This window comes from Pseudomonas sp. TE12234, assembly GCF_054061835.1.
The window spans coordinates 114,548-170,983 of the sequence record NZ_JBSSEP010000015.1; the positions used below are offsets into that span (position 1 = coordinate 114,548).

General features: G+C 60.5%; 57 protein-coding genes (2 of these 57 only partly in view). 17 read left to right on the plus strand and 40 right to left on the minus strand.

What is annotated here, in order from left to right; genetic code table 11:
* The 20 genes from nuoL to ACVWYU_RS21825 form a co-directional block, all read right to left on the minus strand.
* On the minus strand, positions 1–1,538 hold the 5' portion of the coding sequence (nuoL, locus tag ACVWYU_RS21730) for an NADH-quinone oxidoreductase subunit L (RefSeq protein ID WP_248915399.1). 316 nt of this gene lie to the left of the window's left edge; the window shows 1,538 of its 1,854 coding nt (coding positions 1–1,538); its start codon is at positions 1,536–1,538; its stop codon lies off the left edge, out of view.
* Positions 1,535–1,843 (minus strand): NADH-quinone oxidoreductase subunit NuoK, encoded by a 309-nt coding sequence (gene nuoK / locus ACVWYU_RS21735; RefSeq protein ID WP_007946416.1) that lies wholly within the window; start codon positions 1,841–1,843, stop codon positions 1,535–1,537. Before nuoK ends, nuoL begins: the two co-directional genes overlap by 4 nt.
* A 2-nt stretch (positions 1,844–1,845) precedes the next feature.
* The gene (gene nuoJ / locus ACVWYU_RS21740) at positions 1,846–2,349 is read right to left on the minus strand and encodes an NADH-quinone oxidoreductase subunit J (protein ID WP_085718312.1); all 504 of its coding nucleotides are present in this window, start codon (positions 2,347–2,349) and stop codon (positions 1,846–1,848) included.
* A gap of 9 nt (positions 2,350–2,358) precedes the next feature.
* The gene (gene nuoI, locus ACVWYU_RS21745; RefSeq protein ID WP_178132024.1) at positions 2,359–2,904 is read right to left on the minus strand and encodes an NADH-quinone oxidoreductase subunit NuoI; all 546 of its coding nucleotides are present in this window, start codon (positions 2,902–2,904) and stop codon (positions 2,359–2,361) included.
* A 12-nt stretch (positions 2,905–2,916) separates the two neighbouring features.
* A complete protein-coding gene (nuoH, locus tag ACVWYU_RS21750; protein WP_247256181.1) occupies positions 2,917–3,924 on the minus strand; it encodes an NADH-quinone oxidoreductase subunit NuoH in 1,008 nt (335 codons plus the stop codon).
* On the minus strand, positions 3,921–6,635 hold the full coding sequence (nuoG, locus tag ACVWYU_RS21755) for an NADH-quinone oxidoreductase subunit NuoG (RefSeq protein ID WP_390956662.1): 2,715 nt from the start codon (positions 6,633–6,635) through the stop codon (positions 3,921–3,923). Before nuoG ends, nuoH begins: the two co-directional genes overlap by 4 nt.
* 137 nt (positions 6,636–6,772) lie before the next feature.
* Complete coding sequence (gene nuoF, locus ACVWYU_RS21760) at positions 6,773–8,128, minus strand: NADH-quinone oxidoreductase subunit NuoF (RefSeq protein WP_130207583.1); 1,356 nt, start codon at positions 8,126–8,128, stop codon at positions 6,773–6,775.
* A complete protein-coding gene (nuoE, locus tag ACVWYU_RS21765) occupies positions 8,125–8,622 on the minus strand; it encodes an NADH-quinone oxidoreductase subunit NuoE (RefSeq protein WP_007970445.1) in 498 nt (165 codons plus the stop codon). Before nuoE ends, nuoF begins: the two co-directional genes overlap by 4 nt.
* A gap of 2 nt (positions 8,623–8,624) precedes the next feature.
* On the minus strand, positions 8,625–10,409 hold the full coding sequence (gene nuoC / locus ACVWYU_RS21770; RefSeq protein WP_247256179.1) for an NADH-quinone oxidoreductase subunit C/D: 1,785 nt from the start codon (positions 10,407–10,409) through the stop codon (positions 8,625–8,627).
* 72 nt (positions 10,410–10,481) lie between these two features.
* Complete coding sequence (locus ACVWYU_RS21775) at positions 10,482–11,156, minus strand: NuoB/complex I 20 kDa subunit family protein (RefSeq protein ID WP_047527662.1); 675 nt, start codon at positions 11,154–11,156, stop codon at positions 10,482–10,484.
* Between the two features lie 10 nt (positions 11,157–11,166).
* Complete coding sequence (locus ACVWYU_RS21780; RefSeq protein WP_003223812.1) at positions 11,167–11,580, minus strand: NADH-quinone oxidoreductase subunit A; 414 nt, start codon at positions 11,578–11,580, stop codon at positions 11,167–11,169.
* Positions 11,581–12,225: 645 nt separating this feature from the next.
* The gene (gene aceA / locus ACVWYU_RS21785) at positions 12,226–13,551 is read right to left on the minus strand and encodes an isocitrate lyase (protein WP_057399864.1); all 1,326 of its coding nucleotides are present in this window, start codon (positions 13,549–13,551) and stop codon (positions 12,226–12,228) included.
* 477 nt (positions 13,552–14,028) lie between these two features.
* Entirely contained in the window at positions 14,029–14,790 is a 762-nt protein-coding gene (locus tag ACVWYU_RS21790) for a secretin N-terminal domain-containing protein (RefSeq protein WP_457373642.1), read from the minus strand.
* A gap of 320 nt (positions 14,791–15,110) precedes the next feature.
* Positions 15,111–15,536, minus strand: coding sequence for a GNAT family N-acetyltransferase (locus ACVWYU_RS21795; protein ID WP_090323502.1), 426 nt, complete (start codon positions 15,534–15,536; stop codon positions 15,111–15,113).
* Entirely contained in the window at positions 15,529–16,698 is a 1,170-nt protein-coding gene (locus ACVWYU_RS21800) for a ribosomal protein uL16 3-hydroxylase (RefSeq protein ID WP_457373643.1), read from the minus strand. Before ACVWYU_RS21800 ends, ACVWYU_RS21795 begins: the two co-directional genes overlap by 8 nt.
* 85 nt (positions 16,699–16,783) lie before the next feature.
* Positions 16,784–18,154 carry an adenylosuccinate lyase gene (gene purB / locus ACVWYU_RS21805; protein WP_247256176.1) on the minus strand — a complete coding sequence of 457 codons (1,371 nt, stop codon included), beginning with the start codon at positions 18,152–18,154 and terminating at the stop codon, positions 16,784–16,786.
* A gap of 127 nt (positions 18,155–18,281) precedes the next feature.
* Complete coding sequence (gene hflD / locus ACVWYU_RS21810; RefSeq protein ID WP_090323498.1) at positions 18,282–18,905, minus strand: high frequency lysogenization protein HflD; 624 nt, start codon at positions 18,903–18,905, stop codon at positions 18,282–18,284.
* Positions 18,902–20,035 (minus strand): tRNA 2-thiouridine(34) synthase MnmA, encoded by a 1,134-nt coding sequence (gene mnmA, locus ACVWYU_RS21815; protein ID WP_090323496.1) that lies wholly within the window; start codon positions 20,033–20,035, stop codon positions 18,902–18,904. The genes hflD and mnmA overlap by 4 nt, the downstream gene beginning before the upstream one ends.
* A gap of 59 nt (positions 20,036–20,094) precedes the next feature.
* Positions 20,095–20,541 (minus strand): NUDIX hydrolase, encoded by a 447-nt coding sequence (locus ACVWYU_RS21820; RefSeq protein ID WP_457373644.1) that lies wholly within the window; start codon positions 20,539–20,541, stop codon positions 20,095–20,097.
* Between the two features lie 109 nt (positions 20,542–20,650).
* Positions 20,651–22,876, minus strand: coding sequence for an NADP-dependent isocitrate dehydrogenase (locus ACVWYU_RS21825; protein WP_390956659.1), 2,226 nt, complete (start codon positions 22,874–22,876; stop codon positions 20,651–20,653).
* 493 nt (positions 22,877–23,369) lie between these two features.
* On the opposite strand from ACVWYU_RS21825, the gene icd reads away from it, so the two are divergent.
* Positions 23,370–24,626 carry an NADP-dependent isocitrate dehydrogenase gene (icd, locus tag ACVWYU_RS21830; RefSeq protein WP_390956658.1) on the plus strand — a complete coding sequence of 419 codons (1,257 nt, stop codon included), beginning with the start codon at positions 23,370–23,372 and terminating at the stop codon, positions 24,624–24,626.
* 77 nt (positions 24,627–24,703) lie between these two features.
* On the opposite strand, the gene cspD is transcribed toward icd, so the two are convergent.
* Positions 24,704–24,970 carry a cold shock domain-containing protein CspD gene (gene cspD, locus ACVWYU_RS21835; RefSeq protein ID WP_248915393.1) on the minus strand — a complete coding sequence of 89 codons (267 nt, stop codon included), beginning with the start codon at positions 24,968–24,970 and terminating at the stop codon, positions 24,704–24,706.
* 224 nt (positions 24,971–25,194) lie between these two features.
* Here cspD and clpS point away from each other — a divergent pair, with 224 nt between their 5' ends.
* On the plus strand, positions 25,195–25,578 hold the full coding sequence (clpS, locus tag ACVWYU_RS21840; protein ID WP_020799529.1) for an ATP-dependent Clp protease adapter ClpS: 384 nt from the start codon (positions 25,195–25,197) through the stop codon (positions 25,576–25,578).
* Between the two features lie 30 nt (positions 25,579–25,608).
* Positions 25,609–27,879 (plus strand): ATP-dependent Clp protease ATP-binding subunit ClpA, encoded by a 2,271-nt coding sequence (gene clpA, locus ACVWYU_RS21845; protein WP_090323486.1) that lies wholly within the window; start codon positions 25,609–25,611, stop codon positions 27,877–27,879.
* A gap of 260 nt (positions 27,880–28,139) precedes the next feature.
* Here the strand turns inward: clpA and infA are convergent, their stop codons facing one another.
* The 4 genes from infA to trxB form a co-directional block, all read right to left on the minus strand.
* A complete protein-coding gene (infA, locus tag ACVWYU_RS21850) occupies positions 28,140–28,358 on the minus strand; it encodes a translation initiation factor IF-1 (RefSeq protein WP_002553999.1) in 219 nt (72 codons plus the stop codon).
* Positions 28,359–28,469: 111 nt separating this feature from the next.
* Complete coding sequence (locus tag ACVWYU_RS21855) at positions 28,470–29,177, minus strand: arginyltransferase (protein ID WP_247256171.1); 708 nt, start codon at positions 29,175–29,177, stop codon at positions 28,470–28,472.
* A gap of 56 nt (positions 29,178–29,233) precedes the next feature.
* Positions 29,234–29,914 carry a leucyl/phenylalanyl-tRNA--protein transferase gene (gene aat / locus ACVWYU_RS21860; RefSeq protein ID WP_247256170.1) on the minus strand — a complete coding sequence of 227 codons (681 nt, stop codon included), beginning with the start codon at positions 29,912–29,914 and terminating at the stop codon, positions 29,234–29,236.
* Between the two features lie 64 nt (positions 29,915–29,978).
* Positions 29,979–30,938: a thioredoxin-disulfide reductase gene (gene trxB / locus ACVWYU_RS21865; RefSeq protein ID WP_457373645.1), complete on the minus strand. Its 960-nt coding sequence runs from the start codon at positions 30,936–30,938 to the stop codon at positions 29,979–29,981.
* A gap of 99 nt (positions 30,939–31,037) precedes the next feature.
* On the opposite strand from trxB, the gene ACVWYU_RS21870 reads away from it, so the two are divergent.
* From ACVWYU_RS21870 to cysG, 7 genes are all read left to right on the plus strand, one after another.
* Positions 31,038–31,283, plus strand: a complete 246-nt coding sequence (locus ACVWYU_RS21870; protein ID WP_247256168.1) for a hypothetical protein — start codon at positions 31,038–31,040, stop codon at positions 31,281–31,283.
* Positions 31,258–33,669: a DNA translocase FtsK gene (locus ACVWYU_RS21875; RefSeq protein WP_090323480.1), complete on the plus strand. Its 2,412-nt coding sequence runs from the start codon at positions 31,258–31,260 to the stop codon at positions 33,667–33,669. Before ACVWYU_RS21870 ends, ACVWYU_RS21875 begins: the two co-directional genes overlap by 26 nt.
* 65 nt (positions 33,670–33,734) lie before the next feature.
* Entirely contained in the window at positions 33,735–34,355 is a 621-nt protein-coding gene (gene lolA, locus ACVWYU_RS21880) for an outer membrane lipoprotein chaperone LolA (protein WP_047527704.1), read from the plus strand.
* Positions 34,356–34,505: 150 nt separating this feature from the next.
* On the plus strand, positions 34,506–35,828 hold the full coding sequence (locus ACVWYU_RS21885; protein ID WP_090323478.1) for a replication-associated recombination protein A: 1,323 nt from the start codon (positions 34,506–34,508) through the stop codon (positions 35,826–35,828).
* Complete coding sequence (crcB, locus tag ACVWYU_RS21890; RefSeq protein ID WP_130211205.1) at positions 35,828–36,202, plus strand: fluoride efflux transporter CrcB; 375 nt, start codon at positions 35,828–35,830, stop codon at positions 36,200–36,202. Before ACVWYU_RS21885 ends, crcB begins: the two co-directional genes overlap by 1 nt.
* Before the next feature lie 15 nt (positions 36,203–36,217).
* Complete coding sequence (gene serS / locus ACVWYU_RS21895) at positions 36,218–37,498, plus strand: serine--tRNA ligase (RefSeq protein WP_090323474.1); 1,281 nt, start codon at positions 36,218–36,220, stop codon at positions 37,496–37,498.
* Positions 37,499–38,893, plus strand: a complete 1,395-nt coding sequence (gene cysG, locus ACVWYU_RS21900) for a siroheme synthase CysG (RefSeq protein ID WP_390956656.1) — start codon at positions 37,499–37,501, stop codon at positions 38,891–38,893.
* A 120-nt stretch (positions 38,894–39,013) separates the two neighbouring features.
* Here cysG and ACVWYU_RS21905 read toward each other — a convergent pair whose 3' ends face one another.
* From ACVWYU_RS21905 to ACVWYU_RS21945, 9 genes are all read right to left on the minus strand, one after another.
* Complete coding sequence (locus ACVWYU_RS21905) at positions 39,014–40,021, minus strand: glutathione S-transferase family protein (protein ID WP_457373646.1); 1,008 nt, start codon at positions 40,019–40,021, stop codon at positions 39,014–39,016.
* Between the two features lie 89 nt (positions 40,022–40,110).
* Positions 40,111–41,112 (minus strand): glycosyl transferase family protein, encoded by a 1,002-nt coding sequence (locus tag ACVWYU_RS21910; RefSeq protein WP_457373647.1) that lies wholly within the window; start codon positions 41,110–41,112, stop codon positions 40,111–40,113.
* Positions 41,109–41,444, minus strand: coding sequence for a TusE/DsrC/DsvC family sulfur relay protein (locus tag ACVWYU_RS21915; protein WP_248915389.1), 336 nt, complete (start codon positions 41,442–41,444; stop codon positions 41,109–41,111). Before ACVWYU_RS21915 ends, ACVWYU_RS21910 begins: the two co-directional genes overlap by 4 nt.
* Positions 41,441–41,734 carry a sulfurtransferase complex subunit TusB gene (gene tusB, locus ACVWYU_RS21920; protein WP_457373648.1) on the minus strand — a complete coding sequence of 98 codons (294 nt, stop codon included), beginning with the start codon at positions 41,732–41,734 and terminating at the stop codon, positions 41,441–41,443. Before tusB ends, ACVWYU_RS21915 begins: the two co-directional genes overlap by 4 nt.
* Positions 41,734–42,096, minus strand: a complete 363-nt coding sequence (gene tusC, locus ACVWYU_RS21925; protein ID WP_390956652.1) for a sulfurtransferase complex subunit TusC — start codon at positions 42,094–42,096, stop codon at positions 41,734–41,736. The genes tusB and tusC overlap by 1 nt, the downstream gene beginning before the upstream one ends.
* A gap of 1 nt (position 42,097) precedes the next feature.
* The gene (tusD, locus tag ACVWYU_RS21930; protein WP_457373659.1) at positions 42,098–42,490 is read right to left on the minus strand and encodes a sulfurtransferase complex subunit TusD; all 393 of its coding nucleotides are present in this window, start codon (positions 42,488–42,490) and stop codon (positions 42,098–42,100) included.
* Between the two features lie 192 nt (positions 42,491–42,682).
* Positions 42,683–43,387, minus strand: a complete 705-nt coding sequence (locus ACVWYU_RS21935) for a YoaK family protein (protein WP_090323460.1) — start codon at positions 43,385–43,387, stop codon at positions 42,683–42,685.
* 26 nt (positions 43,388–43,413) lie between these two features.
* Positions 43,414–43,743, minus strand: a complete 330-nt coding sequence (locus ACVWYU_RS21940; RefSeq protein WP_113194442.1) for a DUF6388 family protein — start codon at positions 43,741–43,743, stop codon at positions 43,414–43,416.
* 20 nt (positions 43,744–43,763) lie between these two features.
* Positions 43,764–44,012 carry a hypothetical protein gene (locus tag ACVWYU_RS21945; protein ID WP_034146936.1) on the minus strand — a complete coding sequence of 83 codons (249 nt, stop codon included), beginning with the start codon at positions 44,010–44,012 and terminating at the stop codon, positions 43,764–43,766.
* 148 nt (positions 44,013–44,160) lie between these two features.
* On the opposite strand from ACVWYU_RS21945, the gene ACVWYU_RS21950 reads away from it, so the two are divergent.
* A complete protein-coding gene (locus ACVWYU_RS21950) occupies positions 44,161–44,511 on the plus strand; it encodes a hypothetical protein (protein WP_247256159.1) in 351 nt (116 codons plus the stop codon).
* A 53-nt stretch (positions 44,512–44,564) separates the two neighbouring features.
* Here ACVWYU_RS21950 and ACVWYU_RS21955 read toward each other — a convergent pair whose 3' ends face one another.
* Complete coding sequence (locus ACVWYU_RS21955) at positions 44,565–44,990, minus strand: GNAT family N-acetyltransferase (protein ID WP_090323457.1); 426 nt, start codon at positions 44,988–44,990, stop codon at positions 44,565–44,567.
* Between the two features lie 144 nt (positions 44,991–45,134).
* On the opposite strand from ACVWYU_RS21955, the gene ACVWYU_RS21960 reads away from it, so the two are divergent.
* Together ACVWYU_RS21960 and ACVWYU_RS21965 are read left to right on the plus strand one after the other, a co-directional pair.
* Positions 45,135–45,572, plus strand: a complete 438-nt coding sequence (locus ACVWYU_RS21960; RefSeq protein WP_457373649.1) for a hemerythrin domain-containing protein — start codon at positions 45,135–45,137, stop codon at positions 45,570–45,572.
* Between the two features lie 63 nt (positions 45,573–45,635).
* Positions 45,636–46,226: an NUDIX domain-containing protein gene (locus ACVWYU_RS21965; RefSeq protein WP_457373650.1), complete on the plus strand. Its 591-nt coding sequence runs from the start codon at positions 45,636–45,638 to the stop codon at positions 46,224–46,226.
* 136 nt (positions 46,227–46,362) lie between these two features.
* Here the strand turns inward: ACVWYU_RS21965 and ACVWYU_RS21970 are convergent, their stop codons facing one another.
* On the minus strand, positions 46,363–46,881 hold the full coding sequence (locus ACVWYU_RS21970; protein ID WP_457373651.1) for a methylated-DNA--[protein]-cysteine S-methyltransferase: 519 nt from the start codon (positions 46,879–46,881) through the stop codon (positions 46,363–46,365).
* Positions 46,882–47,017: 136 nt separating this feature from the next.
* Here ACVWYU_RS21970 and ggt point away from each other — a divergent pair, with 136 nt between their 5' ends.
* Both ggt and ACVWYU_RS21980 read left to right on the plus strand, forming a co-directional pair.
* Positions 47,018–48,745 (plus strand): gamma-glutamyltransferase, encoded by a 1,728-nt coding sequence (gene ggt, locus ACVWYU_RS21975; protein WP_457373652.1) that lies wholly within the window; start codon positions 47,018–47,020, stop codon positions 48,743–48,745.
* Positions 48,746–48,812: 67 nt separating this feature from the next.
* Positions 48,813–49,346: a cysteine hydrolase family protein gene (locus ACVWYU_RS21980; RefSeq protein WP_390956649.1), complete on the plus strand. Its 534-nt coding sequence runs from the start codon at positions 48,813–48,815 to the stop codon at positions 49,344–49,346.
* A gap of 85 nt (positions 49,347–49,431) precedes the next feature.
* Here ACVWYU_RS21980 and ACVWYU_RS21985 read toward each other — a convergent pair whose 3' ends face one another.
* Positions 49,432–50,334, minus strand: a complete 903-nt coding sequence (locus ACVWYU_RS21985) for a LysR family transcriptional regulator (RefSeq protein ID WP_090323449.1) — start codon at positions 50,332–50,334, stop codon at positions 49,432–49,434.
* Between the two features lie 199 nt (positions 50,335–50,533).
* Between ACVWYU_RS21985 and ACVWYU_RS21990 the strand changes: the two genes are divergently transcribed.
* Positions 50,534–52,033, plus strand: a complete 1,500-nt coding sequence (locus ACVWYU_RS21990) for a purine-cytosine permease family protein (RefSeq protein WP_457373653.1) — start codon at positions 50,534–50,536, stop codon at positions 52,031–52,033.
* Complete coding sequence (locus tag ACVWYU_RS21995; protein ID WP_457373654.1) at positions 52,030–52,875, plus strand: nitrilase family protein; 846 nt, start codon at positions 52,030–52,032, stop codon at positions 52,873–52,875. Before ACVWYU_RS21990 ends, ACVWYU_RS21995 begins: the two co-directional genes overlap by 4 nt.
* Positions 52,876–52,892: 17 nt before the next feature.
* On the opposite strand, the gene ACVWYU_RS22000 is transcribed toward ACVWYU_RS21995, so the two are convergent.
* The 3 genes from ACVWYU_RS22000 to glyA all read right to left on the minus strand — a co-directional run.
* Entirely contained in the window at positions 52,893–54,326 is a 1,434-nt protein-coding gene (locus tag ACVWYU_RS22000) for a M15 family metallopeptidase (RefSeq protein WP_457373655.1), read from the minus strand.
* Positions 54,327–54,363: 37 nt separating this feature from the next.
* Complete coding sequence (gene lipA / locus ACVWYU_RS22005; protein ID WP_457373656.1) at positions 54,364–55,317, minus strand: lipoyl synthase; 954 nt, start codon at positions 55,315–55,317, stop codon at positions 54,364–54,366.
* Positions 55,318–55,459: 142 nt separating this feature from the next.
* Positions 55,460–56,436: the 3' portion of a serine hydroxymethyltransferase gene (glyA, locus tag ACVWYU_RS22010; RefSeq protein WP_247256152.1), read on the minus strand. It continues 280 nt past the right edge of the window; 977 of the gene's 1,257 nt are visible here — the last part of the coding sequence; the start codon falls outside the window, past its right edge — the gene reads right to left on this strand; its stop codon occupies positions 55,460–55,462.

Consider the following 56,436-nt stretch of genomic DNA (forward strand, 5'->3'; position numbering starts at 1 on the left):
AGCGCGGCCAGCAGGATACCGGCCAGGGCGATGGCGCCCGAAGCGATTTCCAGACTGTGCTTGGCTTCGCCACCGGCATGGCCGACGCTTTCCGGCAGCACGCCGTGCAGCGGTGGAACGATCATCGCGCCGACGAAAGTCGACAGGACGATCAGCACCGACAGCGGCAGCCAGTGAGCAATGCCGTGACCGGCATGGGCTTCGGTCTTCGCTTCACCGTGGAACGTGATGAAGATCAGGCGGAAGGTGTACAGCGAGGTCATGAATGCGCCGACCAGACCTGCGTAAAGCAGACCGTGGTTACCGCTGGCGAACGCTTCCCAGAGGATTTCGTCCTTGGAGTAGAAGCCCGCAGTCACCAGTGGCAGGGCCGCCAGGGCTGCGCCGCCAACGATGAAGCTGGCGTAGGCCAGAGGCAGTTTCTTCCACAGGCCACCCATCTTGAAGATGTTCTGCTCGTGGTGGCAGGCAACGATCACCGCACCGGAGGCAAGGAACAACAGGGCCTTGAAGAAGGCGTGGGTCATCAGGTGGAAGATCGCGCCATCCCAGGCACCGACGCCCAGGGCCAGGAACATGTAGCCGATCTGGCTCATGGTCGAGTAGGCGAGGATACGTTTGATGTCGGTTTGTACCAGTGCGGCGAAACCTGCAAGAACTAGGGTCACGCCACCGACGATGCCCACCAGGTGCAGGATTTCCGGCGCCAGGGTGAACAGGCCGTGAGTACGGGCGATCAGGTAGACACCGGCGGTCACCATGGTCGCGGCGTGGATCAGTGCCGAAACCGGAGTAGGACCGGCCATCGCGTCCGCCAGCCAGGTTTGCAGTGGCAGTTGCGCGGATTTACCGACAGCGCCACCCAGCAGCATCAGGGTAGCCAGGACCATCCAGAGGTTGCCGGCCTGGAATTTCTGCGGTGCCAGCACCAGCAGTTCCTGGATGTTCAGCGTGCCCAGTTGAGCGAACAGGATGAACAGGCCGATGGCCATGAACACGTCACCGATACGGGTCACGATGAAGGCCTTGAGTGCCGCGTTACCGTTGTTGCGGTTGCTGTAGTAGAAACCGATCAACAGGTACGAGCACAGGCCCACGCCTTCCCAGCCGAAGTACAGGAACAACAGGTTATCGCCCAGTACCAGGAACAGCATGCTGGCGATAAACAGGTTGGTGTAGGCGAAGAAGCGCGAGTAACCGTCTTCACCGCGCATGTACCAGGACGCGAACAGGTGGATCAGGAAACCGACACCCACCACCACGCCGAGCATGGTGATCGACAGGCCGTCGATGTACAGGGCGAAGTCAGGCTTGAAGCCTTCGACCGCCATCCACTTCCACAGCACCAGGGTGTAGTGGCCACCCTCGGGCGGCGCGACATTGAATTGCCAGATCACGTAGGCCGCGACCACGGCGGACAGGCCGACGGAGCCGACGCCGATCAGTGCCGAGAGGTTTTCCGAGAAGCGTCCGCGGGAGAACGACAGCAGGAGAAACCCGATCAGGGGGAATACGAAGGTCAGAAAGATCATGTTCATCCGCGCATCTCACTGGCAGCGTCGATATCGAGCGTGTGGAAGCGGCGATACAGTTGCAGCAGGATCGCCAGGCCGATACTGGCCTCGGCGGCTGCCAGGCTGATCACCAGGATGAACATGATCTGTCCATCCGGCTGCGCCCAGCGGCTACCGGCAACGATGAACGCCAGCGCGGAGGCATTCATCATGACCTCCAGGCTCATCAGCACGAAAAGGATGTTGCGGCGGACCATCAGGCCAACCAGACCGAGGCAGAACAGGATGCCGGCGACCGCCAGACCATGCTCCATGGGGATAGCAGGCATCGTCATTGCTCCTTGGCTTCGTTGCGGCCCAAGTGGAACGCCGTGACGGCTGCGGCGAGCAGCAGCATCGAGGCGAGTTCAACCACCAGCAGGTAAGGACCGAACAGGCTGATGCCCACGGCCTTGGCGTCTACGGTGGTGTGGCCGACGGCCTGACCGCTCTGGTGGGAGAACAGCACATACAGCAGTTCCACCAGCAGCAAGGCGGCGAGGGCGACAGGGCCGCCCCATATGCCGGGCTTGAGCCAGACGCGCTCTTGCTGAACCGAGGCCGGGCCCAGGTTCAGCATCATCACCACGAACACGAACAGCACCATGATGGCGCCAGCGTAGGCGATCACTTCCAGCACACCGGCAAACGGCGCGCCGAGGGCGAAGAACGTCATGGCCACGGCGATCAGCGAAATGATCAGGTAGAGCAGGGCGTGCACGGGGTTGGTGTTGGTGATCACGCGAAGCGTGGACACCACAGCGATACCCGATGCGAAATAGAAAGCGAATTCCATCTTTCTTCCTTAAGGCAGCAAGCTCTTCACGTTGATCGGTTCGGCTTCATTCTGCGCGGAGCCTTTCGGCTTACCGGCAATCGCCATACCTGCAACACGATAGAAGTTGTAATCAGGGTTTTTGCCGGGGCCGGAGATCAGCAGATCTTCTTTCTCGTAAACCAGGTCCTGACGTTTGAACTCGGCCATTTCGAAATCCGGCGTGAGCTGGATCGCGGTGGTCGGGCAGGCTTCCTCGCAGAGGCCGCAGAAAATGCAGCGCGAGAAGTTGATGCGGAAGAAGTCCGGGTACCAGCGACCGTCTTCGGTTTCAGCTTTCTGCAGCGAGATGCAACCGACCGGGCAAGCCACGGCGCACAGGTTGCACGCTACACAACGCTCTTCGCCGTCGGGGTCGCGGGTCAGGACGATACGCCCACGGTAGCGCGGCGGCAGGTAGACCGGTTCTTCCGGGTACTGCAGGGTGTCGCGCTTGCGGAAGGCGTGGCCGAAAATCATCACCAGGCTGCGAAGCTGGGTGTAGAGGCCATGCACGATGTCAAATATGTACTTCATGATTCTCTATCCTCACTGAGCCGCGACGGCGGGCGTGTTGAGCAACACGATCGCAGCGGTCACCAGCATGTTGACGAGGGTCAGCGGCAGGCAGAACTTCCAGCTGAAATCCATCACTTGGTCATACCGTGGGCGCGGAATCGAAGCACGCAGCAGGATGAAGATCATGATGAAGAACGCGGTTTTCAGTGCGAACCAAATGAACGGGATCTGCGGCAGGATATCGAACGGACCGTGCCAGCCACCGAAGAACAAGGTCACCAGCAGCGCCGAGATCAGCACGATGCCGATGTACTCGCCGACGAAGAACATGCCCCATTTCATGCCGGCGTATTCAATGTGGTAACCGTCGGCCAGTTCCTGTTCCGCTTCCGGCTGGTCGAACGGGTGACGGTGAGTCACGGCCACGCCAGCGATGAAGAAGGTCAGGAAACCGAAGATCTGCGGAATGATGAACCACAGGTGTTGGGCCTGGTAATCAACGATGTCGCGCATGTTGAACGAACCGACCTGGATCACGATGCCCATCAGCGACAGGCCCATGAACACTTCGTACGACACGGTTTGCGCCGAAGCCCGCAAGCTGCCCAGCAGGGCGAACTTGTTGTTGCTCGACCAGCCGGCGAACAGCACCGCGTAGACCGACAGACCGGCCATGGCGAAGAAGAACAGGATGCCGATGTTCAGGTCCGCCACGCCCCAGGTCGGGGTGATCGGGATGATCGCGAAGGCAATCAGCAGGGCGCTCATGGCCACGACCGGTGCCAGGGTGAAGATCATCTTGTCGGCGAACGGTGGCGTCCAGTCTTCCTTGAAGAACATCTTGATCATGTCGGCGGCGATCTGGAACGCGCCGAACGGACCCACGCGGTTCGGACCGTAACGATCCTGCCAGAGGGCGAGCAAACGACGCTCGACCCAGCTCAGCAGCGCGCCGCAGACCACCACGGCCAGCAGAATCACCACGGCCTTGAGGACCGCGATGATGATGTCGATCACTTCAGGAGTGAACAAGGTCATTGAGCTGCCTCCTGCAGACCGTCAACGGATTTGCCAAAGATCGCTGGCGGAATGCCGGCGATGCCCGCAGGCAATGCCACCAGGCCGGCGCCCAGTTCTTCATTGATGCGCAGTGGCAGACGCAGGGTCTGGCCAGCCACGTTGAAGCTCAGCATTGCGCCATCGTTGACACCCAGGCGATCGGCTTCGGACTTGGCCAGTGCGACGTAGGCCGCCGGGATGCGTTCCTGAACCGGAGCGGCTTTCGAAGAGGTTTCTTCGCTGCCGAACAGGTGGAAGAACGGCACAACCTGCCAGGTGCCCTGGGCCGGGTTGAACGCGCGCGGGACGTTGGCGAACCAGTTCAGCGAGTCACCGGTGCTTTCGATCAGGCGGGTGCCCGGGTCGCCAGCGCGGATGTGACCACCGACTTCGTCCTGGAACTTGTTCCAGGCTTGCGGCGAGTTCCAGCCCGGAGACCAGGCGAATGGCACTTGCTGACGAGGCTCGACCGAACCCGAGTAACCTTCCATCGAGAAGGCGAACGCGGTGTCCTTGTCCTGCGGAGTGCGTGGCTCGTGCACGCTGATGTCGGCGCGCATGGCGGTACGACCGGAGTAACGCAGCGGTTCGCGCGCCAGTTTCAGGCCCTTGATGCGGAACGCGGCGGACGGTGCAGCGTCGACGATGGCCGCCAGTTGCGGGGTGCTCGAGGCGACCGCAGCGGTGACGTGGTCCAGTTGCGTCCAGTCGATCGGCTGGTTCAACAGGGTCGAACGCAGGGCATGCAGCCAGCGCCAGCCTTCGTGAACCAGGATGCTGGCGTCCATGTATTGCGGGTCGAAAACCTGGAAGAAGCGCTGGGCACGGCCTTCCTGGCTGACCAGGGTACCGTCGCCTTCAGCGAAGCTGGCGGCTGGCAGGACCAGGTGCGCACGATCGCTGGTGGCGGTCTTCTGATGGTCAGCCACGATCACCACTTTCGCGGCGGTCAGGGCAGCGTCGACCTTGGCTTTGTCGGTACGGGTGTACAGGTCGTTTTCCAGCACGACGATGGCGTCGGCCTTGCCGTCGATCACCGCTTGCAGGGCTGCATCGACCGATTCGCCACCGAGCATGGCCAGGCCGAGGCTGTTGGCCTCTGGCACGATCAGGCTGATGGAGCCGTTCTTCTCGCGCAGCTTCAGGGCCTTGGCGATGTTCGCGGCGGCTTCGATCAGGGCTTTGGAGCCCAGGGAAGTACCGGCGATGATCAGCGGGCGCTTGGCGGCGAGCAGGGCGTCGGCGATGCGCTTGGCCAGTTCGAGGGCTTCGGCGTCCAGGCCTTCAACGGCAGGCGCGCTGGCGTCGAGGGCGTGAGCCACGGCAAAACCGATGCGTGCCAGGTCGTCCGGAGCGGCATGAACGCACTCTTCGGCCACATCGTCGAGCTTGGTCTCAGCCAGGCTGGCGATGAACAGCGGGTTCAGCGCGTGCTGGCCGATGTTCTTCACCGCGGCGTCGAGCCAAGGCTGTACGCGCATGGCTTCGGCCATGTCTTCGGCCTTGCCCTTGACCGATTGGCGCAGGGCCAGGGCCATGCGTGCAGCGGTCTGGGTCAGGTCTTCGCCGAGGACGAACACGGCGTCGTGGTCCTCGATGTCGCGCATGTTCGGTACTGGCAGCGGGCTGTCTTTCAGCACTTGCAGGACCAGGCGGATGCGCTCCAGTTCGGAGGCTTCGATACCGGAGTAGAAGTGCTCGGCACCCACCAGTTCGCGCAACGCGTAGTTGCTTTCGAGGCTGGCGCGTGGCGAACCGATACCGACGATGTTGCGGCCGCGCAGCAGGTCGGCGGCTTTATCCAGCGCTTCGTCCAGACCCAGCTTGGTGCCGTTGGCCAGCAGTGGCTGACGCGGACGGTCTTCGCGGTTGACGTAGCCATAGCCGAAACGGCCACGGTCGCACAGGAAGTACTGGTTCACCGAGCCGTTGAAACGGTTTTCGATACGACGCAGTTCGCCGTAGCGCTCGCCAGGGGAGATGTTGCAACCGCTGGAGCAGCCATGGCAGATGCTCGGCGAGAACTGCATGTCCCACTTGCGGTTGTAGCGCTCGGAGTGAGTCTTGTCGGTGAACACACCGGTCGGGCAGACCTCGGTGAGGTTGCCGGAGAACTCGCTTTCCAGGGTGCCGTCTTCAACGCGACCGAAGTACACGTTGTCGTGGGCGCCGAACACGCCGAGGTCGGTGCCGCCGGCGTAGTCCTTGTAGTAGCGCACGCAGCGATAGCAAGCGATGCAGCGGTTCATTTCGTGGGAAATGAACGGGCCCAGTTGCTGGTTCTGGTGGGTACGCTTGGTGAAGCGGTAACGGCGCTCGTTGTGGCCGGTCATTACCGTCATGTCTTGCAGGTGGCAATGACCGCCTTCTTCACAGACCGGGCAGTCGTGAGGGTGGTTGGTCATCAGCCATTCGACAACACTGGCGCGGAAAGCCTTGGATTCTTCATCTTCGATGGAGATCCAGGTGTTGTCGGTGGCAGGGGTCATGCAGGACATGACGATGCGACCACGGGTGTCGTTCTCGTCGGTGTACTGCTTGACCGCGCACTGGCGGCAAGCGCCAACGCTGCCCAGGGCAGGGTGCCAGCAGAAATAAGGGATATCGAGGCCTAGCGACAGACATGCCTGTAACAGGTTGTCTGCCCCATCGACTTCGAGCTCTTTGCCGTCTACGTGGATAGTGGCCATGGTTCAAAGTTCTTCGTTGGCCCGGTGTCAGCGGGCGTGGCTAATGGAATCTTGTTGTTCGTCCGAATCCAAACAGCCCTTGAAAGGCGTCATCGAACGAAAGACGAAGGGCACGGACCCTTCGCCTTTTTAAGCATTTACGCGCCGACTACGATCGGCCTTGCCAGAGGCGGGACGGCGGCGCTGGTAGGCGCGATGCCGGCTTCGAACTCTGGACGGAAGTATTTGATTGCGCTGCCCAACGGCTCCACGGCGCCCGGTGCGTGAGCACAGAAGGTCTTGCCCGGGCCGAGGAAACCGACCAGACCCAGCAGGGTCTCGATGTCGCCTGGCTGACCCTGGCCGTTCTCGATCGCCATCAGGAGCTTGACGCTCCATGGCAAGCCATCGCGGCAAGGGGTGCAGAAACCGCAGGATTCGCGAGCGAAGAACTGCTCCATGTTGCGCAGCAGGGACACCATGTTGACGCTGTCGTCGACCGCCATGGCCAGGCCGGTACCCATACGGGTGCCCACCTTGGCGATGCCGCCGGCATACATTTGTGCGTCCAGGTGCTCTGGCAACAGGAAACCGGTACCGGCGCCGCCAGGCTGCCAGCACTTGAGCTTGTAACCGTCGCGCATGCCGCCGGCGTAGTCTTCGAACAGCTCGCGCGCGGTCACGCCGAATGGCAGTTCCCACAGGCCAGGGTTCTTGACCTTGCCGGAGAAGCCCATGAGCTTGGTGCCCATGTCTTCGCTGCCTTCGCGGGCCAACGATTTATACCAGTCCACGCCGTCGGCAATGATCGCCGGCACGTTGCACAGGGTCTCGACGTTGTTCACGCAGGTCGGCTTGCCCCACACGCCAACGGCGGCCGGGAAGGGCGGCTTGGAGCGTGGGTTGGCGCGGCGGCCTTCGAGGGAGTTGATCAGTGCGGTTTCTTCACCGCAGATGTAACGCCCGGCACCGGTGTGCACGAACAGCTCGAAATCGAAGCCGCTGCCGAGGATGTTCTTGCCCAGCAGGCCTGCGGCCTTGGCTTCTTCCACGGCACGGTTGAGGTGCTTGGCGGCGGTGGTGTATTCGCCACGCAGGAAGATGTAGCCACGGTAGGTTTTCAGCGCGCGGGCACTGATCAGCATGCCTTCGATCAGCAGATGGGGCAGTTGCTCCATCAGCATGCGGTCTTTCCAGGTGTTGGGCTCCATTTCATCCGCGTTGCACAGCAGGTAGCGGATGTTGATGGATTCGTCTTTTGGCATCAGGCCCCACTTCACGCCAGTGGGGAAGCCTGCACCGCCGCGACCCTTGAGGCCGGAGTCCTTCACGGTCTGGACGATGTCGTCCTGGGCCATGTCGGCGAAGGCCTTGCGGGCGGCGGCGTAACCGTTCTTGGCCTGGTACTCGTCGAGCCAGACGGCTTCGCCGTCATCACGCAGACGCCAGGTGAGCGGGTGAGTCTCGGCCGAACGCTTGATGCGGTTGGCCGGACCGAAGGAAGTCAGGGTCATACGTAGCCCTCGAGCAATTTGGCAACGCCTGCTGGCTGCACATCACCGAACGTGTCGTCGTCGATCATCAACGCCGGCGCCTTGTCGCAGTTGCCGAGGCAGCAGACCGGCAGCAGGGTGAAACGACCGTCGGCGGTGGTTTGACCCAGGCCGATGCCGAGCTTGCTCTGGATTTCGCTGACCACGGACTCGTGGCCGCCGATGTAGCAGACCATGCTGTCGCAGACGCGAATGATGTGACGGCCAACCGGTTGACGGAAGATCTGGCTGTAGAACGTCGCCACGCCTTCAACGTCGCTGGCCGGAATGCCGAGGATCTCGCCAATGGCGTACAGGGCGCCATCCGGCACCCAGCCACGTTCCTTCTGGACGATCTTCAGGGCTTCGATCGACGCCGCGCGCGGGTCTTCGTAGTGATGCAGCTCGTGCTCGATGGCCGAGCGCTCGGTTTCGCTCAGGGCGAAACGGTCTGTCTGGATAAGCGTGCTGTTCATGCTTAGCGGTCCACGTCGGCCATAACGAAATCGATACTACCCAGGTACGCAATCAAGTCCGCGACCATGCTGCCTTTGATCACCGAAGGGATCTGCTGCAGGTGCGGGAAGCTTGGGGTGCGAATCCGGGTGCGGTAGCTCATGGTGCCGCCATCGCTCGTCAGGTAATAACTGTTGATGCCCTTGGTCGCTTCGATCATCTGGAAGGATTCGTTGGCCGGCATGACCGGGCCCCACGAAACTTGCAGGAAGTGCGTGATCAGGGTCTCGATGTGCTGCAGGGTGCGCTCTTTCGGTGGCGGCGTGGTCAGCGGGTGATCCGCCTTGTACGGGCCTTCCGGCATGTTGCGCAGGCACTGGTCGATGATCTTGATGCTCTGGCGCATCTCCTCGACGCGCACGATGCAGCGGTCGTAGGCATCGCCATTGGCCGCCAGCGGCACTTCGAATTCGAAGTTCTCGTAGCCCGAGTACGGACGCGCCTTGCGCAGGTCGAAGTTGCAACCGGTCGAACGCAGGCCGGCACCGGTGACGCCCCATTCCAGGGCTTCCTTGGTGTTGTAGGCCGCGACGCCGATGGTACGGCCGCGCAGGATGCTGTTGTCGAGGGCGGCTTTCTGGTATTCGTCCAGACGCTTGGGCATCCACTCGACGAAATCCTTGACCAGTTTCTCCCAGCCGCGCGGCAGGTCATGGGCGACACCACCGATGCGGTACCAGGCCGGGTGCAGACGGAAACCGGTAATGGCTTCGATCACCGTGTACGCCTTCTGGCGGTCGGTGAAGGTGAAGAACACCGGGGTCATGGCGCCAACGTCCTGGATGTAGGTACCCAGGAACAGCAGGTGGCTGGTGATCCGGAAGAACTCGGCCATCATGATGCGGATGACGTCGACCTTCTCAGGCACCTTGATGCCGGCCAGCTTCTCGACAGAGAGCACGTACGGCAGGTTGTTCATCACGCCACCGAGGTAGTCGATCCGGTCGGTGTATGGAATGAAGCTGTGCCAGGACTGACGCTCGGCCATCTTCTCGGCGCCACGGTGGTGGTAACCGATGTCCGGTACGCAGTCGACAATCTCTTCACCGTCCAGCTGCAGGATGATGCGGAACGCACCGTGCGCCGAAGGGTGGTTCGGACCGAGGTTGAGGAACATGTAGTCCTCGTTCGGGCCGGAACGCTTCATGCCCCAGTCTTCCGGCTTGAAACGCGCGGACTCTTCCTCGAGCTGTTGCTTGGCCAGGGTCAGGGTGAACGGGTCGAACTCGGTGGCGCGCGCAGGGAAGTCCTTGCGCAGCGGGTGACCTTCCCAGGTCGGCGGCATCATGATGCGCGACAGGTGAGGGTGGCCTTTGAAGTCGATGCCGTACATGTCCCAGACTTCACGCTCGTACCAGTTGGCGTTCGGCCAGATGCTGGTGACGGTTGGCAGGCTGAGGTCGCTCTCGGACAAGGCGACCTTGATCATGACGTCACTATTACGTTCGATCGACATCAAGTGATAGAACACGGAGAAGTCGGCGCCGCTTGGCAGCCCTTGACGCTTGGTGCGAAGACGCTCGTCCACGCCGTGCAGGTCATAGAGCATGACGTACGGCTTGGGCAGGTTGCGCAGGAATGTCAGGACTTCGACGAGTTTGGCACGGGCAACCCAAAGCACCGGCATGCCGGTGCGGGTAGGCTGGGCGGTGAACGCCTCGGGGCCAAAACGGTTGTTCAGTTCGACGACCACATCCTGGTCGTCTGCCTTATAAGGCGGGATGTACAGAGCACTGCCTGTAGTCATGGTTATTTATCGCTTTCGGTCAACGTAAAGAATGAAGCCAGCTTCTCGTTTCTTTGAAACAGCAGATCTGGATCAGACTTCGTCGGGGCTGCGCAGGTTGGTTACCTGAATACGCTGTTCGCGGCGCTTTTCCTTCTCGGAAGGCATCTCGGCGCGATAAACGCCTTGATCACCTACGACCCAGGAAAGTGGGCGACGCTCCTGGCCAATCGACTCCTGCAACAGCATCAAGCCTTGCAGGAAAGCTTCAGGGCGGGGCGGGCAGCCAGGCACGTAGACGTCCACGGGCAGGAACTTGTCCACCCCTTGAACGACAGAGTAGATGTCGTACATGCCACCGGAGTTGGCGCACGAACCCATGGAGATGACCCATTTTGGTTCGAGCATTTGCTCGTAGAGACGCTGAATGATCGGCGCCATCTTGATGAAGCAGGTACCGGCGATAACCATGAAGTCCGCCTGACGCGGTGATGCCCGGATAACTTCGGCGCCAAAGCGCGCGATGTCGTGGGGCGCCGTGAAGGCGGTGGTCATTTCCACGTAGCAGCACGAAAGACCGAAGTTATACGGCCACAGGGAGTTCTTGCGCCCCCAGTTGATCGTGCCGTTAAGCACGTCTTCGAGCTTGCCCATGAAAATGTTTTTGTGGACTTGATCTTCTAACGGATCGGAAACGGTTTCCCGTTCGCCAATCGGATACTGCTCGTTAGGAGCATCGGGGTCGATCCTGGTGAGATTGTATTGCATTGCCAAAGCCTCATTGTTTCAGCTTCGCTTGCCGCTTGCGCCGAGCTTCCGGAGCCCAGTCAAGGGCGCCCACTCGGAATAGGTAGACAAGACCTGCCAACAGAATTGCTATGAAAACGAGAGCTTCGACGAATCCGGTCCAGCCGCTTTCGCGGACGGACACAGACCATGCAAAGAGAAAGAGGGCTTCGATATCGAAGATCACGAACAACATCGCGACCAGATAGAATTTGGCTGAGAGCCGCAAGCGGGCGCCACCTGTAGGTAGCATGCCGGACTCGAACGGTTCGTTTTTGCTGCGGCCCCAGGCTTTTGACCCGAGGAGGCTGGAGACGCCGAGCATGAAGGCACAGAGGCCGACTACGCCCAGAAGGAAAATGGCAAAGCCCCAGTTGTGGGCCATGAGTCCTGTCGCTTCGGGCATGCTGGTAATCCTTAACAGAGAGCAAAGGTCTCTGAGCTTGAAAAGAAACAAAGCAGTGACGATATGTCGCAGCAATCAATCCCGCTGATTTTATGGCTAAACACCCGGCAAGTAAAATTCCTATAGCGAAATTATTTATAGGAATAAGGACATAGCGCGTGGCAAAAGCGCCGTGGCCCTTGTGTTGCGGGCATTAGCCGGTTTTTCGTCAACAATGTTTTGTAGGGAATGTAACGAACATAGCGGAGCCTAAATGATAATCAATATTGTTTGAGTTGGTTTTTATTCTGCTTAACAGGCTGGTATTCGTGAAGTTGTCTTATATGCGCGTTACTGCAAGTAGCGGCGGTGATCTTTTTAGCGGATTTTTCCGATGTTGATGCCGCTCTGGATCAGTATTTTTCCAGATCGCCACCAACTCCTGTAGGAGCGAGCCTGCTCGCGATGGTGGCCAACGATGACGCTGGGGGCCTGACATCCCCCGAGGCGTCCTCCGTATCATCGCGAGCGGGCTCGCTCCTACAGTAGGGGCGTTCATTGAAATGCAGGCAAAAAAACGCCCCGAACCAGTCGGGGCGTCAGAGGTGCAGCGCTGCGGTTAGCTTTCTATTCGTCCGCAGCGGCCGTTATTTCAGGTGAAGCAGATCAGTGGAACTGTTCTTCTTCAGTCGAACCGGTCAGCGCGGTTACCGAAGACGAGCCACCCTGGATCACGGTGGTCATGTCGTCGAAGTAGCCGGTGCCCACTTCCTGCTGGTGAGCCACGAAGGTGTAGCCCTTGGCGGCGTCAGCGAATTCCTGCTCTTGCAGTTTCACGTAAGCGGTCATGTCGTTGCGGGCGTAGTCGTGCGCCAGGTTGAACATGCTGTGCCACATGTTGTGAATGCCGGCCAGGGTGATGAACTGGTGCTTGTAACCCATGGCGGACAGTTCGCGCTGGAATTTGGCGATGGTCGCGTCGTCCAGGTTTTTCTTCCAGTTGAAGGAAGGCGAGCAGTTGTACGACAGCAGTTGGTCTGGGTATTCCTTCTTGATCGCTTCAGCGAAGCGACGAGCCTCTTCCAGATCCGGCTTGGCGGTTTCGCACCAGATCAGGTCGGCGTACGGCGCGTAGGCCAGGCCGCGAGCGATGGCCTGGTCGAGACCGGCGCGAACTTTGTAGAAGCCTTCCTGGGTACGTTCGCCAGTGACGAATGGCTGGTCGTACGGATCGCAATCGGAAGTCAGCAGGTCAGCAGCGTTAGCGTCGGTACGAGCCAGGATGATGGTCGGAGTACCGGCAACGTCAGCCGCCAGACGAGCAGCGGTCAGCTTTTGTACGGCTTCCTGGGTAGGAACCAGTACCTTGCCGCCCATGTGGCCGCACTTCTTCACGGAAGCCAGCTGGTCTTCGAAGTGAACGCCGGCGGCGCCTGCTTCGATCATGCTCTTCATCAGTTCGTAAGCGTTCAGTACGCCGCCGAAACCGGCTTCGGCGTCAGCCACGATAGGTGCGAAGTAGTCGATGTAGCCGTCATCGCCCGGGTTCTTGCCGGCTTTCCACTGGATCTGGTCGGCACGACGGAACGAGTTGTTGATGCGCTTGACCACGGTTGGAACCGAGTCCACCGGGTACAGCGACTGGTCTGGGTACATCGATTCGGCGGAGTTGTTGTCCGCGGCTACTTGCCAGCCCGACAGGTAGATTGCCTGGATGCCGGCTTTCACTTGTTGTACGGCCTGGCCGCCGGTCAGGGCGCCCATGCAGTTGACGAAATCTTTCTCAGGACGGAAGGCTGGCTTGGCACCCTGGGTAACCAGGTTCCACAGCTTCTCGGCGCCCATTTTTGCAAAGGTGTGCTCAGGTTGAACCGAGCCACGCAGACGGACGACGTCAGCAGCGGAGTAAGTGCGTGTCACGCCTTTCCAGCGCGGGTTTTCAGCCCAGTCTTTTTCGAGGGCTGCAATTTGCTGTTCGCGTGTCAGTGCCATGGGAGATAAACCTCGTCGCGTCTTTATGGAAAGTTGTTCTGCGGTGGAAAATTCCTGCGCTCGCTGACCAGAAGCTTAAGCGGTCAAGCCGGGTTCGGCGGGGGTGGCGACGGGATGAACGATGGGCTCGAGGGGAGGTGAGCAGGTAAGGGCGATACTGGCGGGCGCATTCGGGCGTCGTGGGCCTTGGTGCGAACTTCAGTGTGATGCCGGGTTTACCTAAATACGCTTCCGTCCCTCGGGACAACTTCGTTCCAGTCGGCAACCTCGTCAAACACACCTTGTGGGCGGTACAGACACGAAGCGGTTCGCGGGATAGGTGCGAACATCGCCTCGAAGGCCCTTGCCAGGGCCCCTGATTAGCGGGAGCGAGGCCATCATGCCTTCGCTTTTTTGGCTCGTCAAACATTTTGTAGTGCTTTTTTTCAAGCACTACATCTTTGGTCTAATACGACTTGTCAGTCAGTTTTTGGTGACTTAGTCCAAAGTATCGACTTTCACCCGCAACGTCATGTCGTCCCGGCCCTGGGTCGAGTAGCTGCGGCTGAGGCCCTGTTTGTCGGCCTGTGTCTGGCTGTTGACGCCGGCCAGCAGGATCCATTCGCCCAGGCGCCCGGTGACGGTTGTGTCGGTACTTTGTACGTTCACTACATCGGGACGTTCCTGGCTCATGCGGTCACGATTGGTACTGATCGACAGGTGAACGATGTCGCCGGTGACAGTCGCCGTGACGTAAAAGCCCTGGGTGACGTTGCGGTATTCGGTCTGACTGCGCAAAACGCCATAGGCGTCGGTCTGGGTGCTGGTCAGCGGTACGCTCTGGCCTACCTGGATCAGTGCTGGCGCACCTTCGCTGGCCTGGACATGCTGAATGCCACCGTCACGGCTGGTTGTGCTGCGGTTGATGATGCGGGTCTGGCTCGGCTTGGCGCCATTGACCGAATAGCCCTGGTCGCCCTGGAAATTGTTTTCGTTGGTATCGACAGTGATCAGCAGGCGTTTCGGGGCGGTATCGAGTTGGCTTAAGAGCACCTTAAGTTCGTCGATTTTGCGCTGATCGGCGTTGACTATGAGCTGATTTTCGTAGGCGCTGACCTGGCCTTCCTTGCCGATGAAATCCCGTGCGACCGGTAACAGATCGGCGCTGGTGTGGTAGTTCAATGGCACGATTTCGGTCGCAGCCATGACCGAAAAACTGCAGGTCACCAGCAGCGCGGTGAGCAGGGTGCGTAGGGACATTTCCGTTATCTCCGACATTGTGATTTGTGCAGGAACGAGCTTGCTCGCAATGAGCTTCGGAACGCCACGTTTATCCAATGAAAACGCGCCATCGTTGACGACCATCGCGAGCAAGCTCGCTCCTGCAGATGTTGATAGTGCCAGTTTGTCGGCCCGCAGTGGGGCAAGTTGAATCCTGGGCAGCAAAACGCCCCGGCATCCGAAAATGGCGGGGCGTTCTGTGCTGTTCTTTCATGCTTCTTCGCGAGCAGGCTCGCTCCCACAAGGTCTTGCTCAAGCATTGTGGGAGCGGGCCTGCTCGCGATGGGCGCGACTGGGTATCAAGCCGAATGGCGAACCATATCGACATGCGGAATCCCTGCTTCCAGGAACTCCTCGCTGACGACGCTGAAACCCAGGCGCTCATAGAACGCGGTGGCTTGCACTTGGGCACTCAACTTCTGGTGTTTCAGTCCGCGCTTCTCGGCTTCGCAGATTACCGCTTGCATCAGCGCATCACCGACTTTCAGACCGCGCCAATCCTTGAGTACCGACACCCGGCCAACGTGACCGTCGGGCAGCAGGCGCGCTGTACCGATCGGAAAATCGCCTTCGAGCGCGAGAAAGTGCACCGCGCCCTGATCGTCGGCATCCCATTCCAGTTCAGGCGGAACGGACTGCTCGGCGACGAACACCGCTTCACGAATGCGCCGGATCTCGGCGTTGTCCTTTTGCCAGTCTGCGACACGTACGTGAATCTTATTCATCGGCGAACCCCAGGCTACCTTGCTTGACCAGTTCACACAGCAGACCGCGGCCGTCTTCGTCGCTCAGCCAGTCACCCAGGTTGTCCGCGTGCAAGGCATCGGCGGCGCAGATCATTTTCAGCAGCTCGCGCAGCTTGCCCGGCAGATAACGGCTTTGGCCGCTGGCAAACAGCAGCAGGTCGTCATCGACTTCCGACCAGGCCAGGCGTGCGCTCGGGTTGCGGATCAGCACGGCGCCCTGCTCCAGGGCGCCGAGAACGTCTTCTTCTTCGACGTCTTCAGGACCGACGACCAGTTCCGGATAGCGCGGCTCGGTCATGAACTGGCCGAACCACGTCAGCAGCAGGCGCTCGTCGCTCATGTGCTCGGCCAGCAGGCTTTTCAGGCGGTCGAGCGCGTCGTGCTGGATCTGGTGGGGGTCGACCGCAGGCAGGGCATCGGCGTCTGTATAGCGCTCTTCGTCCGGCAGGAACTGGCTGAGGAAGTCGGTGAAGTGGGTCAGCACTTCAGAGGCGCTTGGCGCGCGGAAACCCACGGAGTAGGTCATGCAGTCATCGACGGCTACGCCGCAGTGGGCCAGGCGCGGCGGCAGGTAGAGCATGTCGCCCGGTTCCAGTACCCACTCATCGGTGGCTTCGAAATCAGCGAGGATGCGCAAGTCCGCATGTTGCAGTAGCGGGCTTTCGGAGTCGCACATCTGGCCGATTTTCCAGTTGCGCTTGCCGTGGCCTTGCAGCAGGAACACGTCGTAGTTGTCGAAGTGCGGGCCCACGCTGCCACCTGGCGCGGCGAAGCTGATCATCACGTCGTCGATGCGCCAGCTCGGCAGGAAGCGGAAATGTTCGAGCAGCTCGCTGACTTCCGGCACGAACTGGTCAACGGCTTGAACCAGCAGGGTCCATTCGCGTTCCGGGAGTTTGCTGAATTCGTCTTCGGCAAACGGGCCACGGCGCAATTCCCATGGACGCTCGCCGTGCTCGATGATCAGGCGCGATTCGATTTCTTCTTCCAGTGCCAGGCCGGCCAATTCGTCGGGATCGATCGGGCTTTCGAAATCAGGAATCGCCTGACGAATCAGCAGCGGTTTCTTTTGCCAGTAGTCGCGCAGGAACTCCCGTGCCGTGATGCCGCCCAGAAGTTGAAGAGGAATGTCAGGATTCATGTGTAACCTATTGAAAAAATGCGCTTTTCATACGGGAATGAAAACGCCCGGCGCTGCCGGGCGTCTCAAAGGGTCATGCGGTCGATCAGATGCGTTTGGCTTGAGCTACAGCGTTGCCGATGTAGTTCGCCGGGGTGAGCAATTTCAGCTCGGCCTTGGCGGCGGCCGGCATGTCCAGGCCGTCGATGAAAGTTTGCAGCGCTTCAGGGCTGATGCCCTTGCCGCGAGTCAATTCTTTCAGCTTTTCGTACGGGTTTTCGATGTTGTAGCGACGCATCACGGTCTGGATCGGCTCGGCCAGGACTTCCCAGCACGCGTCCAGGTCGGCGGCGATTTTCTGCTCGTTGAGCTCCAGCTTGCTGATGCCCTTGAGGCTGGCTTCGTACGCGATCACGCTGTGGGCGAAGCCGACGCCGAGGTTGCGCAGGACGGTGGAGTCGGTCAGGTCGCGCTGCCAACGGGAAATCGGCAGCTTGCTCGCCAGGTGCTGGAACAGTGCGTTGGCGATGCCCAGGTTGCCTTCGGAGTTTTCGAAGTCGATCGGGTTGACCTTGTGCGGCATGGTCGACGAACCGATTTCGCCCGCGATGGTGCGCTGCTTGAAATAGCCCAGGGAGATGTAGCCCCAGATGTCGCGGTCGAAGTCGATCAGGATGGTGTTGAAGCGGGCGATTGCGTCGAACAGCTCGGCGATGTAGTCGTGCGGCTCGATCTGCGTGGTGTAGGGGTTGAAGGCCAGGCCCAGCTCGTCTTCGATGAAGGCGCGGGCGTTGGCTTCCCAGTCGATCTCGGGGTAGGCCGACAGGTGTGCGTTGTAGTTGCCGACGGCGCCGTTGATCTTGCCCAGCAGCGGAACGGCAGCGACTTGAGCGATTTGACGCTCCAGGCGGTAAACCACGTTCGCCAGTTCTTTGCCCAGGGTAGTCGGCGAAGCCGGTTGACCGTGGGTGCGCGACAGCATTGGCACTTCAGCAAAGCGCAGTGCCAGTTCGCGGATGGCGTTGGCGGTCTGGCGCATCAGCGGCAGCATCACGTCATCGCGGCCTTCGCGCAGCATCAGGGCGTGGGACAGGTTGTTGATGTCCTCGCTGGTGCAGGCAAAGTGGATGAACTCGCTGACCTTGGCCAGTTCCGGCAGCTTGGCCGCTTGCTCTTTGAGCAGGTACTCAATGGCTTTTACGTCGTGGTTGGTGGTGCGCTCGATCTCTTTGACGCGCTCGGCGTGTTCCAGAGAGAAGTTTTCCGCCAGGGTGTTGAGCACCGCGTTGGCTTCGGCGGAGAACGCCGGCACTTCGCTGATGGCAGGGTGAGCGGCCAGACGCTGGAGCCAGCGCACTTCAACCAGAACGCGGGCACGGATCAGGCCGTACTCGCTGAAAATTGGGCGCAGGGCCTGGGTTTTGCCGGCGTAGCGGCCGTCAACAGGGGAAACCGCAGTGAGCGAAGAGAGCTGCATGGGGTGTTCTCGGACAGTCGGGCAACGAAATGGGGCGCGTATCATACATGAAAAAATCCGCCGGTCCGTTGCCAACTGACCAGCGTATTACGCGTTACTGACTACAAAAGGGTGTCGCGGATGCGCCTCAGCTGGCGCGCATCAAGGGGTAAAGCTCTTTCAGCAATTTGCGCCGGCTGATCACCAACTGCCAGCGATGACCGCCCAACTGCCGCCACAAGCGTGCCGAGCGGATGCCGGCCAGCAGCAACGCGCGGATTTTCGAAGCGTTGCTCGGTTGCTGCAGGTTGCGCATGTCGCCGTGGACCTGGATGCGTTGGCGCAGGGTACTCAGGGTGTCCTGGTACAGCGCGCCACACGCGGCGATCACGTTTTCATGAACCGGGCCGAAGTGTTCTACCTGGGATTGAATCTGGGGCAGGCGTTTGCCGATGATGTCCAGCATGTCGCTGCGTTTGGCCAGCTGGCGCTCAAGGCCGAGCATGGCCAGCGCATAGCGCAGCGGTTCGCGCTGCAAGGCACTCGGATCGCGTTCAAGGGCGCCAATCAAGGCGCGATAGCCTTCGCGCAGATTGATATCGTCGCCGCCATAGACTTCCAGGGTGTCCTTGGGGTCGCGGATCAGCAGGCTGCCCAGCATGCAGCTCAGGCCGGCCTCGTTGGTCTGGCCGGTCTTGGCGATCCTGTCGACCAGCACGGCGGCGAGAAACACGCCGCCCAGCGCCGTCAGTTGCTCCTGAGTCGGGCTCATTGGGCCTGGCCCTTGCTGGTCCAGGGTTCAGCCACTTCGATGACCCCGCCACCCAGGCAAATTTCACCGTCATAGAACACCACGGACTGGCCCGGAGTGACCGCGCGCTGCGGGTCGTCAAACGTGGCGCGGTAGCCGGTGGCGGTCTTTTCCAGGGTGCAGGGCTGGTCGCTCTGGCGATAGCGGACCTTGGCGGTCAGTCGGCGCGGCTCGCTCAGGTCGATTGGATTGACCCAATAGATGTCCGAAGCGAGCAGGGCGCGGGAGAACAGCCACGGGTGGTCATTGCCCTGGCCGACGATCAGTTCGTTATGTTCCAGATCCTTGATCAGCACGTACCACGGCTCGTCGCTGGCGTCTTTCAAGCCGCCGATGCCCAGGCCCTGGCGCTGGCCGATGGTGTGATACATCAGGCCATGATGGCGGCCGATGACTTCACCTTCGGTGGTCTTGATCTCGCCCGGTTGTGCTGGCAGGTACTGCTTGAGGAAGTCGCTGAAGCGACGTTCGCCGATAAAGCAGATCCCGGTGGAGTCTTTTTTCTTCGCGGTCGCCAGTTCGTATTTCTCGGCAATCGCGCGTACTTCCGGTTTTTCCAGTTCGCCGACCGGGAACAGGGTTTTGGCGATTTGTTCGCCGCCGACGGCGTGCAGGAAATAGCTCTGGTCCTTGTTCGCGTCCAGGCCCTTGAGCAATTCGGTGCGACCGTCGATGTCACGGCGGCGCACGTAGTGGCCAGTGGCAATCAGGTCGGCACCCAGCATCATGGCGTAGTCGAGGAACGCCTTGAACTTGATTTCGCGGTTGCACAGGATGTCCGGGTTCGGCGTGCGACCGGCCTTGTATTCGGCCAGGAAGTGCTCGAAGACGTTGTCCCAGTACTCGGCGGCGAAGTTGGCGGTGTGCAGCTTGATGCCAATCTTGTCGCACACGGCCTGGGCGTCCGCCAGGTCATCCATGGCGGTGCAGTATTCCGTTCCATCGTCTTCTTCCCAGTTCTTCATGAACAGGCCTTCCACCTCATAACCCTGCTCGATCAGCAGGAGGGCGGAAACGGAAGAGTCCACGCCGCCGGACATACCGACAATGACGCGCTTCTTTTGTGTGTCAGAAGGGGCTGGATCACGCATAGGGATTCAATGAGTGTCTTGAAAAAGGACGCGATTCTAACAGGCTGGAGCCCGCAAGGCTAAAGAGAAGGGCGGATCAATTCGAGACCGAAGTGTTTACCGTCCAGATAGTCGTCGATACAGCGGATAATCAGCTCGCTGCGCCAATTGTCACGCTGTTCGATTAATTCCTCGCGGGTCAACCACTTGGCGCCGACTATGCCGTCGTCCAGTTGATAGTCCGGATGGTGTTCGAGGGGCTTGGCGATGAAGCAGACCCGTTGGTAGGTCACGCCGTTGCTCGGTGCGGTATAGAGATAAATGCCCAGCACGCCGGTCGGCTCGACGTCCCAGCCGGTTTCCTCAAGGGTTTCGCGCACGGCGGCCTCGGTCAGGGATTCGTTCGGGTCGAGGTGGCCGGCCGGTTGATTGAGTACCACGCGTCCGTGCTTTAGTTCTTCGACCATCAGGAAGCGGCCATTGTCTTCGACGATGGTGGCGACGGTGATATGGGGTTTCCAGTCCATGAGCTGTCCTCGATGTTGAAATGCTGTCCCACAGGGTTTTGTGTTTCTACAAAAGCCACAAACACAAACCCCGGCACGGGGCCGGGGCTTGTGATGTTCCCTTACAACCTTACACCAGCGCAGCAATCGCCGCGTTGAGCGTGGCGCTTGGGCGCATGGCCTTGCTGATCAGTTCGGCATTGGCGTGGTAGTAACCGCCGATGTCCACTGGCTTGCCCTGAACGGCGTTGAGCTCGGCAACGATGGTCGCTTCGTTCTCGGTCAGGGTCTTGGCCAGGGTCGCGAACTGCGCTTGCAGGGCCGTGTCTTCGGTCTGGGCAGCCAGGGCTTGAGCCCAGTACAGCGCCAGGTAGAAGTGGCTGCCGCGGTTGTCGATGTTGCCGACTTTGCGCGATGGCGACTTGTTGTTGTCCAGGAACTGGCCGGTGGCCTGGTCCAGGGTCTTGGCCAGAACCAGCGCCTTGGGATTGTTGTAGGTCACGCCCAGGTGTTCCAGGGACGCGGCCAGGGCCAGGAACTCACCCAGCGAGTCCCAGCGCAGGAAGTTTTCTTCCAGCAGCTGTTGAACGTGCTTCGGTGCCGAACCGCCAGCGCCGGTTTCGAACAGGCCACCGCCGTTCATCAGCGGCACGATCGACAGCATCTTGGCGCTGGTGCCCAGTTCCATGATCGGGAACAGGTCGGTCAGGTAGTCACGCAGAACGTTGCCGGTCACCGAGATGGTGTCCTTGCCTTCGCGGGTGCGCTGCAGGGTGTACTTCATCGCGTCGACTGGCGCCATGATCTGGATGTCCAGGCCGGCAGTGTCGTGATCCTTCAGGTAAGCCTGAACTTTCTCGATCACGACGCCGTCGTGGGCGCGCATCGGGTCCAGCCAGAAGATGGCTGGAGTGGCGCTTGCGCGAGCACGGTTGACCGCCAGTTTGACCCAGTCCTGGATCGGCGCGTCTTTGGTCTGGCACATGCGGAAGATGTCGCCGGCTTCAACCGACTGTTCCAGCAGCAGGGTGCCGTGGGTGTCGGTCACGCGGACAACACCGTTGGTCTTGATCTGGAAAGTCTTGTCGTGGGAGCCGTACTCTTCGGCTTTTTTCGCCATTAGGCCAACGTTCGGCACGCTGCCCATGGTGGTTGGGTCGAAAGCGCCGTTTGCCTTGCAGTCTTCGATCACCGCCTGGTAGATGGTGGCGTAGCAGCGATCCGGGATCACGGCCTTGGTGTCGTGCAGTTGACCGTCGGTGCCCCACATCTTGCCGGAGTCACGGATCATCGCTGGCATCGAGGCGTCGACGATGACGTCGCTCGGCACGTGCAGGTTTGTGATGCCCTTGTCGGAGTTGACCATGGCCAGCGATGGGCGCATGGCGTAGACCGCCTGGATGTCGGCTTCGATGGCGGCTTGCTGCTCGGCCGGCAGGGCCTTGATGCGAGCGTACAGGTCGCCGATGCCGTTGTTCAGGTTGAAGCCGATCTGCGCCAGCACGTCAGCGTGCTTGGCCAGCGCGTCTTTATAGAACTCGGCAACGATCTGGCCGAACATGATCGGGTCGGAGACCTTCATCATGGTGGCTTTCAGGTGAACCGACAGCAGTACGCCCTTGGCTTTGGCGTCTTCGATTTCGGCGGCAATGAAGCTGCGCAGGGCGTTTTTGCTCATGACCGCGCAATCGAGGATCTCACCGGCTTGCACGGTGGTTTTTTCTTTCAGGACGGTGGTGGTGCCGTCTTGAGCGATCAATTCGATTTTCACAGCGCCAGCGGCGTCGATCAGGGCAGCCTTTTCGCTGCCGTAGAAATCACCGGTGTTCATGTGCGCGACGTGCGACTTGGAGTCAGCTGCCCAGGCGCCCATTTTGTGCGGGTGCTTGCGGGCATAGTTCTTGACCGACAGCGGGGCGCGACGATCGGAGTTGCCTTCGCGCAGAACCGGGTTCACGGCGCTGCCCTTGACCTTGTCGTAACGGGCCTTGGCTTCTTTGTCGGCTTCAGTGGTCACGGTTTCCGGGTAGTCCGGCAGTGCGTAGCCTTGAGCCTGCAGCTCTTTGATCGCGGCCTGCAGTTGCGGAACCGAGGCGCTGATGTTCGGCAGCTTGATGATGTTGGCTTCAGGCGTAACGGCCAGGGCGCCCAGTTCGGCGAGGTGGTCGGCTACGGCTTTGTCGCCCAATTGCTCGGGGAAGCTGGCCAGGATGCGCCCTGCAAGAGAGATATCGCGGGTTTCAACGGCGATATCAGCCGAGGCGGTGAAGGCCTCTACGATAGGCAACAGTGAATAGGTGGCGAGGGCGGGAGCTTCGTCGGTGAAGGTATAGATGATCTTCGAGCGGGTGGGCATATTCGGATTAACTCTCTCTTCTTTGCTAAAGCGTGCGCAGAAACTCGAGGGCGCCGGGTAAGCGCGTTCGTTCAAAGTCATCCATGAGCCGAATATCGAGGTTTCGTTGCTGTGATGTTGGGTGCATCAGTAGAGCGTCAAGCAAGCGGGCTGCGGTAACAGGCCGGCTTATGCGGCGGAAAGGCTCATCGTGGAGCAGTTCAGTCGTCGTGACCCTTTGGTCAGCGGGCGGCATTATACATAGGTAGCTGGCAATCTGCCGATGGTTCATACACAACGATTGTCGTCCATTGGTCTAAAGGTCGCAGGGGCGCGTCGGGCGTAGAGTCATTCGTCGTGCTGTAGTTTGGCGCTTTTCCCTTTGCTTTCAGGCTTGTAGGTCGCCAGTTGTGCAGCTTTGCGGCACGTGGAAGGAACATAGGGTTTGCGCGCAGATTTAACTGGGTTACGCTCGAACGAAGCCAGATGTTCAATCCAATCAATGGAGTTCAGCATGGGTTACAAGAAGATTCAGGTTCCAGCCGTCGGCGACAAAATCACCGTCAATGCAGACCATTCTCTCAATGTTCCTAATAACCCGATCATTCCCTTCATCGAAGGCGACGGCATTGGGGTTGATATCAGCCCGGTCATGATCAAGGTTGTCGATGCTGCTGTGAAGAAGGCTTACGGCGGCGAACGCAAGATTTCCTGGATGGAAGTGTACGCCGGGGAAAAAGCGACTCAGGTTTACGATCAGGACACCTGGCTGCCTCAGGAAACCCTGGACGCGGTCAGGGATTACGTGGTTTCCATCAAGGGCCCGCTGACCACTCCGGTGGGTGGCGGCATTCGCTCGCTGAACGTGGCGCTGCGCCAGCAACTCGATCTCTATGTCTGCCTGCGTCCGGTGCGCTGGTTCGAAGGCGTGCCGAGCCCGGTCAAGAAGCCAGGCGACGTCGACATGACGATCTTCCGCGAGAACTCCGAAGACATCTATGCCGGTATCGAGTGGAAGGCCGGTTCGCCTGAAGCCACCAAGGTCATCAAATTCCTCAAAGAGGAAATGGGCGTTACCAAGATCCGTTTCGACGAAAACTGCGGTATCGGCGTCAAGCCGGTTTCCCTGCAGGGCACCAAGCGTCTGGCGCGCAAGGCGCTGCAATATGTGGTCGATAACGACCGCGATTCGCTGACCATCGTGCACAAAGGCAACATCATGAAGTTCACCGAAGGTGCCTTCAAGGAATGGGCCTACGAAGTGGCGGCTGAAGAGTTCGGCGCGACCCTGCTCGACGGCGGTCCGTGGATGCAGTTCAAGAACCCGAAAACCGGCAAGAACGTCATCGTCAAGGATGCCATCGCCGACGCCATGCTCCAGCAGATCCTGCTGCGCCCGGCCGAATACGATGTCATCGCGACCCTGAACCTGAACGGCGACTACCTCTCCGACGCCCTGGCGGCGGAAGTAGGGGGTATCGGTATCGCGCCAGGTGCCAACCTGTCCGACACCGTGGCCATGTTCGAGGCCACCCACGGTACTGCACCGAAGTACGCCGGCAAGGACCAGGTCAACCCGGGTTCGCTGATTCTGTCCGCGGAAATGATGCTGCGCCACATGGGCTGGACCGAGGCGGCCGACCTGATCATCAAGGGTACCAACGGCGCGATTTCGGCCAAGACCGTGACCTATGACTTCGAGCGTTTGATGGACGGCGCCACGCTGCTTTCGTCTTCGGCGTTCGGCGATGCCCTGATCTCGCACATGTAAGCGAATACCGGCAACAAAAAAACGCCCGACTCAAGTGATTGAGTCGGGTGTTTTCATTTGACCGGGGCGTATGTGGTTCAGGCAGTGACGGTTTGTTGTCCGGAAGGTTTTGCGACTGCGCTGGTGTCCTGTGGCAAGCCAATGTTGACGGCGTGCAGGCCTTTAGGGCCCTGAATGATCTCGAAGACGACAGCCTGGCCGGCTTTCAGGGTTTTATAACCATCCATCTGGATGGCCGAGTAATGAGCGAACAGGTCTTCGCTCTTGCCATCCTCATTGATAAATCCGTAACCCTTGGCGTTATTGAACCATTTCACCTTGCCACTGACCTTGACGCCTGACATATCCATATCCCTCTGCAACAGACTCCATCACTGGAGTATCATCCAGTTCATCCGCAGTCACTTCTTCGAAAAAAGTTGACTCCGCGGACCTTTTTTACCCACTGTGGGCTCTATTGGTTGTAACACCGTTTTGCTGATAGTCAAGCTGACCAGGCAGTCGGAGTTGAAATCGTCCATGGTCGCCCCCACCACTGTATTTGCACAACTGACGAACCTTTCTTTCCATGCATGCAATCAGCCAGATTCGACTAACATTCAATCAGGATCGCCCGACTCTCCAGAAAGATCGCCCGGAGGAGCATGACGACGATTCCGCAGGCATTGCTGTTCAGGAGGCCAAGCCTGCGCTACAGGCGCCGCCGATGTACAAGGTGGTTTTGTTCAATGATGACTACACACCGATGGATTTCGTCGTCGAAGTGCTCGAGGTGTTTTTTAACCTGAATCGCGAGCTGGCGACCAAGGTCATGCTGGCCGTCCATACAGAAGGGCGGGCAGTATGTGGAGTGTTTACCCGCGACATCGCCGAGACCAAGGCCATGCAGGTCAACCAGTACGCCAGGGAAAGCCAGCATCCGCTACTCTGTGAAATCGAGAAGGACGGTTAATCGCCGGACACTTGGGTATGAGGTGAAGCTATGTTAAACCGCGAGCTCGAAGTCACCCTCAATCTTGCCTTCAAGGAGGCCCGTTCGAAGCGTCATGAATTCATGACCGTCGAGCATCTCCTGTTGGCCCTATTGGACAATGAGGCTGCCGCCACCGTTTTGCGTGCCTGCGGCGCAAACCTCGACAAACTCAAACACGACCTGCAGGAGTTCATCGACTCCACCACGCCGTTGATCCCCGTGCATGACGAGGATCGTGAAACCCAGCCAACCCTGGGCTTCCAGCGTGTACTGCAGCGTGCTGTGTTTCACGTACAGAGCTCGGGCAAACGCGAAGTGACTGGCGCCAACGTGCTGGTCGCGATCTTCAGTGAGCAAGAGAGTCAGGCAGTGTTCCTGCTGAAACAGCAGAGCGTTGCCCGTATCGATGTCGTCAACTACATCGCCCATGGCATTTCCAAGGTGCCAGGGCACGGCGATCACTCTGAGGGCGAGCAAGATATGCAGGACGACGAGGGCGGTGAGTCTTCTTCTTCAGGCAACCCACTGGACGCTTATGCCAGTAACCTTAACGAACTCGCGCGCCAGGGTCGTATCGATCCGTTGGTCGGTCGTGAGCTGGAAGTCGAGCGCGTTGCGCAGATCCTGGCGCGTCGTCGCAAAAACAATCCGCTGCTGGTCGGCGAGGCGGGCGTGGGTAAAACCGCGATTGCCGAAGGCCTGGCCAAACGCATTGTCGACAACCAGGTGCCGGACCTGCTGGCCAATAGCGTGGTTTACTCCCTTGATCTGGGCGCCTTGCTGGCCGGGACCAAATACCGCGGCGATTTCGAGAAGCGCTTCAAGGCGTTGCTCAATGAACTGAAAAAACGTCCGCAGGCGATCCTGTTCATCGATGAAATCCACACCATCATCGGTGCGGGCGCAGCGTCCGGCGGCGTCATGGATGCCTCGAACCTGCTCAAGCCGCTGCTGTCTTCCGGTGATATCCGTTGCATCGGTTCGACCACCTTCCAGGAATTTCGCGGCATTTTCGAGAAGGACCGTGCCCTGGCTCGGCGCTTCCAGAAAGTCGATGTGTCAGAACCTTCGGTGGAAGACACCATCGGTATCCTGCGCGGCCTGAAAGGGCGTTTCGAGACCCATCACAACATCGAATACAGCGATGAAGCCCTGCGTGCCGCTGCCGAACTGGCGTCGCGCTATATCAATGACCGGCACATGCCGGACAAGGCCATCGACGTCATCGATGAAGCGGGTGCCTACCAGCGCCTGCAGCCGATCGACAAGCGCGTAAAACGCATCGAGGTGGCTCAGGTCGAGGACATCGTCGCGAAAATCGCGCGGATTCCACCAAAACACGTCACCAGTTCCGACAAGGAGCTGTTGCGCAACCTTGAGCGTGACCTGAAGCTGACGGTGTTTGGCCAGGATGCCGCGATCGACTCCCTGGCGACCGCGATCAAACTGTCCCGTGCCGGCCTCAAGTCGCCTGACAAGCCTGTCGGTTCGTTCCTGTTCGCCGGTCCTACCGGTGTCGGTAAAACCGAGGCGGCACGTCAGCTTGCCAAGGCCCTGGGTGTCGAGCTGGTTCGTTTCGACATGTCCGAGTACATGGAGCGGCACACCGTCTCGCGCCTGATCGGTGCGCCTCCGGGCTATGTCGGGTTCGATCAGGGCGGTCTGCTGACCGAAGCCATTACCAAGCAGCCACACTGCGTGCTGTTGCTCGATGAAATCGAGAAGGCGCATCCGGAAGTCTTCAACCTGCTGCTGCAGGTCATGGACCACGGTACGTTGACCGATAACAACGGGCGCAAGGCGGATTTCCGTAACGTGATCGTCATCATGACGACCAACGCCGGTGCCGAGACAGCAGCGCGTGCTTCGATCGGTTTCACCTATCAGGACCACTCTTCCGACGCGATGGAAGTGATCAAGAAAAGCTTCACGCCGGAATTCCGTAACCGCCTGGACACCATCATCCAGTTTGGTCGCCTCAGTCACGAGGTTATCAAGAGCGTGGTGGACAAGTTCCTTATCGAGCTTCAGGCGCAGCTGGAGGACAAGCGTGTGCTGTTGGAAGTAACCGATGCTGCCCGCAGCTGGCTGGCGGCCGGTGGTTACGACGTAGCGATGGGTGCTCGACCCATGGCTCGCCTGATCCAGGACAAGATCAAGCGTCCACTGGCGGAGGAGATTCTCTTTGGCGAACTGGCCGAACATGGCGGTGTGGTGCACATCGACATCAAGGACGGCGAGCTGACCTTCGAGTTCGAGACAACGGCCGAAATGGCCTGACGTTAAACCGTTACAAAGCAAATAGGCGCCGATTGGCGCCTATTTGCTATCCGGCATCTGGTGATGAAGGTGGAGTCTCCATCGAAATCCCACGCAAACAAAAACGCCCGGCAATGCCGGGCGTTTTGTGTTGACTTGATCAGCGAGCGGACCCTGTCTCTGTAGGAGCGAGCTTGTTCGCGATGGCCGTCAACGATGATGCGGGGAGTCTGGCTAGACGCGTAACCCTCAGGTTTATCGCGAGCAAGCTAGCTCCTACCTTAGCGAGCGCGGTAAGTGATGCGCCCTTTGCTCAAGTCATAGGGCGTCAGCTCGACGCGCACTTTGTCACCGGTAAGAATACGAATGTAGTTCTTGCGCATCTTGCCGGAAATATGCGCGGTTACGACGTGCCCATTTTCCAACTCCACACGAAACATGGTGTTGGGCAGGGTGTCGACGACAGTGCCTTCCATTTCGAAGCTGTCTTCTTTCGACATGCAGTAAAGCCCTCGGTGTCCAATGAATGGCCCGGTGCAACTGCGCCAGGCAAAAGCGGCGTGCATTGTGCCCGAAAAGTGGGGTTCAAGCCAAGGGGTTTAGGCCGTGCTCTAGTTCAGAACAACCCAGCGCTGATTAATCAGCAGTTCAATGGGCCGATATTGCGTCTTGTAGCTCATTTTTTTGCAGTTTTTGATCCAGTAACCGAGATAGACCGCGTCCAGCCCCAGGCGCCGGGCTTCGGCAATTTGCCAGAGAATTGCAAAGCGCCCCAGGCTGCGTCGCTCTTCGCCGGGCTCGTAGAAGGTGTAGACCGCCGACAGACCGTTGGGCAAAAGGTCGGTGACGGCGATGGCCAGCAGCCGTCCATCGAGGCGGAATTCGTAGAAGCGTGAAAACGGCAGATCGCGTACCAGAAACGTCGAAAACTGATCGCGACTCGGTGGGTACATGTCGCCATCGGCATGACGCTGTTCGATATAGCGTTGGTAAAGGTCGAAATACTCTTCGCTGAAGCCTGGCTTGGCCGGGCGTACCTGCAAGTCGGCATTGCGTTTGAAAATGCGTTTCTGCTGACGGTTAGGCGTGAATTGCCCTACGGGGATGCGTGCAGGTACGCACGCATTGCAGTTTTGGCAATGCGGCCGATAGAGGTGGTCGCCACTGCGACGAAAACCCATTTCCGACAGGTCCGCATAGACATGCACATCCATGGGCTGGCTAGGATCGAGGAACAGGGTTGTCGCCTGCTCTTCGGGCAGATAACTGCAAGAGTGGGGCTGAGTGGCATAGAACTTCAAACGCGCCAACTCGGTCATGATCAACCCTCGGGATAAGCTTTTGAATAAGTGTAAGCCACGCACGCAAAAGTCGCTCAGCAAACCCAGGTTGCGCGGCTGGGCTGGTCCAGATACTGCGCCAGATAGCCGGCAAACGCGCGGCGGGGAATCGCTCGGGCGCCCAGGCTGTGCAGGTGATCGGTTGGCATCTGGCAATCGATCAGCACGAACCCCGAGTCTTTCAGATGTCGCACCAGGGTGGCAAAGCCATATTTTGAGGCGTTGTCCGCGCGGCTGAACATGGATTCGCCGAAAAACAGTTGTCCCATTGCCAGGCCATACAACCCACCAACCAGTTCGCCCTGATCCCAGACCTCCACCGAATGCGCGTAGCCGCGTTTGTGCAGCTCCAGATAGGCGTCCTGCATGGCTTGCGTGATCCAGGTGCCGTCAGCGTATTCCCGCGGCGCGGCGCAGGCGCGGATGACTGCGGCAAAATCCTGATCGAACGTCACTTGGTAGCGTTGTTGGCGCAGTAATTTGTTCAGGCTGCGCGAGACGTGCAGTTCGTCGGGAAACAACACAGTGCGGGGGTCTGGCGACCACCAGAGAATCGGCTGGCCTTCCGAGAACCAGGGAAAGCAGCCGTGACGGTAGGCCCGGATCAGCCGATCGGCGGACAGATCGCCCCCGGCGGCCAACAGGCCGTTGGGGTCGCGCATGGCTTTTTCCAGCGGCGGGAAAGTCAATGTGTTGCGTTGTAACCAAGTCAGCATGGCGTTCGGGCTTGCAGAGAGGGGAGGGCGGTGGCGGATTGTCGGTCCGCCACTCAGTGTGCCGTCAAACGACGGGAATGTCGTCCAGGTATTTTTCCGCATCCAGTGCCGCCATGCAGCCCGCTCCGGCCGAAGTGACGGCCTGGCGATAGACATGGTCGGCCACATCACCTGCAGCGAATACGCCAGGGATGGCCGTCGCCGTGGCGTCGCCTTCGTTGCCGCCCTTGACCAATAGGTAGCCGTCCCGCATTTCCAGCTGGCCGACGAACAGGTCGGTGTTGGGCTTGTGGCCAATGGCGATGAACACGCCGGCCAGGGGTAATTCCTGTGTGGCCCCGGTATGGCTATCGCGCAGGCGCGCGCCGGTGACGCCGCTGGCATCGCCCAGCACTTCATCCAGATGCTGGTTCCAGTGCAGGCGGATATTGCCATTGGCGGCTTTTTCGAAGAGCTTGTCTTGCAGGATCTTCTCCGAGCGCAACTTGTCGCGACGATGAATCAAATGGACTTCCTTGGCGATGTTCGACAAGTACAGCGCTTCTTCAACCGCGGTATTACCGCCTCCGATCACGGCGACGACCTGGTTGCGATAGAAAAAGCCGTCACAGGTCGCGCAGGCTGAAACGCCTTTGCCGGCAAACGTCTCTTCCGAGGGCAGCCCCAGGTATTGCGCGGATGCCCCGGTGGCGATAATCAGCGCATCGCAGGTGTAGGTTCCGCTGTCTCCCGTAAGTTCAAACGGGCGCTGTTGCAACTTGGCCGTGTGGATGTGGTCGTAAACGATCTGTGTGTCAAAGCGTTCGGCGTGTTTTTGCATGCGCTCCATCAGGACGGGGCCGGTAAGGCCTTCGACATCGCCGGGCCAGTTATCGACTTCGACGGTGGTGGTGAGCTGGCCGCCTGCCTGTATGCCGGTAATGACAACGGGTTTGAGGTTGGCGCGGGCGGCATACACGGCTGCGCTGTAACCGGCGGGGCCGGAACCCAGAATGATCAGGCGGTGATGCTTCGCTTCGCTCATAAAAACACCTCATAAGCCTTTGTCACAAAAGAGAATGCGTGCTCAAATTGAGTCGCACGTCATGTGCTTTTGACTATGCTACAAGCTAAGGTTTCAAGCATGGCATCGGACGAACAAACCCGTACAATGCCTGGCTGTAACAGTGTTTGTAACAAAATAAGCATTGCGCTTCGTGTTTATAAAAACCAAGGCGCAGTGTTAAAAGTAGTCCCTGTTACGTCCGTTAACTTTTTTACCTGCCTGGATTGGGCAGTTTTTTTGGCAGTTTTCATAGTCATTCAACAGATGGACGCGCCGCAGGCGCAGGAAAAGAAGCGTTTTGAAGAAATCCACCGCAGCACCTAAACCAGCCGTCGTTCCGCTCTGGCGCCAGCATCTGCACTACCGACTCAAGGAAGGTGCATTGATCGCCATTGGTGCCTTGTGCCTGTTCCTGATGATGGCCTTGTTGACCTATGGCAAGGACGATCCGGGCTGGAGCCATAACAGCAAGATCGATGACGTACAGAACTTCGGAGGGCCGGCGGGTTCCTACAGCGCCGATATCCTGTTCATGGTGCTCGGCTACTTCGCCTACATCTTCCCGTTGCTGCTGGCGATCAAGACGTACCAGATATTCCGTCAACGCCATGAGCCATGGCAGTGGAGCGGCTGGCTGTTTTCCTGGCGCCTGATCGGCCTGGTGTTTCTGGTACTGTCCGGCGCTGCATTGGCGCACATCCATTTCCATGCCGCGACCGGTCTGCCGGCCGGGGCGGGCGGCGCACTGGGGGAAAGCCTCGGCGATCTGGCAAAGAACGCCCTGAACATCCAGGGCAGTACGCTGCTGTTCATCGCGCTGTTCCTGTTCGGCCTGACGGTGTTTACCGACCTGTCCTGGTTCAAGGTGATGGACCTCACCGGCAAGATCACCCTCGACCTTTTCGAGCTGTTCCAGGGCGCGGCCAATCGCTGGTGGGCGGCCCGTACCGAACGCAAGCAACTGGTCGCGCAATTGCGAGAAGTCGACGATCGGGTGCATGACGTGGTCGCGCCGACCGTTACCGACAAGCGCGAGCAGGCCAAGGTCAAGGAGCGCCTGATCGAGCGTGAGCAGGCGCTGAGCAAGCACATGTCCGAGCGCGAGAAGCAGGTGCCGCCGGTGATCGCGCCGGCCCCGGTCAAGGCCCCCGAGCCAAGCAAGCGCGTACAGAAAGAGAAGCAGGCGCCGCTGTTCGTCGACAGTGCCGTGGAAGGCACCTTGCCGCCGATCTCGATTCTCGATCCTGCGGAAAAGAAACAGCTCAACTATTCACCGGAGTCCCTGGCGGCGGTCGGTCACTTGCTGGAGATCAAACTCAAGGAGTTCGGCGTCGAAGTCACCGTGGACTCGATCCATCCGGGGCCGGTGATCACCCGCTACGAAATCCAGCCGGCGGCCGGGGTCAAGGTCAGCCGTATTGCCAACCTGGCCAAAGACCTCGCGCGCTCCCTGGCCGTGACCAGTGTGCGGGTCGTGGAAGTGATTCCCGGCAAGACCACGGTCGGTATCGAGATCCCCAACGAAGACCGGCAGATCGTGCGTTTCTCCGAAGTACTCTCGACACCCGAATACGACAATTTCAAATCGCCGGTCACCCTGGCTCTGGGTCATGACATCGGCGGCAAGCCGGTGATCACCGATCTGGCGAAAATGCCTCACCTGCTGGTGGCCGGTACCACCGGTTCCGGTAAGTCGGTGGGTGTGAACGCGATGATCCTGTCGATCCTGTTCAAGTCCGGCCCGGAAGACGCCAAACTGATCATGATCGACCCGAAAATGCTGGAACTGTCGATCTACGAGGGCATTCCGCATCTGCTGTGCCCGGTGGTGACCGACATGAAGGACGCCGCCAACGCCCTGCGCTGGAGCGTTGCCGAGATGGAGCGGCGTTACAAGCTGATGGCGAAGATGGGGGTACGGAACCTGTCGGGCTTCAACGCCAAGGTCAAGGAAGCCCAGGACGCCGGCGAACCGTTGAGCGACCCGCTGTACAAGCGCGAAAGCATCCACGACGAAGCGCCGCTGCTGCAAAAGCTGCCGACCATCGTCGTGGTCGTGGACGAATTCGCCGACATGATGATGATCGTCGGCAAGAAGGTTGAAGAACTGATTGCCCGTATCGCCCAGAAGGCGCGTGCCGCCGGCATTCACTTGATCCTCGCGACCCAGCGTCCGTCGGTGGACGTGATCACCGGCCTGATCAAGGCCAACATCCCGACCCGCATGGCGTTCCAGGTATCGAGCAAGATCGACTCCCGGACCATCATCGACCAGGGCGGCGCCGAACAACTGCTGGGCCACGGTGACATGCTGTACATGCCGCCGGGCACCAGTCTGCCGATTCGTGTCCACGGCGCGTTCGTTTCCGATGACGAGGTTCATCGGGTGGTTGAAGCCTGGAAACTGCGCGGTGCGCCGGAGTACAACGACGACATTCTCAACGGTGTCGAAGAGGCCGGCAGTGGCTTTGAAGGCAGCAGCGGGGGCGGTGACGGTGATGATCCGGAGGCCGACGCGCTGTACGACGAGGCGGTGCAGTTCGTTCTGGAAAGCCGTCGGGCGTCCATTTCCGCGGTTCAGCGCAAGCTGAAAATCGGCTACAACCGCGCTGCGCGCATGATCGAAGCCATGGAAATGGCCGGGGTCGTGACGTCCATGAACACCAACGGTTCGCGTGAAGTCCTGGCCCCTGGCCCGGTGCGCGACTGACCTGATTTTGAAGGGCGGCGTCTTCAGGCGCCGCCTGCACTCCCACGAATGTTATGAGGACTCCCATGCGTCTTATCCGCATGCTGCTGCCGGTACTGGCCTTGACCACGCTCTCGGCCCACGCCGATGAAAAGGACGTGGCGCGCCTGACCCAACTGCTGGAAAAATCCCAGACCCTGACCGCGCGTTTCTCCCAGCTGACCCTTGATGGCACGGGCACCCAATTGCAGGAAACCGCCGGTGAGATGTCCCTGCAACGCCCGGGACTGTTCTACTGGCACACCAATGCGCCAGCCGAGCAGACCATGGTCTCCGACGGCAAGAAAGTGACCCTGTGGGACCCCGATCTGGAACAGGCCACCATCAAGAATCTCGACCAGCGCCTGACCCAGACTCCGGCCTTGCTGCTGTCCGGTGACGTGTCCAAGATCAGCCAGAGCTTCGACATCAGCGCCAAGGAAGCCGGCGGCGTGATCGACTTCACCTTGAAGCCGAAAACCAAGGACACCTTGTTCGACAGCCTGCGCCTGTCGTTCCGCAATGGCCTGGTCAATGACATGCAACTGATTGACAGTGTCGGTCAGCGCACCAATATCCTGTTCACCGGCGTGAAGGCCAACGAGCCGATCCCGGCCTCGAAATTCAAGTTCGACATCCCCAAGGGTGCGGACGTGATCCAGGAATAAGACGCAACACCCTTGTAGGAGCGAGCCTGCTCGCGATGGGCGTTAACGATAACGCTGGCAGCCTGACACCCAGCGCTGCCCGTAAGTCCATCGCGAGCAGGCTCGCTCCTACAGTGGGGACGGTGTCCAATTGAGGTTTCAGAGGTAGTGATGGACCTGTTTCGCAGTGCCCCGATTGCCCAACCATTGGCCGCCCGCTTGCGTGCGACCAATCTGGACGAGTACGTCGGTCAGGAACACGTGCTCGCTCGCGGCAAGCCATTGCGCGAAGCGCTGGAGCAGGGTGCCCTGCATTCGATGATCTTCTGGGGACCGCCGGGCGTGGGCAAGACCACCCTGGCGCGCCTGCTCGCGGAAGTCTCGGACGCGCATTTCGAAACGGTGTCGGCGGTGTTGGCCGGGGTCAAGGAAATCCGCCAGGCCGTGGAAATCGCCAAGCAACAGGCCGGGCAATACGGCAAGCGCACCATCCTTTTCGTCGACGAAGTGCATCGCTTCAACAAGTCGCAGCAGGACGCGTTCCTGCCATACGTTGAAGACGGCACGCTGATTTTCATTGGCGCGACCACGGAAAACCCTTCGTTCGAACTCAATAACGCCTTGCTTTCCCGCGCCCGCGTCTACGTGCTCAAGAGCCTCGACGAAGCGGCGCTGCGCAAACTGGTGCAGCGTGCGCTGACCGAAGAGCGTGGCCTGGGCAAGCGCCAGCTCACCCTGAGCGATGAAGGCTTCCAGATGCTGTTGTCGGCCGCCGATGGCGATGGCCGGCGCCTGCTCAATTTGCTCGAAAACGCCTCGGACCTCGCCGAAGACAACAGCGAAATGGGTGTCGATCTGCTGCAAAGCCTGCTGGGCGATACCCGTCGTCGTTTCGACAAGGGTGGCGAAGCGTTCTACGACCAGATTTCCGCGCTGCATAAATCGGTACGCGGCTCCAACCCTGATGGCGCGCTGTACTGGTTCGCGCGGATGATCGACGGCGGTTGCGATCCGTTGTACCTGGCCCGGCGCGTGGTGCGCATGGCCAGCGAAGACATCGGCAATGCCGACCCGCGTGCGCTGAGCCTGTGCCTGGCGGCGTGGGAGGTGCAGGAGCGCCTCGGCAGTCCCGAAGGCGAACTGGCGGTGGCCCAGGCCATCACCTACCTGGCCTGCGCGCCTAAAAGCAACGCGGTGTACATGGGTTTCAAGGCCGCGATGCGCAGCGCCACCGAGCACGGCTCCCTGGAAGTGCCGCTGCACCTGCGCAATGCCCCGACCAAACTGATGAAACAGCTGGGCTATGGCGACGAATACCGTTATGCCCACGATGAGCCGGATGCCTACGCCGCCGGCGAAGACTACTTTCCGGAAGAGCTCGAACCTCAACCCTTCTATCAGCCCGTACCACGCGGCCTGGAATTGAAGATTGGCGAGAAGCTCAATCACCTGGCGCAACTGGATCGTTTAAGCCCCCGGCAGCGGAGAAAATAGTGGTTCCCTTGATCATCGCGGTTTCCGTCGGCGGGATAGCCGGCACGCTGTTGCGCTTCGCCACCGGTAACTGGGTCAATGCTAATTGGCCGCGGCACTTCTATACCGCGACGCTGGCCGTTAATATCGTGGGCTGTTTGCTGATCGGCTTTCTATACGGTCTGTTTTTGATTCGCCCGGAGGTGCCGTTCGAGGTACGCGCCGGGTTGATCGTCGGCTTCCTCGGAGGGCTGACGACTTTTTCATCCTTTTCACTGGATACGGTGCGCCTGCTTGAAAGCGGGCAGGTGCCGCTGGCACTGGGCTATGCTGCCATCAGCGTATTCGGCGGGCTGCTCGCCACCTGGGCTGGCCTGTCCTTGACCAAACTTTGATAACGAGAGACCGACATGCTCGATTCCAAACTGTTACGTAGCAACCTTCAGGACGTAGCGGACCGCCTGGCATCCCGTGGCTTTGCCCTGGATGTTGCGCGCATCGAAGCGCTGGAAGAACAGCGCAAGACCGTCCAGACCCGCACCGAAGCCCTGCAGGCTGAACGTAATGCGCGCTCCAAATCCATCGGTCAGGCCAAGCAGCGCGGCGAAGACATCGCGCCGTTGATGGCGGACGTCGAGCGCATGGCCGGCGAGTTGAGTGCCGGCAAGGTCGAACTGGACGCGATCCAGACCGAGCTGGACTCGATCCTGCTCGGTATTCCAAACCTGCCACACGAGTCCGTACCGGTCGGCAAAGACGAAGAAGATAACGTCGAAGTGCGCCGCTGGGGTACGCCGACCGCGTTCGATTTCCCGGTTCAGGACCACGTTGCCCTGGGCGAGAAATTCGGCTGGCTGGACTTCGAAACCGCCGCCAAGCTCTCCGGCGCACGTTTTTCCCTGCTGCGCGGGCCGATTGCCCGTCTGCACCGCGCCCTGGCGCAGTTCATGATCAACCTGCACGTCACCGAGCACGGCTACGAAGAGGCTTACACGCCGTATCTGGTCCAGGCCCCGGCGCTGCAAGGCACCGGCCAGTTGCCCAAGTTCGAAGAAGACCTGTTCAAGATCGCCCGTGAAGGCGAGGCTGATCTGTACCTGATCCCGACCGCCGAAGTGTCCCTGACCAATATCGTGGCCGGTGAAATCGTCGATTCGAAACAGCTGCCAATCAAGTTCGTTGCCCACACCCCATGCTTCCGCAGCGAAGCCGGTGCGTCGGGTCGCGACACCCGCGGCATGATCCGCCAGCACCAGTTCGACAAGGTCGAGATGGTGCAGATCGTCGAGCCTTCGACCTCGATGGAAGCGCTGGAAGGCCTGACCGCCAACGCCGAGAAAGTCCTGCAACTGCTGGAACTGCCTTATCGCACCATTGCACTGTGCACCGGTGACATGGGCTTCGGCGCGATCAAGACCTACGATCTGGAAGTGTGGATCCCGAGCCAGGACAAGTACCGTGAAATTTCGTCGTGCTCCAACTGCGGCGACTTCCAGGCCCGTCGCATGCAGGCACGTTTCCGCAACCCGGAAACCGGCAAGCCGGAACTGGTCCACACCCTGAACGGCTCCGGCCTGGCGGTCGGTCGTACCCTGGTGGCCGTGCTGGAGAACTACCAGCAGGCCGACGGTTCGATCCGTGTGCCTGAAGTGCTGAAGCCGTACATGGGTGGCCTCGAGGTCATCGGCTGAATGAACTATCTGCCGCTGTTCCATAACCTTCGCGGCAGTCGTGTGTTGGTCGTCGGCGGGGGGGAAATTGCCTTGCGCAAATCCCGCCTGCTGGCCGATGCCGGTGCGCTACTGCGGGTGGTCGCACCTGAAATCGAAACTCAATTGAGCGAACTGGTCACCCTCAGTGGTGGCGAGTGCGTGCTGCGCGGTTACGTCGAGGCGGACCTGGACGGTTGCGGGCTGATCATTGCCGCCACCGACGACGAAGCGCTGAACGCGCAAGTCTCCGCCGATGCCCATCGGCGTTGCGTGCCGGTCAATGTGGTGGACGCGCCGGCCCTGTGCAGCGTGATCTTCCCGGCCATCGTCGACCGCTCACCCCTGGTGATTGCCGTGTCCAGCGGCGGCGATGCGCCGGTCCTGGCGCGCTTGATCCGCGCCAAGATTGAAACCTGGATTCCCTCCACCTACGGTCAACTGGCCGGTCTGGCGGCACGCTTCCGCAATCAGGTCAAAGGCCTGTTGCCGGATGTGCAACAGCGCCGGGCATTCTGGGAGGACGTGTTCCAGGGACCGATTGCCGACCGGCAACTGGCCGGGCAGGGCGCCGAAGCCGAGCGTTTGCTGCAAGTGAAAATTGACGGTGAAGCGCCCGTGGCGACCGGCGAGGTGTATCTGGTAGGCGCCGGCCCCGGTGATCCCGACTTGCTGACCTTCCGTGCCCTGCGCCTGATGCAGCAAGCCGATGTGGTGCTGTATGACCGCTTGGTGGCACCGGCGATTCTCGAGCTGTGTCGGCGTGATGCCGAGCGGGTTTATGTCGGCAAGCGCCGCGCCGATCACGCCGTGCCGCAGGACCAGATCAACCAGCAACTGGTGGACCTGGCCAGGCAAGGCAAGCGTGTGGTGCGGTTGAAGGGTGGCGATCCGTTCATCTTCGGCCGCGGCGGTGAAGAGATCGAAGAACTGGCGGCCCAAGGCATTCCGTTCCAGGTCGTGCCGGGCATCACGGCGGCCAGCGGTTGCGCGGCGTACGCCGGGATCCCGCTGACTCACCGTGATTACGCGCAGTCGGTGCGGTTTGTCACCGGCCATCTCAAGGACGGTTCCACCGATCTGCCATGGGCCGATCTGGTTGCCCCGGCGCAGACCCTGGTGTTTTACATGGGGCTGGTGGGTCTGCCGATCATCTGCGAACAGCTGATCAAGCATGGTCGCGACGCCAATACCCCGGCGGCGTTGATCCAGCAGGGCACCACGGTCAACCAGCGAGTGTTTACCGGCACCCTGGCCGATCTGCCACGGCTGGTGGCGGAGCATGAAGTGCATGCGCCTACGCTGGTGATCGTGGGTGAGGTGGTGCAACTGCGCGAGAAACTGGCGTGGTTCGAAGGGGCTCAGGCGCAGGTCTGAAAACCGGGTTGCCCCGATCGCGAGCAGGCTCGCTCCCACAGGGGATTTGTGAACGACACAAATCAAATGTGGGAGCGAGCCTGCTCGCGATTACGTCCTTAAATCACCGCAAGGTTCAGATCAGACTCCGGCCCTGCGCCAAACCCCTTTGCCGCTCAACCGCGCCCGGTCATGGGCCGCGCTGAAGTCCTGTTTCGGGCCTTTGGGCACGATGCCGGTCGGGTTGATGGTCCTGTGGCTACCGTAGTAGTGATGCTTGATGTGGGTGAAGTCCACCGTCTCGGCAATGCCCGGCCACTGATAAATCTCCCGCAGCCAGTTCGACAGGTTCGGAAAATCGGCAATCCGCCGCAGGTTGCACTTGAAGTGCCCGTAATACACCGCGTCGAATCGAATCAATGTGGTGAACAGGCGGATATCCGCTTCGGTCAGGTATTCCCCCGTCAGGTAGCGGTTGGCACCCAGCAATTGCTCCAGTCGATCCAGTTCTGCGAACAATTCATCGAACGCTTCCTCATAAGCCTGCTGCGACGTGGCAAACCCGGCACGGTACACGCCATTGTTCACCGCCGGATAAATCCGCTCGTTCAGCGCATCGATCTCGTTGCGTAGCGGCGCCGGGTAGAAGTCCAGGTCATTGCCGGTCAGCGCGTCGAACGCGCCATTGAACATGCGGATGATTTCCGCCGATTCATTGTTGACGATGCGCTGCTGTTGCTTGTCCCACAGCACTGGCACCGTGACACGGCCGGTGTAGTCGGCGGCATCGGCGGTGTAGCGCTGGTGCATGAAGTCGAAGTGATCAAGCTTGTCGCCGGTCGAGCCATGGGACTTGTCGAAGGTCCAGCCGTTTTCCAGCATCAGATAGCTGACCACCGACACGTCGATCAGGTTTTCGAGGCCCTTGAGTTTGCGCAGGATCAGCGTGCGATGGGCCCACGGACAGGCCAGGGAAACATAAAGGTGATAACGACCGGCCTCGGCCGCAAAGCCACCGACGCCGGTCGGTCCCGGCTTGCCGTCGTCCGTCACCCAGTGACGGCGCTGCGCCTGTTCGCGCTGAAACGCGCCGTCCTTGCTGCTTTCGTACCACTTGTCCTGCCAGCGACCTTCGACTAACAAACCCATGCTCAGACTCCTCAACCCATAATCGTTGGAGTGGAGTCTATTCCCATGAGTTCGAACAAAAAGCGCAAAGGTTGGGCGGTTATGATCGATTAAATCGATTTATCCCGAGCATCCCAGTACCGCTGTGCGGTTTCGAACGCCTGTTCGCGGCTCTGTCCGAGGCCGCGTAACGCCAGGGCCATGGTGGAAATCAGGGCCATCTGCGGATAACTGTCGACCACATCCCCGCGCCAGACGGCTTTCAGGTGTTCGGGGTCGAGGCTGGCCGGTTTGACGTGGCGCTGGCTCGACAGCTGCGGCCATTCCTCGTCCCAGCTCTCGCCACCCGTGGTGCCATACAGGTGACTGTCGGCATCGGGATTGATCTCGATCTCGCCGCCATCGCCCTTGACCACAATCGCGGTGTCACCGAGCAAGCCGCTGGCATCGCGGTGCACCGCCTGATAGCCAGGGTGGAAAATGCTTTGCAGGCCGCAGCGCGCACCCAACGGGTTGAGAATGCGCGTCAGGGAATGGATCGGCGAGCGCAGGCCCAGGGTGTTGCGCAGGTCGATCATGCGTTGCAGTTGCGGCGCCCAGTCCACCAACGGCATGAAGGCCAGGCCGCCGTTGTCCAGTGCTTCGCCGACCTGCTGCCAGTTGCGGCACAGCGGGATCTGCAATTGTCCCAGCAATTGTTCGCTGTACAGCCGACCCGCCGTATGGGCGCCAGCGCCGTGCATGAAGATGCGTACGCCGTTTTGCGCCAGGCACCTGGCCGCCAGCAGATACCACGGCAAATGACGCTTTTTGCCGGCATAGGTCGGCCAGTCCAGATCCACCGCCAGTGAGGGCGGCTTCAAGCGCTCACGCAAGGCTTCGGTGAACCCGGCCATTTCTTCGGCGCTTTCTTCCTTGTGCCGCAGCAGCATCAGGAACGCGCCGAGCTGGGTGTCCTCGACCTTGCCGTCGAGCACCATGCCCATGGCTTCACGGGCTTCCTCGCGAGTCAGGTCGCGGGCGCCGCGCTTGCCTTTGCCGAGAATCCGCACGAACTGGGCGAACGGGTGTTCGGCGGGCGTTTCGAGGGTCAGCACTGGATAGTCGGTCATAAGCAATTCGTCGGTTTGGGCAGACCCGCCAGTTTCGCGGCGAGTTTGGCAGGGGTGCCTTTGAACAGTCGGTTCAGGTGCAGGCTGTTGCCCTTGGTCGGGCCGAGTTTCAAGGCGGTGTATTTGATCAGCGGACGGGTGGCCGGCGACAACTGGAATTCGGCGTAGAAACTGCGCAGCAGCTCAAGGATTTCCCAGTGCTCGGGGGTCAGTTCGATGTCTTCGGCTGCCGCCAGGGCGGTGGCAACTTCAGTCGACCAATCACTGAGTTCGAGCAGAAAACCGTCCTTGTCCAGCGCGATGGTACGTGTGCCGACTGTCAGGGAATTCATAGCCAACTGTTGACCTTGTCGTGGTGGATCGACAGCTCGACGAAGGCCGGGTAATCAATGGCCGTGGCCCAGTCTGGAACGGCGATGGCCCGCGCTTGGGCATCTTCGGCCAACACGTAGAGGGTCAGGCCGCGAGCGTTCAGCACCGCGCAAGGCGCAGTACCCGGCTGCAAGGCATAGGCCGAGTCGCCGGACAGCAGCAGCGCGTCGTTGGCGCCGATCACGCGCAGGCAACTGCTCAGGCGCGAGTCGCCGAAGGGGGAATGAGACAACACATGCAAAGTCGACATCAGAGGGTCATCACCTGATCGTAACGGTCAATGAGCGCCGTGATTTCGTCGGCAGTCAGCAACTGGGCTTCCTCCAGCGACAGGGCACGGGTGTCCAAGCCACGTTCGGCGGCGCTGTCGGCACAGAAAAACAGCTCCTCGACACCGAACATCGGCAGGGCCTGAAGGTTGGCGCTCAGGTCTTTCTGTTGCAGGGATTTGGCGTTCTGTCGTGCGGCGAGCTGCAACACGCCGTCATCGAGAAACAGCAGGCCAATGGGTAGATCGAAGGCACCGCCGGCCAGCACGATGTCCAGCGCTTCGCGCGCGCCCGGCCCGGACCAGGGCGATTGGCGACTGATGATCAGCAGGGATTTGGCCACTTCAAGCACCTCCGAAACAGATCAGGCGGTCGGCATCTTGAACCGCATCATGCAGCTGACCGAGGCCGGACAATTCCCACGGCGCGCCGACGGCGACGGCTTCACGTTGATAGCGCCTGGCTTCTTCTTCGTTCAACACACCGCGGCGCAGGGCGGCGGCGATGCATACCACGCCATCGAGTTGGTGCTCGGAAACAAAGGCGCGCCATTGCTTGGGCAGGTCCTGCTCGTCCTGGGGCGTGACCACGCTGCTGGAGGCGTTGTACACACCGTCCTGGTAGAAAAACAGCCGGACAATTTCATGCCCGCCGGCCAGCGCGGCCTGGGCGAACAGCAGGGCACGGCGCGAGGAGGGCGCATGGGCGGCGGAAAACAGCGCGATGGCGAACTTCATGATGGACTCGATCAGCAAAACTGCGGCCATGATAAAGCTTTATCCGTGGGCCGGCGAAGGGCGTTTTTGCGGGGACCGGGTTGCCGCCAATCGCTGGCAAGCCAGCTCCCACAGGTAATGCGTCGATCACATAATCGTCGTTCGCCGCAGATCTACTGTGGGAGCTGGCTTGCCAGCGATGGCGGACTGCAGTCAACGCGGCATATACCCCAACTGCCAGCGCCGCGGAATCTTCAGCGACAGCAACCCCAGTCCCGCAGCAAGCAGGCCGCTGGCGAACAGCGCCTTGAGCCCCAGTTGATGTTCGAGCGCGGCGCCCAGTACCGCACCGGCGAACATGCCGGTCCAGGGGATCAGTTGCACGCGCCAGCCGTTACGGCGCTCCCCGAGCAGCCAGCGACCCAGCCCGCGTCCGAAGCGCGACAGGGCGCCGGTGACGTAAGTCAGGCCGACCGGCAAACCGTTGACCTCTTCCACGGCGGCGTTGAGCATGCCCATTGCGATGATCGCCGCCAGCAGGGCTGGCAGCTGCGACTCAAACGGCCAGGCGGCGGCAGCGCAGAGTAACGAGGCGATGCTCAGCAGCAAGGGTAACGCCCGGCGACCGGCCAGCCGGCTGACGATGATGCCCAGCGCATTGCCGAAGATGAAGGTGGCGACAAGCAGTACCAGGCGCAGGCTCAGCCCCAGGTCGCCGACGCTGATGGCAACGGCCATCCGGGTGGTATTGCCGCTCATGAAGGACACGAAGTCGCCGCTGGCCATGAAACCGATGGCATCGGTCATGCCGGCCAGCACCGAGAGCATCGCCACCAGCGTCAGGCCGATACGTCCGCGCCATTTCTGAGTGTGCAAGTGTCTGGAACTGGCGTGGGTACTTGAAGACGAAGGCAGCATCGGCGAAAGCATCCTTGATCAGTACGTTACGGGGTCAATCCATATAACTCGCAATACTCCAGCCAGTCCATCCCGGCCATCTCGGCCACTTCCCGATGGACTTCCAGGCGCTGGGCCTGATAGTCCTCGGGTGTGGCGGCGGTCAACAGCAGTGTCAATTCCCAGGCAAACAGGCCAAGGCGCTCGGCTTCGGCCTCGAAGGCTTCGTGCAAACGCTCATCGCGATACTGCGCGAAGGTTTCGCCCTTGGCCTGCGCGAGCAGTGGATTCAGGTTGTCGAGCTCGACGCGCAGCTCGGGGCGTTCATCGAGAAACCGTTTCAGTGCCTGTTCGTGTTGTTGTTCGGATGCCGCCATGGTCACGCCTCGGTAGGTGATTACGAAGACTGCTTCTTGCTGGCCTTGGCCGCTGCCGCCAGGCATTCGAGGGCAAACTGCTCGGTGTAGGTCATCTGGATCGGCGTGGTTTCACCCTTGACGGTTCTTTCGCCGTCGAGGATGTAACGGATGCGCTTGTCGGTCACGCCGATGCGCTTGGCGATCCAGGAGGGTGTCTGACCGATCTGGCTGATCAGCTTGTCGGCATATTCAGTGGTCGGTTTGTAAAACTCGGCGTTGGGTGTCATTGGGCTTCCAGAGTTGGGGTCGATGCGACGCGATGGGCGCGACAGGGTGCGCGAATCATCGCGCGGTGTCGCGGTATAAATGCAGTAAAGCAGAACGAAACGCCGTGCCACGGTGATACAGTCCGCTTTTTCCTGATGAGCGAATGCAATGCGAATTCTGATGGTAGCGCTGGCCGTGACGTTGCTGGCCGGTTGCGCGGGCTCGGTGATGAGCGATGCCCGCAGCAAACCTCCGTACAAAACCCTGAACTCGGACAAGCCGGCCAAGGACGTTGCCCAGTGCGTGCAGTTTTCCTGGCAGGACGAAGCGGTGTTCGGCGTCGATGCCGCGGCGTACCTGCAGCCGGGCGAGAAGGGCGGAACTACCGTCTACACGCGTTCGGCGGAGTCGTTCGTTGACGTGACCACCGATGCCTCGGGCACCGTGTTGAGCTACTACGCTCAGCATGATGACTTTGTCGCCAAGCGGCGCCTGGCGGCCTTGGCGACCTGCCTGTGACTTGATGCACACCCGTGTAGGAGCGAGCTCGCTCCTACACCAGGCGTGTTGATTCAGTCATTCAAGCGCTTCTGAAAAAAGAAGTGCTTATACCCCGGCGGGTAGTCGGCAATGTGCCCGATCTCGCTATAGCCGCATTTCTTGTAGAACTCCGGTGCCTGGAATTCGAACGTGTCGAGCCACAGCCCGATGCATTTCCTCTCCCGCGCCAGGTCTTCGGCCATCTGCATCAGCTTCGTACCCATGCCCTGTCCCCGCGCCTGCTCCGGCACCGACAACAGGTCGATGAACAACCACTGGTAGAACAGCCGGGCGTAGAGCCCGCCGAGGATTTCGTCATTGTCATCGCGCACCAGCAGGGCTATGTGCTCGGGCACGGCACCACCGGCCTTCGAGGCGTTATAGGCGCGCAGTGGCAGCAGGATGGCTTGGCGTTCTTCCTCCGTGGGGTTTGGCGACAGCTCGATACGCAGGGTCATGGCTATGTCCTTATGGCAGTGAAGCCGCAGACTATCTTGGTCGCGGCGATTGATCTATCCCCGGCACCCATGGAACCGTCGCCCGCGCGCAGATGTCTAGCCTCAGAGCGCGTCATTCCAGAACGCCGCCCATGAGGACACGCCGTGAATATTTTCGAAGCCTTGCGCGAAAGCCACGAACGCCAACGTACCTATGCCAAAGCGTTGATTCGCACCAGCGGCGACACCCCGCAACGGGTCGAAGCCTACAAACAGCTCAAGTCCGAACTCCAGGCCCATGAAACCGCTGAAGAGCGGCATTTCTACATCCCGTTGATGGAATTCGACAATGGCGTCGACCTCAGCCGCCATGCGATCGCCGAACACCATGAAATGGATGAAATGATGGAGGCGCTGGACGAGACCGAAATGTCCAGCCCGGCCTGGCTGGCCACCGCGAAGAAGCTGGCCGATAAAGTCCATCACCACCTCGAAGAGGAAGAGCAGAAGTTCTTCCAGATGGCCGGCAAGTTGCTCGACGACAAACAGAAAGAGTCCCTGGCTGGTGCCTATGTGAAGGAATACAAGGCTCAGCTCGTTTGAGGGATCAAACGCCGGGCTTTTTCACCTAAGATGCGCAATCTCGAAAACACAGGATGCGTTGTCATGTCGAATACAGCCGAGCGGGTCAATATCCTCGAATCACAGGTGTTGTCCCACGACTGGTATCTGTTGCGGAAAATCACCTTCGATTATCAACGCAACAACGGCGAGTGGCAGCGCCAGACCCGCGAGGTCTACGACCGTGGCAATGGCGCGGCGATTTTGCTGTACAACCGCGAAAAGAAAACCGTGGTCCTGACCCGGCAATTCCGCTTGCCGGTGTTCGTCAACGGCCACGACGGTCTGCTGATCGAAGTGGCGGCGGGGCTGTTGGAAGGTGCCGCGCCGCAAGAACGCATTCGTGCCGAAGCGGAGGAAGAGACCGGTTACCGCGTGCACCATGTGCAGCCGGTGTTCGAGGCCTACATGAGCCCGGGCTCGGTGACGGAAAAACTGCACTTTTTCATCGCCGAATACGATGCGACGTCGAAGGTCAGCGAAGGCGGCGGGCTGGAGGAAGAGACCGAAGAACTGGAAGTGCTGGAATGGGCCTTCGATGAAGCACTAGAGGCGTTTTATCGTGGGGAAATCTGCGATGCCAAGACCATCATGCTGTTGCAGTATGCGGCGATGAAAAACATATTCGCGGCTTAAGCCGTCCCCCTTCTGTGGCGAGCGAGCTTGCCCGCGTCGGGCTGCGAAGCGGCCCCGAAAATCTAAGTGCCTGGCGAATATTTGCCAGCGCTACGCACCGGAGCGGGAGCAACCTCCGTCGCCACAGAGACGTTGTTTACCCAAACAGGTCGGCGGTCATTCCGTTGCTTGGCCATCGTCCACCTTCCAGCGTGAGCAACAACGCCTTCGCCTCCAGCCCCCCGGCAAACCCCGTCAGCTTCCCCGACGCACCAATCACCCGATGGCACGGCGCGACAATCGAAATCGGGTTCTTGCCATTCGCCGCACCCACCGCCCGGACTGCACTCGGGCTGCCGATCTGCTCGGCGATCTGGCTGTAGCTGCGGGTCTCGCCGAACGGAATGGTCAACAGCGCCGCCCAGACCTTTTTCTGGAATGGCGTGCCGACAAACTCCAGATCCAGCTCGAAATGATGGCGGCTGCCGGCGAAGTATTCGCGCAGTTGTTGCGCCGTGCGCAGCAGAATCGGGTTGTCTGGTGCGTCGCTCATGGGCCCGAGCCGTACCCGGCCCGGCTTGTCGTTTTCCCAGAGGATGGCCACCAGTCGTGAGCCGTTCGCCACCAGCTTCAACTCACCGACCGGGGACGCCAGGGTGCTACAGGTGTAAGTCATGCCGAAGGCCACGCCGAATTGTTGAACGGGCGTTAAGGATACTGCCTGGCCGGGGAGGCGCAATACGCAATCGCGACCATACTTGCCTACGGCTCCTGAAGCGTTCCCCTGTTCAATAACAAGAAGAGACCGACTGATGAAGTACGAACCTTTTGCCAAATCGCTGATAGCGACCTCACTGGCACTCAGCTGCCTGATGGCCCATGCCGCCTCCGTAGCCCCGGTCGCGGCCGAAAACGGCATGGTGGTCACTGCCCAGCATCTGGCCAGCCATGTGGGCGTGGATGTGCTCAAGAGCGGTGGCAACGCCGTCGATGCCGCCGTGGCGGTGGGGTATGCGCTGGCGGTGGTCTATCCCGCCGCCGGTAACCTGGGCGGCGGCGGATTCATGACCATTCAACTGGCCGACGGGCGCAAGACCTTCCTCGACTTCCGTGAAAAAGCCCCGCTGGCCGCCACCGCCGACATGTACCTCGACAAAGCGGGCAACGTTGTTCCGGACCTGAGTACTCGCGGCCACCTGGCCGTCGGCGTGCCGGGCACCGTGTCCGGGATGGAACTGGCCCTGAGCAAATACGGCACCAAACCACGCAAGGAAGTGATCGCCCCGGCGATCAAGCTGGCCGAAGACGGCTTCGTGCTGGAACAGGGTGATGTCGATTTGCTGGACTACGCCACCGACGTGTTCAAGAAAGACATGAAGGATTCCGGTTCGATTTTCCTGAGCAACGGCGAGCCGATGCAGGTCGGACAGAAGCTGATGCAGAAAGACCTCGGCAAAACCTTGCGGACCATCTCCGAGAAGGGCGCCGACGGCTTCTATAAAGGCTGGGTCGCCGATGCCATCGTCACCTCCAGCCAAGCTAACAAGGGCATCATCACGCAGGCCGACCTGGACAAATACAAGACTCGCGAACTGGCGCCGATCGAGTGCGACTACCGCGGCTACCACGTGGTCTCGGCCCCGCCACCAAGCTCCGGTGGTGTAGTGATCTGCCAGATCATGAACATCCTCGAAGGCTACCCGATGAAGGATCTGGGCTATCACTCGGCCCAGGGCATGCACTATCAGATCGAAGCGATGCGCCACGCGTACGTTGACCGCAACAGCTACCTCGGCGACCCGGACTTCGTGAAGAACCCGATTGCCCACCTGCTGGACAAGAACTACGCGACCAAACTGCGCGAAGCCATCAATCCGCAAAAGGCCGGTGTGTCCCGCGAGCTCAAGCCTGGGGTCGCGCCCCATGAAGGCAACAACACCACCCATTACTCCATCGTCGACAAATGGGGCAACGCGGTGTCGGTGACCTACACCCTCAACGACTGGTTCGGTGCCGGGGTCATGGCCAGTAAAACAGGGGTCATTCTCAACGACGAAATGGACGACTTCACCTCGAAGATCGGTGTGCCGAACATGTATGGCCTGGTCCAGGGTGAAGCCAACGCCATCGCCCCCGGCAAGGCGCCGCTGTCATCCATGAGCCCGACCATCGTCACCAAGGACGGCAAAGTGGTGATGGTGGTCGGTACCCCCGGCGGCAGCCGCATCATCACCGCGACCCTGTTGACCATGCTCAACGTCATCGACTACGGCATGAACATCCAGGAAGCGGTCGATGCGCCACGTTTCCACCAGCAATGGTTGCCGGAGGAAACCAACCTCGAAGCCTTCACCACCAGCCCGGATACGGTGAAGATCCTCGAAAGCTGGGGCCACAAGTTTGCCGGGCCGCAGGACGCCAACCACCTGGCAGCGATTCTTGTCGGCGCGCCGTCCCTGGACGGCAAACCGGTGGGCAAGAACCGCTTCTACGGCGCCAACGATCCACGGCGTAACACCGGGCTGTCGCTGGGTTATTGAGTCTTGTGTTTGGACGGGGACGGACTTATGTTCGTCCCTGTTCCACTGACTTTTCAAGGAAGGAACCATGACTACCGCACTGTTAATCATCGACGTCCAGCAGGCCTTGTGCTCCGGCGAGTATGAGTGCTTCCAGATCAAGCGAGTCATCGACCGCATCAACGGCCTCAGTGCCAAAGCCCGAAACAAAGGGCTCCCCGTGGTGCTGATCCAGCATGAAGAAAAGGGCAGCCCCCTCGCGTATAACGCCGAAGGCTGGCAACTCGCCGAAGGATTGCAAACCGCGCCCCAGGACCTGCGCGTACGCAAGACCACCCCCGATTCGTTCTACCAGACCCACTTGCATGACCAGTTGCAGGAGCTGGACGTCAGCCGCCTGATCATCTGTGGTCTGCAAACCGATTACTGCGTCAACGCCACCGTGCGCCAGGCACTGAAACTGGGTTACGACGTAGTGCTCGCGGCCGATGCCCACTCCACCGTCGACAACGGCAATATGGCCGCAGAAGACATCATTGCCGAACACAACAAGGATCTGGCGCACCTGACCAGCGCGGTCGCGCGGATCGACGTCGTCCCGGCCAACGATATCCGCCCCTGAAACCACCACATTCCCTGTGGGAGCAAGCTCGCTCCCTCAGGTCTTGCGCCAATGCCAATCAGGTCGCCAACACCCGCCGATTGATCTAGGACGCGCCAAAGATGTCGATCAATTCATTCAGGAAGGCACTGACCAGATCGCGCTGCCGCGATGAATGCCGCACCGCCGCATGGAAACCCACCTCATAGCGCAGCAACTCGGGGTTGAGCGGGTGCAGTTGCCCCAGTTGTTCATGCCGTGCCGCATAGTGCTGTGGCAGAAAACCCAGGTGTTGGCCCGACAGAATCAGCAGGGCGGCACCGTCCATGCTGTCGGTCAGCACCGTCAGGCGTTCGATGGAGGTGGGTGCCGGCATTTCCGGCAAGGGATGACTTGGCCAGACCCAGTCGTAGTGGCTGACATCGTCCCGGGTCAGTGCGCCCACCTGGCTGAATAGCGGATGAGACGGCGCGCAGTAGGCGATCTGGGTTTCCTGGAACAGCGGAAAGTAGTCGATATTGGGCAAGCGGTGCCAGAAATAACCGATGGCCAGGTCGATGTGGCTGTTGATGATTTTCTCTTCCAGCAGCGATGACGACAGTTCGGTGAAGTGGAAGTACAACCCTTCGTGCCTGGCCCGCAGGCGCGCAATGGCCAGGCCGATTTTTTTGTTGGCCACCGGGTCGATTTGCCCGAGCAGGCCGATGTTGATGTTGCCCGAGACTTTGCGGTTGATGTGCTGGACTTCAACCCGGAAGCCTTCGGCTGCCGCAAGCAAGCGCCGGGCCGCCTCGACAAACTGGCCACCCTTGGGCGTCACCGAAAATCCGCCCCGGCCACGTTCGCACAGACGAAAACCGACCCGCGCCTCAAGCGTCGCCAACTGCGCGCTGATGGTCGGTTGCGTGGTGTTGAGGGCGGTTTGCGCCGCCGAAATCCCGCCGGCCTCGACGACGGTGAGAAATACCCGGATCAAGCGCAGATCCAGCTCCGTTACAGTTCCCAGCATGGGCGCTCCCGATGTTCAATCACATAGGTGTGGATCTATGTAAACAGTGTGCCTGCGATATTTTACCGCCCTGACCAACGCCATACATTGCAGGGAAACCAGGGTCATCGTCAGCTTTTTCCGGGTTTTTACCTGATCCGGACGTCGAATCGACCGCTGCGCCCACAACAAAAACAATCAACTGCATAGGAATCATCGTATGTCAGGATCCCCACTTTCCGCGCAAGCCGCCGAGGCCAGCAGCGGATTGGCCATCGAAGGCCACTCGATCGATTACATCCCGGAAAACGAACGCCACGCCAAGCTCAGCAGCCAGGGGCCATTCTGGTTTCTCGGCAATTTCCATTTCTTCACCATCTCCATCGGCTTTGTCGGCCCGAGCCTCGGGTTATCGGCGCTGTGGACCCTGCTGGCCGGCGCGCTGGGTATCATGTTCGGCACCATTTTCATGGCATTCCATGGCTCGCAAGGGCCGGAAATGGGCTTGCCGCAGATGATCCAGTCCCGTGCCCAGTTCGGCTATCGCGGGGTGATCCTGGCATTGATGGCGACGATGTTCGTGTTCGTCGGCTTCAACGTGGTGAACATCTCGCTGATCATGAACGGCCTCGAACATGTGTTCGGGATCAACCCGACCTTCGTCGCCGTGGCCGTCGTACTCGTTGGCGCGCTGCTGTCGATCTATGGGCACGACTTGATGCACAAAGCCTTCAAGTGGGCGTTGCTGGCAACGTTGCCGCTGTATGCGCTGGTGACAATCGCGCTGATGTTCGGCGCCGGTTCCCAGGGCGTCACGCCAGCCACGGACCTGGGCTTCAGCTGGATTGCCTTCGCCACGCTGTTTGCCATCGGCGCCAGCTACAACATTTCCTATGCGCCTTACGTCTCCGACTATTCCCGTTACCTGCCGAAAAACACCAGTCGGCCGAAACTGATCGCAGCGGTATTCATCGGCGCCTCGTTGTCGGGTAGCTGGATGATCGGCCTCGGGGCCTGGCTTGCCCAGGAACTGAAAGCGGCGGACGCGCTGGTGGCGCTCAATCAGGTCGGTTCTTCGATGGTCCCGGGGTTGGGCAATCTGCTGGTGATCGTGTCGGTGGCGGGTTTCCTGCCGATCATTGCACTCAACACCTACAGTGCCATGCTGACGTTGCTGACCGGTGTCGACTCGATCAGCAAGATCACCCCGACGCCCCGTGCCCGGGTGCTGTCGATCAGCGTCATCAGCCTGATTCTGTTGACCTGCGTGCTGTCGATCAAAGGTGACGGCATTGCGTTGTTGAACACCTTCCTGGTCTTGTTGCTGTACTTCCTCGTGCCCTGGACCGCGGTCAATCTGGTGGACTATTTCTTCGTACGCAAAGGCCGCTACGCGATCCCGCATTTCTTTACACCGAACGGTATCTACGGCGCCTGGCAATTTCGCGGCATCGCCTCGTACCTGATCGGGTTTGCCGCGATGGTGCCGTTCTTCTACATCTTCGATGCCGCCGCCAACAAGGAAGTGTTCGTCGGCCCGCTGGCACGCATGCTTGAAGGTGTCGACATTGCCTGGCTGGTGGGACTGGTGGTGTCCGGACTGACGTATTTCCTCCTCAGTCGTTCGCTGGACCTGGTCGCCGAGCGCCGGATCATCGACGGGATCAGCGAAAAAGACATCGTCGCCATGGCCCATCAAACCGTGGAGGCGGGGCGTTGAACACTGCAAAAAGTACCCTGGTCGCTTGCTGCCAGTTGGCGCCGAAAATCGGCGACCTCGCTTACAACCGCAGCCTCACCGAGCGCGCCATTCGCTCGGCGGCGCTGCGGGGGGCGCAGGTTGTGGTACTGCCGGAACTGGTGCAGAGCGGTTACCTGTTCGCCGACCGCAACGAAGCCCTGGCCCTGGCGGAAACCCGCGATGGCCCGACGCTGCGCCTGTGGCAAGCGCTGGCCCGGGAACTGAACCTTGTCGTGGTGGGCGGCTTCTGCGAGCACCTGGGCGGTGATGATCTGGCCAACAGTGCGGCGCTGATCGATGCCCAGGGTGTGCGCGCGGTGTATCGCAAGGCGCATCTGTGGAATGCCGAAAAGGAAATCTTCACCGCCGGCAGTGAAGCACCGCCGGTCATCGAAACGGTCCACGGGCGTATCGGCATGCTGATTTGCTACGACCTGGAATTCCCGGAGTGGGTGCGCCTGCCGGCGTTGGCCGGCGCAGACCTGCTCTGTGCCCCGGTCAACTGGCCCGACGGCCCACGGCCGCAAACCGAGCGCCCGGCGGAAGTCTTGCGGGTGCAGGCCAATGCCTCGGTCAACCGCTTGTTCATCGCCGCGTGTGACCGCTACGGCCATGAGCGCGGGGTGGGCTGGGTGCAGGGCTCGGTGATTGTCGACGCCGACGGCTATCCGATAGCCGGCCCCGCGGAGCAGGGCGGTGAGCAGATTTTGCTGGCCACCCTGAACCTCGCCGAAGCGCGCAACAAGCGCATCAGCGAGCGCAATGACCTGCATCGCGATCGGCGCCCGCACCTGTACGGGATGGACAGCTCGCTCGACTGACCGTCAGCGTCTGGCATTCAACGTTCGGGGAGGTCCAGGCTGGCGCGCAATTGCTCGTATTGCTCCTCGGGCATTTGAATCAGCAGGGGCGCCTGGCTTGGGTCCAGCCAACTGAACAGCCGAGTGATATCGGCTTGATCCATGGCGGTGCAGCCCAGCGTCGGCGAGTCAGGGCTGCGCCAGATGTGGAAGAAAATGCACGAACCCGCCGCCGGGGTGGCTGGCGTGTTGTGTTCGATGACGATGCCTTTTCGGTACAGCTCATCCATGCTGCGCATCTGCTCGGAGCTGCTCCAGTCCTTCGCTGTCGTCGCACCGTCGACGATCTGGTTGTAGCGTTGGGAGTGGCCGTCATCCACGCATTCAGTGGTGGCTGTCAGCGCGAGGTAAGGCAGCCGGGTTTCAGCGGTGGTGTCGTAGCCAAACGCCGTCCCCAGTTTGAATATTCCGGCCGGCGCCTTTCCATCGCCTTCCTGTTTGATGGGCCCGTCGCGTTGATCAATGGGGCCCAGGCCCTTGCCCCAGGCCAGCCCGTTCTTGCCCAGCACCACATCGAACGCTGCCTGGTATTTGCCAAAGCTGTTGCCCTGTCGCACATAACGCTGAGCGGTCGCGTGGGTGTCGGTCCAGCTATGGCTGGTGACCACAATCAGTTGATTGCTGGTCTTGAGAACATCCCCCAGTGCCGGCGGCGTAATGGGGAAATCCATGACGTCTTTCAGCGTTGCATCGCCGCTGTAGGTGAAGTGCCACCACTCGGCCGAGTAGCCGCTGAAGCCTTCTTTCTCCATGGCGCGGGTGAGTCGCTGGCGATTGGCCTTGGCGGTGGCGTTGATCTGCGTCGAGTCGGTGTGCGCGCGCTCATCGAAGCAGTCGAAACCGGTGCCCATGTCGACGGCGCCGTCGTGCCAGCGCTGATCGTAGGGGGCCGTGCAATCGACGGCGGTGGCGGCGGGCGTCCAGATTTCGGCGGGCAGGGCGTCAGGGCCGGTCATGGTCAGGTCGACGGTGCTGCCCCTGGAGTGATTGGACACCCGGGCCACATAGCCCAGGCGCCAGAAGTCTTGCTTGTCCACCCGTGGGTAGAACTCGGCCTTGCGCGGGTCGCCTGGCTCGGTGGCGAAGCGCCCCATGTCGGCGACCGCGCGGCTGGGCCGATAACAGTCGAAGACCTTCAGGCCGTAGCCTTGCGCCTGCAGGTCCTTTTGCACCCGGGCCAGGGCCTTGGCGGCATTGATCGACAACAGGCACTCCGGTGCCGCATAACCGTCGAGCGGGTGTCCGGTGAAGTTGTGGGCGCTGGCGTAGCGGATGTCCTGCGCGATGCCCGGATCGATCGTGCGCAGGTACACCATGTGTTCGGGCCTGGTGCTGACCGCCTCGCCTGCACCGACGAGACAGGGCAGGGTGAGGCTCAGTGACAGGAGCAATGTTCGAATTGCAAAGGGCATCGGGCCGGGTCTCCGAAAGGCATGGCAAGTCAGCCCATCATGGCGTGATTCCCGCCGCACCTCCATGCAGTTGTTGATCGGCATGATAGGACGAACGCACCAGCGGCCCGGAGGCGACGTTCTTGAAACCCAGCCGCGCGCCTTCCTCGGCGAACCAGGCGAAGGTGTCCGGGTGGACGAAGCGCTGCAACGGCAGGTGGCTGCGCGAGGGTTGCAGGTACTGGCCGAGGGTGAGCATGTCGATATCGTGCTCACGCATGCGCTGCATCACCTCGATGACTTCCGCGTCGGTTTCACCCAGGCCCAGCATCAGCCCGGACTTGGTCGGAACATGCGGCACCCGGTGCTTGAAGTTCTGCAGCAGATCCAGCGACCACTCGAAATCCGAACCTGGCCGCGCGGCCTTGTACAGGCGCGGAACAGTCTCCAGGTTGTGGTTGAACACATCGGGCGGCTCGCTGGCGGTGATCGCCAGGGCCACGTCCATGCGCCCGCGATAGTCCGGCACCAGGGTTTCCAGTTGTATGCCCGGCGAGAGTTTGCGGATCTCCCGCAGGCAATCGACAAAGTGTTGGGCGCCGCCGTCGCGCAGGTCATCGCGGTCCACCGAAGTGATCACCACGTACTTGAGGCGCAATTCGGCGATGGCCACGGCGAGGTTGGTCGGTTCATCGACGTCCAGCGGTTTCGGCCGACCGTGGCCCACGTCGCAGAACGGGCAGCGCCGGGTGCAGATGTCGCCCATGATCATGAAGGTCGCGGTGCCGCCGGAAAAACACTCGCCGAGGTTCGGGCACGAGGCTTCTTCACAGACACTGTGCAGCTTGTGTTTGCGCAGCAATTGCTTGATGCGCTCGACCTCGGGAGAGATCGGCATGCGTACGCGGATCCAGTCCGGTTTACGCGCAAACACATCGGTCGGGATGATCTTGACCGGAATCCGCGCGACTTTATCTGCGCCGCGCAGTTTGGTGCCGACTTCAACGCTCATATTCTTTCCTTATGTACGCAGAATTGTGGGAGCGAGCCCGCTCGCGATGGTCGCTAACGATAACGCGGGCTTTCTGACGAAAACGCATCAGCTTTACGTCCATCGCGAGCAGGCCCGCGCCTACAGGGTTATTGCTGTGCAATCAGTCGCGATAGACCGGGAAGTCCGAGCACATCGCCGCCGCTTGCCGCGCCACCTGGGCCTCGACATCGGCATCGCCGAGGTGGTCGAGGATGTCGCAGATCCAGCCCGCCAGCTCAATGCTCTGGGCTTCCTTGAAACCACGGCTGGTGATGGCCGGGGTGCCAATGCGCAACCCGGACGTCACGAACGGCGATTGCGGATCATTGGGCACGGCGTTCTTGTTCACGGTGATGCCGGCACGGCCGAGGGCGGCGTCGGCGTCTTTGCCGGTCAGGCCCTGGCGGATCAGGCTGACCAGGAACAGGTGGTTGTCAGTCCCACCGGACACCACGTCATAGCCACGCTCGATAAACACCTTGGCCATGGCCTGGGCGTTGCGGATCACTTGCGCTTGATAGGCCTTGAAGGCCGGCTCCAGCGCTTCCTTGAAGCACACGGCCTTGGCGGCGATCACGTGCATCAACGGGCCGCCCTGACCGCCGGGGAACACGGCGGCGTTGAGTTTCTTCTCCAGTTCCGCATTGGCCCTGGCCAGAATCAGCCCGCCACGGGGACCGCGCAGGGTCTTGTGGGTGGTGGTGGTCACCACGTCGGCAAACGGGATCGGGTTGGGGTACAGACCGGTCGCCACCAGCCCGGCGACGTGGGCCATGTCGACGAACAGATAGGCGCCCACCTTGTCGGCGATCTCACGAAAACGCGGGAAATCCAGGGTCTTGGAGTAAGCCGAGAACCCGGCAATGATCATCTTCGGCTGGTGCTCGACGGCCAGACGCTCGACTTCGTCGTAATCGATCAGGCCGGTGGCGGTGTCGATGCCGTACTGCACGGCGTTGTACAGCTTGCCGGAAAAACTGACCTTGGCGCCGTGGGTCAGGTGGCCGCCGTGGGCCAGGCTCATGCCCAGCACGGTGTCGCCGGGCTGTAGCAAGGCCAGATAGACCGCCGCGTTGGCCTGGCTGCCGGAGTGTGGCT

Coding starts and splice junctions, on each gene's coding strand:
- nuoK (WP_007946416.1), bottom strand. CDS start 1,843: ATGCCTGCTATCCCCATGGAGCATGGTCTGGCGGTCGCCGGCATCCTG.
- nuoJ (WP_085718312.1), bottom strand. CDS start 2,349: ATGGAATTCGCTTTCTATTTCGCATCGGGTATCGCTGTGGTGTCCACG.
- nuoI (WP_178132024.1), bottom strand. CDS start 2,904: ATGAAGTACATATTTGACATCGTGCATGGCCTCTACACCCAGCTTCGC.
- nuoH (WP_247256181.1), bottom strand. CDS start 3,924: ATGACCTTGTTCACTCCTGAAGTGATCGACATCATCATCGCGGTCCTC.
- nuoG (WP_390956662.1), bottom strand. CDS start 6,635: ATGGCCACTATCCACGTAGACGGCAAAGAGCTCGAAGTCGATGGGGCA.
- nuoF (WP_130207583.1), bottom strand. CDS start 8,128: ATGACCCTGACTTCCTTCGGTCCGGCCAACCGCATCAAGCGTTCGGCC.
- nuoE (WP_007970445.1), bottom strand. CDS start 8,622: ATGAACAGCACGCTTATCCAGACAGACCGTTTCGCCCTGAGCGAAACC.
- nuoC (WP_247256179.1), bottom strand. CDS start 10,409: ATGACTACAGGCAGTGCTCTGTACATCCCGCCTTATAAGGCAGACGAC.
- ACVWYU_RS21775 (WP_047527662.1), bottom strand. CDS start 11,156: ATGCAATACAATCTCACCAGGATCGACCCCGATGCTCCTAACGAGCAG.
- ACVWYU_RS21780 (WP_003223812.1), bottom strand. CDS start 11,580: ATGCCCGAAGCGACAGGACTCATGGCCCACAACTGGGGCTTTGCCATT.
- aceA (WP_057399864.1), bottom strand. CDS start 13,551: ATGGCACTGACACGCGAACAGCAAATTGCAGCCCTCGAAAAAGACTGG.
- ACVWYU_RS21790 (WP_457373642.1), bottom strand. CDS start 14,790: ATGTCCCTACGCACCCTGCTCACCGCGCTGCTGGTGACCTGCAGTTTT.
- ACVWYU_RS21795 (WP_090323502.1), bottom strand. CDS start 15,536: ATGAATAAGATTCACGTACGTGTCGCAGACTGGCAAAAGGACAACGCC.
- ACVWYU_RS21800 (WP_457373643.1), bottom strand. CDS start 16,698: ATGAATCCTGACATTCCTCTTCAACTTCTGGGCGGCATCACGGCACGG.
- purB (WP_247256176.1), bottom strand. CDS start 18,154: ATGCAGCTCTCTTCGCTCACTGCGGTTTCCCCTGTTGACGGCCGCTAC.
- hflD (WP_090323498.1), bottom strand. CDS start 18,905: ATGAGCCCGACTCAGGAGCAACTGACGGCGCTGGGCGGCGTGTTTCTC.
- mnmA (WP_090323496.1), bottom strand. CDS start 20,035: ATGCGTGATCCAGCCCCTTCTGACACACAAAAGAAGCGCGTCATTGTC.
- ACVWYU_RS21820 (WP_457373644.1), bottom strand. CDS start 20,541: ATGGACTGGAAACCCCATATCACCGTCGCCACCATCGTCGAAGACAAT.
- ACVWYU_RS21825 (WP_390956659.1), bottom strand. CDS start 22,876: ATGCCCACCCGCTCGAAGATCATCTATACCTTCACCGACGAAGCTCCC.
- icd (WP_390956658.1), top strand. CDS start 23,370: ATGGGTTACAAGAAGATTCAGGTTCCAGCCGTCGGCGACAAAATCACC.
- cspD (WP_248915393.1), bottom strand. CDS start 24,970: ATGTCAGGCGTCAAGGTCAGTGGCAAGGTGAAATGGTTCAATAACGCC.
- clpS (WP_020799529.1), top strand. CDS start 25,195: ATGCATGCAATCAGCCAGATTCGACTAACATTCAATCAGGATCGCCCG.
- clpA (WP_090323486.1), top strand. CDS start 25,609: ATGTTAAACCGCGAGCTCGAAGTCACCCTCAATCTTGCCTTCAAGGAG.
- infA (WP_002553999.1), bottom strand. CDS start 28,358: ATGTCGAAAGAAGACAGCTTCGAAATGGAAGGCACTGTCGTCGACACC.
- ACVWYU_RS21855 (WP_247256171.1), bottom strand. CDS start 29,177: ATGACCGAGTTGGCGCGTTTGAAGTTCTATGCCACTCAGCCCCACTCT.
- aat (WP_247256170.1), bottom strand. CDS start 29,914: ATGCTGACTTGGTTACAACGCAACACATTGACTTTCCCGCCGCTGGAA.
- trxB (WP_457373645.1), bottom strand. CDS start 30,938: ATGAGCGAAGCGAAGCATCACCGCCTGATCATTCTGGGTTCCGGCCCC.
- ACVWYU_RS21870 (WP_247256168.1), top strand. CDS start 31,038: ATGGCATCGGACGAACAAACCCGTACAATGCCTGGCTGTAACAGTGTT.
- lolA (WP_047527704.1), top strand. CDS start 33,735: ATGCGTCTTATCCGCATGCTGCTGCCGGTACTGGCCTTGACCACGCTC.
- ACVWYU_RS21885 (WP_090323478.1), top strand. CDS start 34,506: ATGGACCTGTTTCGCAGTGCCCCGATTGCCCAACCATTGGCCGCCCGC.
- serS (WP_090323474.1), top strand. CDS start 36,218: ATGCTCGATTCCAAACTGTTACGTAGCAACCTTCAGGACGTAGCGGAC.
- cysG (WP_390956656.1), top strand. CDS start 37,499: ATGAACTATCTGCCGCTGTTCCATAACCTTCGCGGCAGTCGTGTGTTG.
- ACVWYU_RS21905 (WP_457373646.1), bottom strand. CDS start 40,021: ATGGGTTTGTTAGTCGAAGGTCGCTGGCAGGACAAGTGGTACGAAAGC.
- ACVWYU_RS21910 (WP_457373647.1), bottom strand. CDS start 41,112: ATGACCGACTATCCAGTGCTGACCCTCGAAACGCCCGCCGAACACCCG.
- ACVWYU_RS21915 (WP_248915389.1), bottom strand. CDS start 41,444: ATGAATTCCCTGACAGTCGGCACACGTACCATCGCGCTGGACAAGGAC.
- tusB (WP_457373648.1), bottom strand. CDS start 41,734: ATGTCGACTTTGCATGTGTTGTCTCATTCCCCCTTCGGCGACTCGCGC.
- tusD (WP_457373659.1), bottom strand. CDS start 42,490: ATGAAGTTCGCCATCGCGCTGTTTTCCGCCGCCCATGCGCCCTCCTCG.
- ACVWYU_RS21935 (WP_090323460.1), bottom strand. CDS start 43,387: ATGCTGCCTTCGTCTTCAAGTACCCACGCCAGTTCCAGACACTTGCAC.
- ACVWYU_RS21940 (WP_113194442.1), bottom strand. CDS start 43,743: ATGGCGGCATCCGAACAACAACACGAACAGGCACTGAAACGGTTTCTC.
- ACVWYU_RS21945 (WP_034146936.1), bottom strand. CDS start 44,012: ATGACACCCAACGCCGAGTTTTACAAACCGACCACTGAATATGCCGAC.
- ACVWYU_RS21950 (WP_247256159.1), top strand. CDS start 44,161: ATGCGAATTCTGATGGTAGCGCTGGCCGTGACGTTGCTGGCCGGTTGC.
- ACVWYU_RS21955 (WP_090323457.1), bottom strand. CDS start 44,990: ATGACCCTGCGTATCGAGCTGTCGCCAAACCCCACGGAGGAAGAACGC.
- ACVWYU_RS21965 (WP_457373650.1), top strand. CDS start 45,636: ATGTCGAATACAGCCGAGCGGGTCAATATCCTCGAATCACAGGTGTTG.
- ACVWYU_RS21970 (WP_457373651.1), bottom strand. CDS start 46,881: ATGACTTACACCTGTAGCACCCTGGCGTCCCCGGTCGGTGAGTTGAAG.
- ggt (WP_457373652.1), top strand. CDS start 47,018: ATGAAGTACGAACCTTTTGCCAAATCGCTGATAGCGACCTCACTGGCA.
- ACVWYU_RS21980 (WP_390956649.1), top strand. CDS start 48,813: ATGACTACCGCACTGTTAATCATCGACGTCCAGCAGGCCTTGTGCTCC.
- ACVWYU_RS21985 (WP_090323449.1), bottom strand. CDS start 50,334: ATGCTGGGAACTGTAACGGAGCTGGATCTGCGCTTGATCCGGGTATTT.
- ACVWYU_RS21990 (WP_457373653.1), top strand. CDS start 50,534: ATGTCAGGATCCCCACTTTCCGCGCAAGCCGCCGAGGCCAGCAGCGGA.
- ACVWYU_RS22000 (WP_457373655.1), bottom strand. CDS start 54,326: ATGCCCTTTGCAATTCGAACATTGCTCCTGTCACTGAGCCTCACCCTG.
- lipA (WP_457373656.1), bottom strand. CDS start 55,317: ATGAGCGTTGAAGTCGGCACCAAACTGCGCGGCGCAGATAAAGTCGCG.